At 52.5% G+C, this 57,671-nt stretch carries 54 protein-coding genes, 3 pseudogenes, 1 riboswitch and 1 other annotated feature (1 of these 59 running past the window's edge); of the genes and pseudogenes, 53 read left to right on the top strand and 4 right to left on the bottom strand.

The window, feature by feature from the left end:
- Positions 1-369: 369 nt before the first annotated feature.
- The 4 genes from alaS to glf all read left to right on the top strand — a co-directional run bounded on the left by alaS (position 370) and on the right by glf (position 5,588).
- Positions 370-3,009 (top strand): alanine--tRNA ligase, encoded by a 2,640-nt coding sequence (gene alaS / locus B5E77_RS14545; RefSeq protein WP_087166084.1) that lies wholly within the window; start codon positions 370-372, stop codon positions 3,007-3,009.
- Positions 3,010-3,290: 281 nt separating this feature from the next.
- Positions 3,291-3,764, top strand: coding sequence for an RNA polymerase sigma factor (locus B5E77_RS14550; RefSeq protein ID WP_087166085.1), 474 nt, complete (start codon positions 3,291-3,293; stop codon positions 3,762-3,764).
- Positions 3,761-4,354 (top strand): hypothetical protein, encoded by a 594-nt coding sequence (locus tag B5E77_RS14555; RefSeq protein WP_087166086.1) that lies wholly within the window; start codon positions 3,761-3,763, stop codon positions 4,352-4,354. Before B5E77_RS14550 ends, B5E77_RS14555 begins: the two co-directional genes overlap by 4 nt.
- Positions 4,355-4,466: 112 nt before the next feature.
- Complete coding sequence (gene glf / locus B5E77_RS14560) at positions 4,467-5,588, top strand: UDP-galactopyranose mutase (protein ID WP_087166087.1); 1,122 nt, start codon at positions 4,467-4,469, stop codon at positions 5,586-5,588.
- 239 nt (positions 5,589-5,827) lie between these two features.
- Here glf and B5E77_RS14565 read toward each other — a convergent pair whose 3' ends face one another.
- Together B5E77_RS14565 and B5E77_RS14570 are read right to left on the bottom strand one after the other, a co-directional pair.
- Entirely contained in the window at positions 5,828-6,067 is a 240-nt protein-coding gene (locus tag B5E77_RS14565) for a hypothetical protein (RefSeq protein ID WP_087166088.1), read from the bottom strand.
- 322 nt (positions 6,068-6,389) lie between these two features.
- The gene (locus tag B5E77_RS14570; protein ID WP_087166089.1) at positions 6,390-6,902 is read right to left on the bottom strand and encodes a hypothetical protein; all 513 of its coding nucleotides are present in this window, start codon (positions 6,900-6,902) and stop codon (positions 6,390-6,392) included.
- Between the two features lie 386 nt (positions 6,903-7,288).
- Between B5E77_RS14570 and nifJ the strand changes: the two genes are divergently transcribed.
- The 5 genes and pseudogenes from nifJ (at position 7,289) to rbr (ending at position 13,273) form a co-directional block, all read left to right on the top strand.
- Complete coding sequence (nifJ, locus tag B5E77_RS14575) at positions 7,289-10,837, top strand: pyruvate:ferredoxin (flavodoxin) oxidoreductase (protein ID WP_087166090.1); 3,549 nt, start codon at positions 7,289-7,291, stop codon at positions 10,835-10,837.
- Between the two features lie 218 nt (positions 10,838-11,055).
- Positions 11,056-11,451 carry a Fur family transcriptional regulator gene (locus B5E77_RS14580; RefSeq protein ID WP_087166091.1) on the top strand — a complete coding sequence of 132 codons (396 nt, stop codon included), beginning with the start codon at positions 11,056-11,058 and terminating at the stop codon, positions 11,449-11,451.
- 26 nt (positions 11,452-11,477) lie between these two features.
- Positions 11,478-12,197, top strand: a complete 720-nt coding sequence (locus B5E77_RS14585; RefSeq protein ID WP_087166092.1) for a rubredoxin-like domain-containing protein — start codon at positions 11,478-11,480, stop codon at positions 12,195-12,197.
- Positions 12,194-12,352, top strand: a pseudogene (locus B5E77_RS17700) (4Fe-4S binding protein); the annotation flags it as partial. The gene B5E77_RS14585 and the pseudogene B5E77_RS17700, both read left to right, overlap by 4 nt.
- A 384-nt stretch (positions 12,353-12,736) precedes the next feature.
- Positions 12,737-13,273, top strand: coding sequence for a rubrerythrin (gene rbr / locus B5E77_RS17705; RefSeq protein WP_242963760.1), 537 nt, complete (start codon positions 12,737-12,739; stop codon positions 13,271-13,273).
- Positions 13,274-13,412: 139 nt separating this feature from the next.
- Here the strand turns inward: rbr and B5E77_RS14595 are convergent, their stop codons facing one another.
- A complete protein-coding gene (locus B5E77_RS14595) occupies positions 13,413-14,873 on the bottom strand; it encodes a pyridoxal phosphate-dependent decarboxylase family protein (RefSeq protein ID WP_087166094.1) in 1,461 nt (486 codons plus the stop codon).
- A gap of 145 nt (positions 14,874-15,018) precedes the next feature.
- On the opposite strand from B5E77_RS14595, the gene B5E77_RS14600 reads away from it, so the two are divergent.
- The 21 genes from B5E77_RS14600 (at position 15,019) to B5E77_RS14705 (ending at position 34,867) form a co-directional block, all read left to right on the top strand.
- Positions 15,019-15,945, top strand: a complete 927-nt coding sequence (locus B5E77_RS14600; protein ID WP_087166095.1) for a LysR family transcriptional regulator — start codon at positions 15,019-15,021, stop codon at positions 15,943-15,945.
- A gap of 69 nt (positions 15,946-16,014) precedes the next feature.
- A complete protein-coding gene (locus tag B5E77_RS14605) occupies positions 16,015-18,108 on the top strand; it encodes a hypothetical protein (protein WP_087166096.1) in 2,094 nt (697 codons plus the stop codon).
- Positions 18,109-18,253: 145 nt separating this feature from the next.
- A complete protein-coding gene (locus B5E77_RS14610) occupies positions 18,254-19,615 on the top strand; it encodes a citrate/2-methylcitrate synthase (protein WP_087166097.1) in 1,362 nt (453 codons plus the stop codon).
- Between the two features lie 139 nt (positions 19,616-19,754).
- Positions 19,755-21,032, top strand: coding sequence for a D-alanyl-D-alanine carboxypeptidase family protein (locus B5E77_RS14615; protein ID WP_087166098.1), 1,278 nt, complete (start codon positions 19,755-19,757; stop codon positions 21,030-21,032).
- A gap of 195 nt (positions 21,033-21,227) precedes the next feature.
- On the top strand, positions 21,228-21,953 hold the full coding sequence (locus tag B5E77_RS14620; RefSeq protein WP_162609715.1) for a metallophosphoesterase: 726 nt from the start codon (positions 21,228-21,230) through the stop codon (positions 21,951-21,953).
- Between the two features lie 19 nt (positions 21,954-21,972).
- Positions 21,973-22,794, top strand: coding sequence for a segregation and condensation protein A (locus B5E77_RS14625; protein ID WP_087166100.1), 822 nt, complete (start codon positions 21,973-21,975; stop codon positions 22,792-22,794).
- Positions 22,795-22,797: 3 nt separating this feature from the next.
- Positions 22,798-23,424, top strand: coding sequence for an SMC-Scp complex subunit ScpB (gene scpB, locus B5E77_RS14630; RefSeq protein WP_087166101.1), 627 nt, complete (start codon positions 22,798-22,800; stop codon positions 23,422-23,424).
- A gap of 31 nt (positions 23,425-23,455) precedes the next feature.
- Entirely contained in the window at positions 23,456-24,760 is a 1,305-nt protein-coding gene (locus tag B5E77_RS14635; protein WP_087166102.1) for a 4Fe-4S dicluster domain-containing protein, read from the top strand.
- 233 nt (positions 24,761-24,993) lie between these two features.
- Positions 24,994-25,866, top strand: coding sequence for an SDR family NAD(P)-dependent oxidoreductase (locus tag B5E77_RS14640; RefSeq protein WP_087166103.1), 873 nt, complete (start codon positions 24,994-24,996; stop codon positions 25,864-25,866).
- 24 nt (positions 25,867-25,890) lie between these two features.
- Entirely contained in the window at positions 25,891-27,066 is a 1,176-nt protein-coding gene (locus B5E77_RS14645; RefSeq protein WP_087166104.1) for a PHP domain-containing protein, read from the top strand.
- Between the two features lie 5 nt (positions 27,067-27,071).
- On the top strand, positions 27,072-27,722 hold the full coding sequence (locus B5E77_RS14650; RefSeq protein WP_087166105.1) for a class II aldolase/adducin family protein: 651 nt from the start codon (positions 27,072-27,074) through the stop codon (positions 27,720-27,722).
- A gap of 19 nt (positions 27,723-27,741) precedes the next feature.
- Positions 27,742-29,004, top strand: a complete 1,263-nt coding sequence (locus B5E77_RS14655) for a zinc-binding dehydrogenase (RefSeq protein WP_087166106.1) — start codon at positions 27,742-27,744, stop codon at positions 29,002-29,004.
- 212 nt (positions 29,005-29,216) lie between these two features.
- On the top strand, positions 29,217-29,666 hold the full coding sequence (locus B5E77_RS14660) for a divergent PAP2 family protein (RefSeq protein ID WP_087166107.1): 450 nt from the start codon (positions 29,217-29,219) through the stop codon (positions 29,664-29,666).
- A 385-nt stretch (positions 29,667-30,051) separates the two neighbouring features.
- Complete coding sequence (locus B5E77_RS14670) at positions 30,052-30,330, top strand: DUF2325 domain-containing protein (RefSeq protein WP_087166109.1); 279 nt, start codon at positions 30,052-30,054, stop codon at positions 30,328-30,330.
- Positions 30,330-30,905 (top strand): DUF3793 family protein, encoded by a 576-nt coding sequence (locus B5E77_RS14675; RefSeq protein WP_087166110.1) that lies wholly within the window; start codon positions 30,330-30,332, stop codon positions 30,903-30,905. The genes B5E77_RS14670 and B5E77_RS14675 overlap by 1 nt, the downstream gene beginning before the upstream one ends.
- A 108-nt stretch (positions 30,906-31,013) precedes the next feature.
- A complete protein-coding gene (locus tag B5E77_RS14680) occupies positions 31,014-31,427 on the top strand; it encodes a flavodoxin (RefSeq protein ID WP_087166111.1) in 414 nt (137 codons plus the stop codon).
- A gap of 119 nt (positions 31,428-31,546) precedes the next feature.
- Positions 31,547-31,759: a FeoA family protein gene (locus B5E77_RS14685; RefSeq protein WP_087166144.1), complete on the top strand. Its 213-nt coding sequence runs from the start codon at positions 31,547-31,549 to the stop codon at positions 31,757-31,759.
- A gap of 40 nt (positions 31,760-31,799) precedes the next feature.
- On the top strand, positions 31,800-32,018 hold the full coding sequence (locus B5E77_RS14690; protein ID WP_087166112.1) for a FeoA family protein: 219 nt from the start codon (positions 31,800-31,802) through the stop codon (positions 32,016-32,018).
- 120 nt (positions 32,019-32,138) lie between these two features.
- Positions 32,139-34,334 carry a ferrous iron transport protein B gene (gene feoB, locus B5E77_RS14695; RefSeq protein WP_087166113.1) on the top strand — a complete coding sequence of 732 codons (2,196 nt, stop codon included), beginning with the start codon at positions 32,139-32,141 and terminating at the stop codon, positions 34,332-34,334.
- 118 nt (positions 34,335-34,452) lie between these two features.
- Positions 34,453-34,704 carry a Fur family transcriptional regulator gene (locus B5E77_RS14700; RefSeq protein WP_087166114.1) on the top strand — a complete coding sequence of 84 codons (252 nt, stop codon included), beginning with the start codon at positions 34,453-34,455 and terminating at the stop codon, positions 34,702-34,704.
- A 1-nt stretch (position 34,705) separates the two neighbouring features.
- Positions 34,706-34,867 carry a FeoB-associated Cys-rich membrane protein gene (locus B5E77_RS14705; RefSeq protein WP_087166115.1) on the top strand — a complete coding sequence of 54 codons (162 nt, stop codon included), beginning with the start codon at positions 34,706-34,708 and terminating at the stop codon, positions 34,865-34,867.
- Between the two features lie 12 nt (positions 34,868-34,879).
- Here the strand turns inward: B5E77_RS14705 and B5E77_RS14710 are convergent, their stop codons facing one another.
- Positions 34,880-35,668 (bottom strand): immunity protein Imm33 domain-containing protein, encoded by a 789-nt coding sequence (locus B5E77_RS14710; RefSeq protein ID WP_162609716.1) that lies wholly within the window; start codon positions 35,666-35,668, stop codon positions 34,880-34,882.
- 239 nt (positions 35,669-35,907) lie between these two features.
- On the opposite strand from B5E77_RS14710, the gene B5E77_RS14715 reads away from it, so the two are divergent.
- From B5E77_RS14715 to trpS, 23 genes and pseudogenes are all read left to right on the top strand, one after another.
- Positions 35,908-37,116 carry a D-alanyl-D-alanine carboxypeptidase family protein gene (locus B5E77_RS14715; protein WP_087166117.1) on the top strand — a complete coding sequence of 403 codons (1,209 nt, stop codon included), beginning with the start codon at positions 35,908-35,910 and terminating at the stop codon, positions 37,114-37,116.
- A 226-nt stretch (positions 37,117-37,342) separates the two neighbouring features.
- Positions 37,343-38,926, top strand: coding sequence for an ABC transporter substrate-binding protein (locus tag B5E77_RS14720; RefSeq protein WP_087166118.1), 1,584 nt, complete (start codon positions 37,343-37,345; stop codon positions 38,924-38,926).
- Positions 38,927-39,032: 106 nt separating this feature from the next.
- Complete coding sequence (locus B5E77_RS14725; protein WP_087166119.1) at positions 39,033-39,983, top strand: succinylglutamate desuccinylase/aspartoacylase family protein; 951 nt, start codon at positions 39,033-39,035, stop codon at positions 39,981-39,983.
- A 35-nt stretch (positions 39,984-40,018) separates the two neighbouring features.
- Positions 40,019-40,186 (top strand): hypothetical protein, encoded by a 168-nt coding sequence (locus B5E77_RS16850; protein ID WP_204248066.1) that lies wholly within the window; start codon positions 40,019-40,021, stop codon positions 40,184-40,186.
- Positions 40,183-41,355 (top strand): iron ABC transporter substrate-binding protein, encoded by a 1,173-nt coding sequence (locus B5E77_RS14730; protein ID WP_087166120.1) that lies wholly within the window; start codon positions 40,183-40,185, stop codon positions 41,353-41,355. The genes B5E77_RS16850 and B5E77_RS14730 overlap by 4 nt, the downstream gene beginning before the upstream one ends.
- Positions 41,324-42,394: a FecCD family ABC transporter permease gene (locus tag B5E77_RS14735; protein WP_087166121.1), complete on the top strand. Its 1,071-nt coding sequence runs from the start codon at positions 41,324-41,326 to the stop codon at positions 42,392-42,394. The genes B5E77_RS14730 and B5E77_RS14735 overlap by 32 nt, the downstream gene beginning before the upstream one ends.
- Positions 42,388-43,143 (top strand): ABC transporter ATP-binding protein, encoded by a 756-nt coding sequence (locus tag B5E77_RS14740; protein WP_087166122.1) that lies wholly within the window; start codon positions 42,388-42,390, stop codon positions 43,141-43,143. The genes B5E77_RS14735 and B5E77_RS14740 overlap by 7 nt, the downstream gene beginning before the upstream one ends.
- Before the next feature lie 23 nt (positions 43,144-43,166).
- Positions 43,167-43,991, top strand: a complete 825-nt coding sequence (locus tag B5E77_RS14745) for a class I SAM-dependent methyltransferase (protein WP_087166123.1) — start codon at positions 43,167-43,169, stop codon at positions 43,989-43,991.
- A 21-nt stretch (positions 43,992-44,012) separates the two neighbouring features.
- On the top strand, positions 44,013-44,564 hold the full coding sequence (locus tag B5E77_RS14750) for an FmdE family protein (protein ID WP_087166124.1): 552 nt from the start codon (positions 44,013-44,015) through the stop codon (positions 44,562-44,564).
- A gap of 179 nt (positions 44,565-44,743) precedes the next feature.
- A riboswitch (cobalamin riboswitch) is annotated at positions 44,744-44,958 on the top strand.
- 135 nt (positions 44,959-45,093) lie between these two features.
- The gene (gene nikB, locus B5E77_RS14755; RefSeq protein WP_087166125.1) at positions 45,094-46,035 is read left to right on the top strand and encodes a nickel ABC transporter permease; all 942 of its coding nucleotides are present in this window, start codon (positions 45,094-45,096) and stop codon (positions 46,033-46,035) included.
- Positions 46,036-46,039: 4 nt separating this feature from the next.
- Positions 46,040-46,867: a nickel transporter permease gene (gene nikC, locus B5E77_RS14760; RefSeq protein ID WP_087166126.1), complete on the top strand. Its 828-nt coding sequence runs from the start codon at positions 46,040-46,042 to the stop codon at positions 46,865-46,867.
- 48 nt (positions 46,868-46,915) lie between these two features.
- Complete coding sequence (locus tag B5E77_RS14765; RefSeq protein ID WP_087166127.1) at positions 46,916-47,704, top strand: ABC transporter ATP-binding protein; 789 nt, start codon at positions 46,916-46,918, stop codon at positions 47,702-47,704.
- Positions 47,697-48,662: an oligopeptide/dipeptide ABC transporter ATP-binding protein gene (locus B5E77_RS14770; protein WP_087166128.1), complete on the top strand. Its 966-nt coding sequence runs from the start codon at positions 47,697-47,699 to the stop codon at positions 48,660-48,662. The genes B5E77_RS14765 and B5E77_RS14770 overlap by 8 nt, the downstream gene beginning before the upstream one ends.
- 166 nt (positions 48,663-48,828) lie before the next feature.
- Positions 48,829-49,587, top strand: a complete 759-nt coding sequence (locus B5E77_RS14775) for a class I SAM-dependent methyltransferase (RefSeq protein WP_087166129.1) — start codon at positions 48,829-48,831, stop codon at positions 49,585-49,587.
- Between the two features lie 102 nt (positions 49,588-49,689).
- A complete protein-coding gene (locus B5E77_RS14780; RefSeq protein WP_087166130.1) occupies positions 49,690-50,448 on the top strand; it encodes a class I SAM-dependent methyltransferase in 759 nt (252 codons plus the stop codon).
- Positions 50,449-50,538: 90 nt separating this feature from the next.
- A complete protein-coding gene (locus tag B5E77_RS14785) occupies positions 50,539-50,916 on the top strand; it encodes a RidA family protein (RefSeq protein WP_087166131.1) in 378 nt (125 codons plus the stop codon).
- Between the two features lie 115 nt (positions 50,917-51,031).
- Positions 51,032-51,520 (top strand): annotated as a pseudogene (locus tag B5E77_RS17710) (MetQ/NlpA family ABC transporter substrate-binding protein); the annotation flags it as partial.
- Positions 51,521-51,598: 78 nt separating this feature from the next.
- Positions 51,599-51,886: pseudogene (locus B5E77_RS17715) on the top strand (MetQ/NlpA family ABC transporter substrate-binding protein); the annotation flags it as partial.
- A 72-nt stretch (positions 51,887-51,958) separates the two neighbouring features.
- Positions 51,959-52,969 carry a methionine ABC transporter ATP-binding protein gene (locus B5E77_RS14795; RefSeq protein WP_087166133.1) on the top strand — a complete coding sequence of 337 codons (1,011 nt, stop codon included), beginning with the start codon at positions 51,959-51,961 and terminating at the stop codon, positions 52,967-52,969.
- Positions 52,962-53,669, top strand: coding sequence for a methionine ABC transporter permease (locus tag B5E77_RS14800; RefSeq protein WP_087166134.1), 708 nt, complete (start codon positions 52,962-52,964; stop codon positions 53,667-53,669). Before B5E77_RS14795 ends, B5E77_RS14800 begins: the two co-directional genes overlap by 8 nt.
- Positions 53,670-53,721: 52 nt before the next feature.
- Positions 53,722-53,963: a binding site (T-box leader), on the top strand.
- A gap of 121 nt (positions 53,964-54,084) precedes the next feature.
- Positions 54,085-55,026, top strand: a complete 942-nt coding sequence (locus B5E77_RS14805) for a bile acid:sodium symporter family protein (protein ID WP_087166145.1) — start codon at positions 54,085-54,087, stop codon at positions 55,024-55,026.
- Between the two features lie 356 nt (positions 55,027-55,382).
- Positions 55,383-56,729, top strand: coding sequence for a magnesium transporter (gene mgtE / locus B5E77_RS14810; protein WP_087166146.1), 1,347 nt, complete (start codon positions 55,383-55,385; stop codon positions 56,727-56,729).
- 13 nt (positions 56,730-56,742) lie between these two features.
- A protein-coding gene (trpS, locus tag B5E77_RS14815; protein WP_087166135.1) for a tryptophan--tRNA ligase crosses the window boundary here: on the top strand, positions 56,743-57,671 show its 5' portion. Its footprint extends 76 nt past the window's final position; the window shows 929 of its 1,005 coding nt (coding positions 1-929); the start codon lies at positions 56,743-56,745; its stop codon lies beyond the right edge, outside the window.

Genomic DNA, 57,671 nt, shown 5'->3' on the forward strand with positions numbered 1-57,671 from the left:
ACACAATAACATAAAATAACATACTAAAAAGCAAAAAAATTGACACAAAAAAAGCAGGTTTTATGCGGCCTGCAAGGTATTTTTCGATTATTCAACTGTCAAACTCCCGCGTTTATGACAGCCTGCCTGCAAAGGGCTATGTAATCCTTGATGGAGCCTTGATAGACAGCAGAGATGCAAAAAGCCGCGCATTGACAAACAACGGGATACAACCTATAATATATAGGATTATGTGCGGCGTTTTGGGAGAACGGCCCGCGAGTATGCAGGATGGGAGAAAAATCGGACTGGTTTTCCGTATATTCCGTCCAAAAACGCTGAGAAATACAAGAAGGTCCGCGGATAAGCAGCGGGCCCAGGAGGGAACAGATGAAACAGTATGGCGTAAATGAACTTCGCAGAATGTTTTTGGAATTTTTTGAGAGCAAGGGACATCTGGTGATGAAGAGCTTTTCTCTCGTGCCTCACAATGACAAGAGCCTTCTGCTGATCAATTCCGGTATGGCTCCGCTGAAGCCTTATTTTACAGGAGCAGAGATTCCGCCCCGCAGGCGTGTGACTACCTGCCAGAAATGTATCCGTACCGGCGATATCGAAAATGTAGGAAAGACAGCCCGCCACGGCACCTTCTTTGAGATGCTGGGCAATTTCTCCTTCGGAGATTATTTTAAGAAGGAGGCAATTACCTGGACCTGGGAGTTCCTGACCGAGGTAGTGGGACTGGATCCGGACCGCCTGTATCCGTCTGTCTATCTGGACGACGACGAGGCGTTTGATATCTGGAATAAGGAGATTGGAATTCCTGCAGAGCGGATCTTCCGCTTCGGCAAGGAGGACAACTTCTGGGAGCATGGCGCAGGTCCCTGCGGCCCCTGTTCCGAGGTTTACTATGACAGAGGAGAGAAGTATGGCTGCGGCAAGCCGGGCTGTACGGTAGGCTGCGACTGCGACCGTTACATGGAGATCTGGAACGATGTATTTACCCAGTTCGACAATGACGGACACAACCACTACACAGAGCTGGAGCAGAAGAACATCGATACAGGCATGGGCCTGGAGCGCCTGGCCAGCGTAGTGCAGGACGTAGATTCCATCTTTGATGTGGATACCGTGAGAGCGCTCCGTGATAAGGTCTGTGAGTTCGCTCATACAGAATATAAGACAGATGAGACGAAGGACGTTTCCATTCGTCTGATTACCGACCATATCCGTTCCGCGACCTTTATGATTTCCGACGGAATCATGCCGACGAATGAGGGACGCGGCTATGTGCTGCGCCGTCTGATCCGCCGTGCAGCCCGTCATGGACGTCTGCTCGGCATCGAGGGCAAGTTCCTGGCGCGCTTGAGCGAGAGCGTAATCGAGGGCTCCAAGGACGGTTATCCGGAGCTGGATGAGAAGAGAGCCTTTATCTTCAAGGTGCTTGATCAGGAGGAAGAGAAGTTTAATAAGACCATCGATCAGGGCCTGAATATTCTGGCAGAAATGGAAGCCCAGATGCAGGCGAAGGGAGAAAAGACTCTTTCCGGAGAAGATACCTTCAAGCTGTATGATACCTATGGATTCCCGGTGGATCTGACAAAGGAGATTCTGGAAGAAAAGGGAATGTCCGTGGACGAGGAAGGCTTTAAGGCTGCCATGGAAGAGCAGCGTGTGAAGGCAAGAGAGGCCCGCGCTGTGACGAACTATATGGGTGCGGACGCTACGGTCTACGATGAGATTGATCCGAATGTCACCACAGAGTTTGTGGGCTATGATAAGCTGACTCATGAGTCTGAGATTACAGTTTTGACCACAGATACTGAAGTAGTAGAGGCTCTGACAGACGGCCAGACAGGTACCATCTTTGTAAAGGAAACCCCGTTCTATGCCACCATGGGCGGACAGCAGGGTGATACCGGCGTGATCCGCAGCGCGGACGGTGAGTTTGAGGTACAGGATACCATCAAGCTGCTGGGTGGCAAGGTAGGCCATGTGGGACGTGTGACGAAGGGCATGTTCAAGGTGGGTGACAAGGTGAATCTGGAGGTGGCTTCCAAGAAGCACGCAGATACCTGCAAGAATCACAGTGCGACACACCTTCTCCAGAAGGCGCTGAAGACAGTGCTTGGCGACCATGTGGAGCAGAAGGGCTCTCTGGTTACGCCGGACAGACTGCGTTTTGACTTCTCACACTTTGAGGCCATGACGGCAGAGGAGATTGAGAAGGTAGAGAATATCGTAAATCAGGAGATTCAGGCAGCGCTTCCTGTTGTGACAGATATCATGAGCATCGAAGAAGCGAAGAAGACAGGAGCCATGGCTCTCTTTGATGAGAAATATGAAGAGAAGGTACGTGTGGTTTCCATGGGAGACTTCTCCAAGGAGCTCTGCGGCGGAACCCATGTGTCCAACACAGCCCAGATCATGGTCTTCAAGATTGTATCTGAGGCGGGAATCGCGGCAGGTGTACGCCGTATCGAGGCTCTGACAGGCGACGGCGTGTTTGCATATTATAAGGAGATTGAGCAGCAGCTTCATCAGGCGGCGAAAACTGCGAAGACGACGCCGGCAGGACTGAATGAGAAAATTGAGCATCTGCAGGCAGAGATTAAGGAGCTGCACAGCGAGAACGAGTCTTTAAAGAGCAAGATGGCGAAGGATGCTCTGGGCGACGTGATGAATCAGGTGCAGGAGATTGGCGGCGTCAAGGTTCTGGCAGCCAGAGTAGACGGCGTGGATATGAACGGTCTGCGGGATCTGGGTGACCAGTTGAAGGAGAAGCTGGGCGAAGGCGTTGTCGTGCTGGCAAGCGCCGTAGACGGCAAGGTAAGCCTGATGGCGACGGCTACAGACGGAGCCCAGAAGAAGGGCGCTCACGCCGGAAACCTGATCAAGGCTGTTGCAGGCCTTGTAGGCGGTGGCGGCGGCGGCCGGCCGGGCATGGCCCAGGCCGGCGGCAAGAATCCGGACGGCATCGACGCGGCGATTGCGAAGGTGGCCGAGGTGGCTGCAGAACAGATAAAATAAGTTATAAAAGAAAAGCAGCATTTGGGGAGCAGCAGGCAATTCCTGAATAAAGAGCAGGAGGCACCTTTGAAGCGTGGATATGGCTTCAGGGCGCCTCCATTTTCTTGATTGTTTTTCGGGGATCTGTTTCCAGGACTGTGTGAAACGGCAGCGGTTCAACTGGTGCAGAGATCTGGAAAAATTTCTTCAGTAACGGCATGTTTTTGTTACCTTTTCTCTTTCTGAAACGTGTTATAAGTGAAAGGCCTTTTAAAGCAGTAAAGAAAACCGAGGAACCGTTTATGAGACAATCGCTGGAGGAACTGATTGCATGTCATCAGAAAAGTCTGTACACGGCGGCGTTCAGTGTCTGCAGAAACGTGGATGACGCAAATGACGTGGTGCAGGATACATTCATTCAGTATTATACATCTAAAAAACAATTTCGTGACAAGGAGCACCTGAAAGCCTGGCTGCTGCGGGTGGCAATTAACCGGGCCAGGGATATTTCCCGATCGTTCTGGAAAAGGAACCGGATTTCCATAGAAGAATGTATGGAGGAAATTCCTTTTGAGAACCAGGAAGAGCATGATCTGCTTGAAACAGTCATGAAGCTTCCTGAAAAATATCGGGAGGTGATTCATCTGTATTATTACGAAGAGCTTTCAGTAAAAGAAATTTCCGAAATTCTCCGAATCACGGAAGGCAGCGTAAAAATGAGGTTGTCCAGAGGACGGAAATTCCTGCGGGACGTAGTTAAGGAGGAAGAATCATGATGGACAAAGAACAGTATAAAAAGACTTTTGACACAGTGGCTTCCTTCGGAATGGAACCTTTGGAGGTACGCAGAATTATGAAAAATTCAAGAAAACATGCTTATATGAATAAGATTGCAGCAGCGGCAGCCGTAGTGGCTGTACTTGCAGGCAGCACGGGAGTGGCATACGCGGCAAATGTCGGCGGCATCCAGCGCACCCTTCAGCTCTGGCTTCATGGCGATCAGACGAACGCTGAGCTTGTCATTAATGAAAACGGAGAGTACAGCGCTGTTTATCAGCTTGAGGATGGTTCGACTGAGACCCGTTCGGGCGGCGGCATAGCCATAGAGGCGGACGGCACAGAGCGCCCGCTCACGGAAGAAGAGATTATGGCTCAGCTCTTCATGCCGGAGGTGGAATATAAGGATGACGGAACCGTCTGGGTCTATTATTACGATCAGAAGATCGACGTCACAGATTTATTTGAAGACGGTGTCTGCTATGTGAAGCTCGTAAATGGGGACGAAACTCTCTACATGACGATCGAGTATGACAATGGCTATTCTGTGAGCAGCGATAAATATCCGGAGCCGGAGAGCTTCAATTAAATCCGGAAATCCGGCAGAAATTGCTCAGAAAAATCCAGGCTTGATCTTTCTCTGTGATTCCATTATGCTGAAGGTAACAGTATTATAAATACAGGAAGGAATTACATTGCACATGTATGATTATCTAATCGTCGGAGCAGGCCTTTATGGCGCTGTATTTGCAAGGCAGGCAAAGGAACGGGGAAAGACAGTCCTGGTCATTGATAAAAGGCCGCATATCGCCGGAAATGTCTATACAGAAGAGGTGGAAGGCATTCAGGTGCATCAGTATGGAGCTCACATCTTTCATACGAATAACCGGCAGGTATGGGAGTATGTGAACCGGTTTGCGGAATTCAACCGTTTCACGAACTCGCCGGTGGCGAACTATCACGGGGAGCTTTATTCCCTTCCCTTTAATATGTACACCTTCAATAAAATGTGGGGTGTGGTGACACCGCAGGAGGCAGCTGAAAAAATCGAGGAGCAGAAAAAGGCTGCGGGGATCACAGAGCCAGAGAATCTGGAGGAGCAGGCCATCAGTCTGGTAGGTACGGACATTTATGAGAAGCTGGTGAAGGGCTATACCGAGAAGCAGTGGGGACGGCCCTGCACAGAGCTTCCGGCCTTTATCATCAAGCGTCTTCCGGTGCGTTTTACCTTTGATAACAACTATTTCAATGCGCTGTATCAGGGGATACCAGTGGGCGGCTATACCGGAATGGTGCAGAGGATGCTGGATGGCATTGAGGTGCGCCTGGGTGTGGATTATCTGGAACAGAAGGAGGAGCTGGAATGGCTCGCCCGGAAGGTGGTATATACAGGGCCTATTGACGCCTATTTCGGATACCGCCTGGGATATCTGGAGTATCGTTCGGTGCGGTTTGAAACCGAGGTGCTGGACACCCCGAATTTCCAGGGAAATGCAGCAGTCAATTACACGGATCGGGAGACTCCGTGGACGAGAATCATTGAGCATAAATGGTTTGAGTTTGGCAGGGCTGCGGATGGCAGTGAGCTTCCGAAAACTGTGATTAGCCGGGAATATTCTTCTGAGTGGAAGCCGGGCGGCGAACCCTATTATCCGGTCAACGATGAGAAGAATGGGAAGCTGTATGCGGAATATGAGAAGCTGGCCGCACAGGAGGACAAGGTGATTTTCGGAGGCCGGCTGGGCGAATATAAGTACTATGATATGGATGCGGTGATTGCCAGCGCACTTGCGAGGGTGGAAGAAGAGCTGTCAGTGAAATAGGAAAAGGCAGAGAAGAAAACTGCAGAGAAGAAAAAAGCAGAGAAGGAAAACAGCAGGGACCGGTAACAGGCGGAAAATGATATCTGCCAGTTCGCAGGTGCCCTGCTGTATTTTGATGCCTGAGGCAGTCAGGGGGAGTATGCTCCGCACGAAATACCTTTACATTTAAAACAGAAGAAATCAGAAAAAAAGAAATCAGAACAGCTAGAATAAAAGAAAAAAGGCATATATTTCCGACTCTACATCCGATTGATGAATTGCTCGACAGTTTGAACCTGACGCGCCAGAAGAAACCAGCGTTTTAGCTGAAAAAAATTTTTCTGATCAAGGATTTTTTCCTGAACTCCAAGAGGAATTCTTCCATAATCAGATAAAGTTTCCAAAATACATTCTGCTTTCGCCTCCGCCATCCCGAGTTCACGGGCTTCGGCGTGAAAAAGGCAGCAGGTGTCTCTGCGAAAAGCAGGCTTCAATTCCATTCGTTTCCCTCCTTTCCCTGGCGTGGATTTTGTACAGAAGGGGTATGTGCCAGAGCAGCGCTCGATTGCGACATGCCTCGTATACGGAAGCTCCCGATAAAAGGGATTCGTTCTATATGGATATTATAAATGGCTTAAAACGTAAAATCAAGTAAAAAAATGGAAGAGACAAATTCAGACAATAAAAGATAAAAGGCAGACAAAGGAGTGTTGGGGAGAAAGTATGATGAAGACAAACAGGGACGCTGGGATACCTGATAATTCCGCGTCCCCTGTTTGTTGTTGATAATTTTAAGATTTATGGAACCGGATGCTCGGAAGGCTACTTCAACTCGCCTACAGCTGGCTGAAAATACAGTGACAGAGTATCTTCCATGCGGTAGATGGCTGCCGCGAAGCCGTCAGCGTTCCATTTCCAGTTCTGGCTTCCTGCTTCTGAGGATTCGCCGTCAAAGACAGGCTCTGTACCCATCAGCTCTGTAACTCTGCCCACCCATGTTTCAGTCTCTTCATCGGTTACGGCGCGCTCTCCGCTGACGATCCAGACGGAAACAGCCTCTACGATGCCGTCCTCACTGCAGGTGGTATACATATTGTATTCTCCGCCGTAAAGATTTACATGGAAAATACGTCCGATGAAAAACTGCTTGTCTTCTGTCCAGTTTTCTTCCCCTCCTCCAAACATATCAGCGGTTTCCTCGTCAGACATTCCCGGAAGAGCTTTCAGCTGTGCGAGATCTGCTTCTGCGGTTTCCGGGGCCGGTCCTTGGGCAGTACAGCCGCCGAGAAACAGAAGGGTGATGCTCACTGCTAAAATGATGTTCCATTTTTTCATTTGATTCAGCTCCTTTCCTGTGGAGGAGTATCCCGGTAGTTGATTTTCCTGGATTTTCCTTGCTATATAATATGGACGTTTTACACAGAAGAAAAGTTTCGAAAAAACGGAAATAATTCCGGTTTCAGATTCCTATCAGCCTTTCTGCCTTTCTTCGGGTGAAAATCTGTAACCTGGTATATGCATGTTCCCCAAAAAATACAACAATAAAATGGACAATCATCAGTCATTATGTTACAATCAACTATGTATGAAGATATCATAAACGCCTTGCCAGGGCTGCCTTCAGTTTACAAGGCCACACACGTTTTCGGAACGGGCTTTCCGGAGGCCGGAAGTGTGTATGCTCTTGTAAACTGAAGGTAAAAATAAGGAGGAAAAAACAAATGGCTAGAAAAATGAAGACCATGGATGGAAACCATGCAGCGGCGCATGTATCCTATGCGTACTCCGACGTTGCAGCTATCTATCCGATTACCCCTTCATCCGTAATGGCGGAAGCCACAGATGAGTGGGCCACACAGGGAAGAAAGAACATCTTCGGACAGACCGTACAGGTAACCGAGATGCAGTCTGAGGCTGGTGCAGCAGGTGCCGTACACGGCGCGCTGGCAGCAGGTGCTCTGACGACTACATTTACTGCATCCCAGGGTCTGCTGCTGATGATTCCGAACCTGTATAAGGTTGCCGGCGAGCAGCTTCCGGGTGTATTCAATGTATCTGCCCGTGCTCTTGCAAGCCATGCACTTTCTATTTTCGGAGATCACTCCGACGTGTACGCATGTCGCCAGACTGGAGCTGCTATGCTCTGCGAGTCCAGCGTACAGGAGGTTATGGACCTGACTCCGGTTGCTCACTGCGCAGCGATCAAGGGAAAGATTCCGTTTATCAACTTCTTCGACGGATTCCGTACCTCCCATGAGATTCAGAAGATCGAGACCTGGGATTATGAAGATCTGAAGGACCTGGTAGACATGGATGCCATCGACGCATTCCGTAGAAACGCGCTGAATCCGGAGCATCCCTGCGAGAGAGGTTCCGCTCAGAACCCGGATATCTTCTTCCAGGCAAGAGAGGCATGCAACCCCTACTACGATGCAATGCCCGCTATCGTACAGGAGTACATGGACAAGGTTAACGCAAAGATCGGTACAAACTACAAGCTGTTCAACTATTACGGAGCAGAGGACGCAGAGCATGTAATCGTTGCTATGGGTTCTGTCTGCGACACCATCGAGGAGACTATCGACTACCTGATGGCAGCAGGCGAGAAGGTCGGCGTTGTAAAGGTACGTCTGTATCGTCCGTTCAGCGCAGAGGCTCTGGTAGCTGCGATTCCGGAGACGGTAAAGAAGATTACAGTTCTTGACAGAACCAAGGAGCCGGGAGCTCTCGGAGAGCCGCTGTACCTGGATGTAGTAGCAGCTCTGAAGGGAACGAAGTTCCATGACACACCGGTATACACCGGACGTTACGGCCTTGGTTCCAAGGACACCACTCCTGCTCAGATCGTTGCTGTATACCACAACGACAGCAAGGAGAAGTTCACCATCGGTATCGTGGATGATGTGACCGGACTTTCTCTGGAAGTAGGCGCTCCCATCGTTACGACTCCGGAAGGAACCATCAACTGCAAGTTCTGGGGACTTGGCGCAGACGGTACGGTAGGCGCGAACAAGAACTCCATCAAGATCATCGGTGACAACACTGACATGTATGCTCAGGCTTACTTCGATTATGACTCCAAGAAGTCCGGCGGTGTGACCATGTCCCACCTTCGTTTCGGAAAGAGCCCGATTAAGTCTACATACCTGATCCACAAGGCAAACTTTGTAGCATGCCACAATCCATCCTATGTACGCAAGTACAACATGGTACAGGAGCTGGTAGACGGCGGAACCTTCCTGCTGAACTGCCCCTGGGATATGGAAGGACTGGAGAAGCATCTGCCGGGCCAGGTAAAGAGCTTTATCGCGAACCACAACATTAAATTCTACGTGATCGACGGTATCAAGATCGGTAAGGAGATCGGACTTGGCGGACGTATCAATACGGTTCTTCAGTCTGCGTTCTTCAAGCTGGCGAACATCATTCCGGAGGAGCAGGCTATTACGCTTATGAAGGCTGCCGCAAAGGCTACCTACGGAAGAAAGGGCGATGCCATCGTTCAGATGAACTACGACGCTATCGACGCAGGCGCAAAGCAGGTAGTAGAGGTTACTGTTCCGGAGAGCTGGAAGAATGCGGCTGACGAGGGACTTGACTTCACACATGCAGAAGGCGCGCGCAAGGACGTTGTAGATTTTGTAAACAACGTACAGGCAAAGGTAAACGCTCAGGAAGGAAATACTCTTCCGGTATCTGCGTTCAAGGATTATGTGGACGGCACGACTCCCAGCGGTTCCTCCGCTTATGAGAAGCGCGGCATCGCAGTGGATATCCCGATCTGGAATCCGGAGAACTGTATCCAGTGTAACCGCTGCTCCTATGTCTGCCCGCACGCTGTTATCCGTCCGGTAGCTCTGACAGAGGCTGAGGCTGCTGCGGCTCCCGAAGGAATGAAGCTGCTTCCGATGACCGGAATGGCAGATTACAAGTTCTCTATCGCTATCTCTGCTCTTGACTGTACCGGATGCGGCTCCTGTGCAAATGTCTGCCCGGGCAAGAAGGGCGCAAAGGCTCTGGCTATGGAGAACATGGAAGCAAACCAGGGCGAGCAGAAGTACTTCGACTATGCCGTTACACTTCCGGAGAAGGCAGATGTCATTGCGAAGTTCAAAGAGGCTACTGTAAAGGGAAGCCAGTTCAAGACTCCGCTGCTTGAGTTCTCCGGCGCATGCGCAGGCTGCGGCGAGACTCCGTACGCGAAGCTGATCACTCAGCTCTTCGGAGACAGAATGTATATTGCAAACGCAACAGGATGCTCCTCTATCTGGGGTAACTCTTCACCGTCCACACCGTACACGGTAAATCAGAAGGGACATGGTCCTGCATGGTCCAACTCCCTGTTTGAGGACGCCGCAGAGTTCGGTTACGGCATGAGCCTGGCTCAGCGCGCTGTAAGAGGCGGACTGAAGTCCAAGGTTGAGGCTCTGATGGAGAAGGCAAATGATGATGTAAAGGCAGCAGCTCAGGAATGGCTGGATACCTACAATGTAGGAGCAACCAACGGCGCTGCTACAGATAAGCTGGTAGCTGCTCTTGAGGCATGCGGCTGCGACGAGGCGAAAGAGATTCTGAAGGATAAGGATTTCCTGTCCAAGAAGTCTCAGTGGATCTTCGGCGGCGACGGCTGGGCATATGATATCGGATTCGGCGGTGTAGACCATGTTCTGGCAAGCGGACAGGATGTAAACGTAATGGTATTCGATACCGAGGTTTACTCCAACACAGGCGGACAGTCCTCTAAGGCTACTCCGACCGGCGCGGTTGCTCAGTTCGCTGCAGGCGGTAAGGACGTGAAGAAGAAAGACCTGGCTTCCATCGCAATGAGCTATGGCTATGTATATGTGGCTCAGATCGCTATGGGCGCTGACTACAATCAGTGCGTAAAGGCGATTGCAGAGGCAGAGGCTTATCCGGGACCGTCCCTGATCATCGCTTACGCTCCGTGTATCAACCACGGCATCAAGAAGGGCATGAGCAAGGCTCAGACCGAGGAAGAGCTGGCTGTAAAGGCCGGATACTGGCACTGCTTCCGCTTCAACCCGGCTGCTCCGGCAGAGGGCAAGAGCGCGTTCACGCTGGACAGCAAGGAGCCCACTGGAGACTATCAGGAGTTCCTGGACGGCGAGGTGCGTTATAACTCCCTGAAGCGTGCAAATCCGGAGAGAGCAGCGAAGCTGTTCGCACAGTCCGAGGCTTCCGCAAAGGCTCGTTACGAGTACCTGAAGAAGCTGGGCGATCTGTATATGCCGACCACAGTGGAAGAATAAATACGATATCCATCAAGCCTGTCTGATTCCTGGACAGGCTTGGAGAAAAAAGGATCCCGTATCAATGGGGTCCTTTTTTTGAACAGAAATTGTCAGAAGCTGAAGTGTTTAAAAAATAAAAATCAGAAAAAATTCCATCTCATGTCATTTTATACTTGACATTTTGCCTGAGAATAACTATAATAAATTTAGAATTATTCTAAAGGATGTGAGCGCTTATGACAAAATATGAAAAGCAAATCTATGAGATTGTCAATAAGCTTGCCGGTCATCTGACGGCGGATCAGATTTTTACAGAGCTCAAAAAAATTTACCCGTCTGTTTCGCTGGCTACTATATATAATAATTTGAATAAGCTGTGCGAAGCGGGGCTGATACGGAAGGTTTTGATAGAAGGCTCACCTGACCGGTATGACCGGATTGCGAAGCATGATCATCTGGTCTGCACAAAATGTGGAAGGCTTACAGATATCTGTTTTGAGGATTTGACGGCTTCGTTAAAGGAGCAGCTTGGCAGCAGCTTCTTTGCCTATGATTTGAAGGTCTTTTATATCTGTCCGGAGTGCCGGGATCTATCTGCTGCGGGAAACGCTATGCAGCATGTATATAGATAAAATCAGCAGGAGAAAGGAGAATGCGAATGAGATATGTCTGTTCTGTGTGCGGGTACATTTATGACGAGGGAAGAGAAAAGCAGGCCTTTTCAGAGCTTCCTGATTCGTGGAGATGTCCCGTATGCAAAGCAGCCAAGGCTGTGTTTGTTCCCGAGAGCGGAGGGAATGAGCCTAAGGCTGCAGCAGCTCCAGTTCGGTCAGAGGCAGCAGAGGCAGCAAAGTCTGCCGGTATTTCTCAGGTGGAAACGCCACTGGCTGGCGGTCCGTCTTCGGCAGGGGAAGGACTGGTAAAGCTGTCGGCGGGGGAGCTGTCGGCGCTCTGTTCCAATCTGGCCCGCGGCTGCGAAAAGCAGTACAGGGAGCATGAAGCCGCTTTGTTCCGGGAGCTGGCAGATTACTTTGCGGCTGTGACGCCTGCGGTTCCGGATGCTGATACAGCCGGCCTGGCGGCACTGCTTCAACAAGATCTGGAGGAAGGCTATCCGGCTGTGAACGCTGCCGCTGACGCTGCCGGAGACCGCGGCACCAAGCGTGTCTGCGTATGGGGAGAAAGGGTTACCAATATGCTGAGCTCTCTGCTTGCCCAGTATCAGCAGGAGGGAGAGGCTCTTCTTGCAGATACGGAGATCTGGGTCTGCACAGTCTGCGGCTTTACTTATGTGGGGGATAATCCTCCTGAGCTTTGTCCGGTATGCAAAGTCCCTGCATGGAAATTTGAAAAAATGGAAGGGAGGGATTCGGCATGAAACAGATAGCAGTAAGAAATCTGCGCCTGTGCACGAAGGACTGCCTGTGTCTTTATGTCTGTCCTGTGGGAGCCACGGACACAGAGAACAGCATCATTGATGTAAATAAGTGCCTTGGCTGCGGGACGTGCGCGGCTGCCTGTCCAAGCGCAGCTATATCCATGGTGCCGGTGGAGTATCCGCCTCAGCAGAAGAAGGAGAAAGAGGTGCTGGCGGCGTCTTTTGCTCTGGCAAAGAATAAAGCGAAGCAGGAAAAGACGGCGATGCAGCTTGCCGAAGCGGCAAAAGAAGACGGCCTGTACCGTTTGATGACAGCTGTGGCCAAATCCACCCGCCTGGTTCATGAGGATCTTCTGCGGGAGTCTGGCTACATGCTGCCCCAGAGCGCCAATACCCATAAGCTTTTGGAGGAGCTTATCGCAAATCCTCCTACAGCGGAATTTCCGGCAGAGGCTGCAAGAAAGCTGCTGGAGCTGATTCCCTGCAATGAAACAAAGAAAATAAGCAAAGAAAATGAAGAGAGAAAGGAAGAAAACAAGATGAGCAAATATGCTGGAACACAGACAGAAAAGAACCTGGAGGCTGCTTTCGCCGGAGAATCTCAGGCACGCAACAAGTATACATACTTTGCGTCTGTAGCAAAGAAGGAAGGCTATGAGCAGATTGCAGCGCTGTTCCTGAAAACCGCTGACAACGAGAAGGAGCATGCGAAAATGTGGTTTAAGGAGATGAACGGTATCGGTGATACCGCTGAAAATCTGCTTCATGCAGCAGAAGGCGAGAACTATGAGTGGACTGATATGTATGACGGCTTTGCCAAGACTGCTGAGGAAGAGGGCTTCCCGGAGCTGGCGGCAAAATTCCGCCTGGTAGCTGCTATTGAGAAGCACCATGAGGAGCGTTACCGCGCGCTGCTTCACAATGTGGAGATGGCGGAAGTGTTCGCGAAGAGCGAGGTAAAGGTATGGGAGTGCCGCAACTGCGGACACATTGTTGTAGGAACCTCCGCTCCGGAGATTTGCCCGACCTGCGCGCATCCGCAAAGCTACTTTGAGGTTCATGCCGAGAATTACTAAGATTGTAAAAACGCGGGAAAATCATAAAGAGGGCTGAAAGGCTGTAAGAACAGGGAGGCTGCTTTTGGGGCGGCCTCCCTGTCTCAGGCTCAGAGCTTATCAGAAGCTTTGACAGCCTGTTTCAGGCTCTGGCATTGTTTCAGGCTGGAATCTCATCCCGAAGGGTTTTTTTCAAAAGCCTCCGGCAGTATTTTTCCAAAAGCCCAAGGGTGTTTCGGATGTCCTCCTTCGTGGTTTCCGGATGGATGAAGCAGAGCCGCAGCACCTTTTTCCCATTCAGCTCCGTCGTGAAGACGCCAGCATATCCGCTGGATACGATCTGCTTTGAAATCTGCAGATTCAGGGAATCCTTTTCCTCCTCTGACAGTTCCTTGGGGCTGAAGCGGAAATTGATCACGGCCATCTGTGCCGGGGAGAGAATTTCCGTCTCCGGAATCCGGGCAAGAAGCTGTTCTGCGTATTCGGCCATCTCAAAGCCATGGTCGATGGATGCGGCTATAGCGCCGCTTCCCATGACCTGGAGCGTGAGCCAGAGCTTGAGTCCGCGGGCCGGGCGGGTCAGCTCCGGACCGAGATTCCACGGATTCAGGTATTCCTCCTCCAGCTCCAGATCCTTCAGGTATTCAGGGTGGGCATGGAAGCTGTTTGCCAGATTCTTTCGATCCCGTACCAGAACCATGCCGCAGCCATAGGTTTGGAACAGCCATTTATGCGCGTCCCAGCTCAGGCTGTCAGCCAGCTCGATTCCGCTCAGAAGGTCTCTGTGACGGCCGGAAAGGAGCACGGAGGCGCCAAAAGAGCCGTCTACATGCATCCACAGGTGATAACGGCGGCAGATGGCTGCGATCTCAGAAAGCGGATCGACGCTGCCGGTATTGGTAGTTCCGGCGCTTGCGATGACGGTGAACGGAAGCAGTCCTCTGTCAAGATCTTTTTGTATGGCAGCTTCCAGAAGCGCAGTATTCATCCGGAAATTTCTGTCTGTGGGAAGGCACCGGATTCTGTCTGTGGAGATGCCGATCAGGTGAAGGCTCTTGGCTACAGAGGAATGAGTCTGCTCTGATACATAGGCGACGCCCCGGCTCCAGTCCGGTTCCGAAAGGAGAGCGTCCCTTGCGGAGGCAAGGGCGGTCATATTTGCCATAGAACCCCCCGAGACAAAAAGCCCTCCGGCTGTTCCGGGGAAGCCTGCGCTGTCACAGAGCCAGCGGATCAGTTCGTTTTCGGTCTGGCAGCCCCGGGGAAAATTGGCCAGGCTGCCGGCGTGGCGGTTGTATGCCGAGGTCATGATATCCCCGAGCCAGGAAAGGCGGGAGGCAGTGCTGGGAACAAAGCCGAAAAACCGGGGGTGGCTGGTTTCATAACCATAGGTGAAGATCTCATTTTTCAGCTCCCGTATTACTTCTTCCAGGGAGCGCCCTTTCTCCGGAACTACAGAGCGCGCTGCATTCTGCTCCGGGTTTTCCAGGCCGTCTGCCGTAAGCTCCCGGACAGCCGGACATTGGGAAAGAGCGCTGTTTTCTGACAAAAATTCATGGATAAAGGTTTGAGTGATTTTTTCAAAAGACGGTTCAGTCTGTGTATGTATTCTGGTGGTCATTTGTATGCTCCTCATCTGGCATGTTATCTGCGTGTTTCAGCGGGCCCTGCTTGACGCCTTCTGCTGACTATAGTAACATGAAAACAGATATATGTTAAATTTATGATTTTTATATTTACATCAATAAATTTCATAGGTGAAGAAAATGGAGTTTAAAAACATTACAACATTTTTGAAGGTGGCTGAGCTTCGAAATTTTTCGAAGGCAGCGGAAAAGCTGGGATATTCCCAGTCGGCGGTGACGATTCAGATTCAACAGCTGGAGCATGAGCTGGGCGTACAGCTTTTTGAGAGGATAGGAAGGGGAGCGGCGCTGACGGAAGAGGGGCAAAGCTTTGTGTTTTATGCCAATGAGATTCTGGGAGCGGCAGAAAAAGCCAGAGACAGCATACGGAAAGGGCGGGGAGGAGCAGGACCGCAGGATATCACAGGGCAGCTTCGGATTGGAAGTGTGGAATCGGTTGCGACGGCTCTTCTGCCAGGCCTTTTGATGAGATATCATGAGATTTGTCCAGGAGTAGAGATCGTTGTGCAGACCTCCGGAAGGGATGAGCTTCTGGAAAAGGTCCGAAGCAACCGCCTGGATCTGTTTTTCAATCTGGAGGCAAAGGCCCAGTATCCGGGAATGGAACGGAGGCTTCTGAAGAAAGAAAGGATCATTTTCATAGCTCCGGCTGACGAAAAAGCGGCTGGCTCCTGGATGGACAGCCGGCTGAGGAAAGGAAAACTCAGTGCGCATTCCATAAGCAGCTTTCCTTTTGTGCTTACAGAGCGGGGGGAAAGCTACCGCTATGAGCTGGAGAGGATTCTGGCAGAGTCAGATGTGGAGCTTCGGGCACAGCTGGAGATTGCGAATACGGAGACGATTGTGCACATGGTGGAGAAGGGCTTCGGACTTTCCTTTCTTCCGGCATTCTCGGCGGAACGGGCTATAAAGGCCGGAACCGTGCTTGAGGCGGCGACAGAGCTTCCTTTGGTTTATATGTGGCTCCAGCTTTTTTATCATAAAAATAAGTGGCTCTCTCCGCAGATGGAGGCGTTTTTGAAAGTGACGGAGAAATATTTCGGATAGAGTCAGGAGGGAAGCTCCAGGCTGAGGCATGGGCTTTTGGGTAAGCAGAGATTATACTGGGGGACGAATATGAAAGGAAAGCTTTTCACAGGTCTGGCGGCGCTTCTGTGCTTCGCGGCTTTAAGCGCCTGTAGCCAGGGAAGAAACGGCGGGGAAGAGAGCGTTTTGCAGCAAAGCGTTTCGAAGCTTTTTAAAAAAGAGACGCAGGCAAGGCTTACAGAGATCGAAAAGGAACGGAGCAGCGCAGTGCTCACTCGGATAGACGCAGTTCCCGTGCCTGGCGAAAATGGAAGCCTGGATTTTGGAGGGCTGAAGCTTCGCCTTCCAGAGGGAGTGACAGCGGCCTTGTGGGAAGGAAAGGGTGTCAATCCAGAGCATGGAGTGGTACTGGAGCTTGCAGGCGCTGAGCCGGAGGAATACGTGCTGCCGCCTCTTGTCTGTCTGGAGCAGTATCGGGCGGAATATGCGGGAGAGCTTTCTCTGGCAGCGGCCATATTGAAGGAGCTTCAAGGGGATGAGCTCGTCCGGCGCTATGCGGATGAAAAAGCTGGAATTTACACGTTTCAGCTGACAAAGGAGAGCTTTACCTGTTATCTGCTGGTGCGTGGAGGGGAGGCTTATGCGCTCTGGGAGATCACGAGCGAATCTGACTACAGCATCGGAGATTTGCTGCAGAAGGGAAGAGTCTGCTGGGACACACAGGAAAATGCATGGAAGGAAGCAAAACAGGAAAAGGTGAAATATGGGATGGCAGAGATTGAGCCGGGCTTTTCTCTTGTGTTCTGCCTGCCGTCCGGGGAAGGCATTGGAGAAGAGAACAGGCTTTGGCTGTACCGGGAAGGAAAATTTGCGGTTCCTGTTCAGAAGCTGGAAAGCAGGCTCCTGCCGGAAATTCATGATTTTGTAGATGTGAATGGAGACGGCGCTCTTGATTTAAGGCTTGTCCCGGAAGATCCATACGGCAGACAGGGCAGGGAAAGCTTTTATATCTGGAACCGGGAAAAACAGCTTTATGAGCCTGAGGATATAGCAGCTGAGGATTGGGAGGCGGCCAGGAAGGAATACGACAATCCTTTGACAGAATCCTGGGAGACAGTATCCGAAGGCGTATGGGAAAGCCCTGCGGATGGGCTGCCGGAGGAAGAAAAGGAGAGTCTTCGGATTCCGCAGGCGCTGCTGGATGAAATCAGCATAGCCTTCCAGGAGAGGCGTGAACTGGAAGTCCTCAAAGCCATGACAGATGACAGAATGCTCAGTGACGAGGAAGTAAGGGAGCTTGGAGCAGAAGATATGGAAATCCGCCTGGAGCTTACAGGCAGCAAGGGGCTGTATGCAGGAGTGCTGGAGATGCCCTACGCGGTCATGGAAGCGGATCTGGATAACGATGGAATTTTAGATCTCTGGATGGAAACGAACGAGGGAGGGAGCGCAGGATACCGAAGCTGCAGCTTTTTTCAGGGACAGGCAGACGGTTCTTACCAGATGACGTATCGGACTCTGCATGACAAGGAAGAGGTGGCGGCGATATGCTTTGAGGGGAAGTATTATCTCTGCCGTACTGCTTATGACTACGGCCTGAAACAGTATCATGGTGTGGATTTATACTGCTATGAGGAAGGCAGCTGTGTGGAGCAGGCGTCTGTGAGGATGACAGAAGAGGGGTATCAGGTGGAGGTGGCGCAGTGTACGGATTCCCGCTGGGAGGCGCTGGCGGAGCAGACGGCCTCCCGGAGCGCGCAGCTCCGGAGACAGGCGGACAGCTGGGAGAATTGGACGGGCAGCGCAGAACAGGAAGCCGGGGAGGAAGATCTGTATATCTGTGATCTGGATAACGACGGGACAGAGGAGGAGTATGAGAAATATGTCTGGATGACCAGCAGCGATCACAGCTTTAATCATCTTTCCTTCGTCTGCGAGGGCCATGAGCTTCTGGAGGAGATGATCTGGAGTGGAGAAGGCTTCCCTCTGATGCTTTGGGCGGATGAGGCAGACGGGCAGAACATCCTCCAGGTTCTGACGATTACAGGTATCTATGATTATGAAATTGACGCTTATCTGGTGACCGGCACAGAGTATGAGCGGATCTATCGCGTTACCGGCACAGCTGAGATAGGGACAGAGCAGGAAAGGAAGGTATTTATAGACGGAAATAAAGGGGAGTAACCAAAGCCTGGCGCAGAGGATATAGACAGGGACTTGCCATACAACCTGTTTTCCGCTATAATTGAGAAAACTCCCGCGCGGATCTGCGCGGGATTCCTATGGCCTTTAGTCCTTAGGCAGAATAAAATTATGAGGAGGTAACGGAATGAAAAAAGACGACAGAAACGTAGACGAGAAGGTTCAGAAGCTGGTGGAATACAGCATGAAGTCCGGCAAGATTGATGTGGATCTCTATGCGGAATATGACGTAAAGAGAGGACTTCGCGATTCCTCCGGAAAAGGCGTTCTGACAGGCCTTACGGAGATTTCAGACGTAGTTTCCTTTGGATATATAGATGGAGAAAAGGTTCCGATCGACGGCGAGCTTTATTATCAGGGCGTTAATGTAGAGGATCTGGTACGCGGAGAGGCAAACCGGCGCTTTGCCTTTGAGGAGACGACCTACCTGCTTTTGTTTGGAAAGCTTCCCACAAAAGCACAGCTTCGGGAATTTATCGACATCCTTGGCGTTTACCGGGAACTGCCGGATACCTTTGTGCGGGATGTTATTATGAAGGCTCCCAGCTCCAACATGATGAACACGCTGCAGAAAAGCGTGCTGACCATGTATTCTTACGATCCGAAGCCGGAGGATATCTCTGTGGGCAATGTGCTGCGCCAGTCTCTGCAGCTGATAGCGCAGTTTCCTCTGTATTCGGTTTATGGCTACCATGCGTACCGCCATTATCATCTGGATAAGAGCCTTATTATCCGGAATCCGAAGCCGGAGCTTTCTACGGCTGAGAATATCCTGCGGCTTCTGCGTAAGGACGGACAGTATACAGAGCTGGAAGCGAAGGTTCTGGATGTGGCGCTGGTACTCCATGCAGAGCATGGCGGCGGAAACAACTCGACCTTTACGACCCATGTGGTATCTTCCACAGGAACAGACACCTATTCAGCGATTGCTGCCTCTTTGGGCTCCCTGAAGGGCCCCAAGCACGGCGGCGCGAATCTGAAGGTACAGGAGATGTTCGCAGATATCAAGCAGCATGTAACCAACTGGAGGGATGAGACGCAGATTCAGTCTTATCTGGAGCGGATACTGCGCAAGGAGGTGTTCGATCACGCAGGCCTGATTTATGGAATGGGCCACGCGGTATATACGGAATCAGATCCCCGTGCTGTGATTCTGAAAGAATATGCGAGAAGGCTGTCGGAGGAAAAGGGCACGGAGGAAGAATTCGGGCTTTACGAGCGTGTAGAGAGAATCGCCGGAGAGTGCCTGATGTCCGGCCGCAGGCTTTTAAAGCCTGTCTGCGCCAACGTCGACTTTTACAGCGGCTTTGTATACAGCATGCTGGATCTTCCGGATGAGCTGTTTACGCCGATTTTCGCCATATCGCGTATTTCAGGCTGGTGCGCGCACCGCATCGAGGAGCTGGTAAACGCAGGAAAGATTATCCGTCCGGCCTATAAATATGTGGGACATCATGTACCCTATGTGGATCTGGATGAGAGAGAATAAAAAAAGAGAGAATACCGGCGGCCGGGAAAGCGTATGCTTCCGGCCGCCGTTTGGCTGTCTGTATCTGGGAATAGGTAGCATAAATCCTGCTTCATCTGCTTACAATTTAGTAATTGCAGTATGATAGAAGAGGGATTATATGAAAAAAATTCTGGCCCTGTTCCTGGCTTTTTCTGTGTCCCTGCAGATTTTCGGCTTTTCCGTGTATGCCTCTGATTCGGGAGAAGAGACGGCAGAGACGCAGGAGCTGACAGAGGAAGGCGCAGCACAGGCATTCACGGCGGAGGAATTGGCAGAAGGGAGTGCAGCGGAAACGCCTTCAGAGGAAGTGCAGGATTCTCTTGGCATCACGGCTCCGTCAGCTATCCTGATGGAAGCGTCTACAGGGACGGTAGTTCTGGAAAAGAACCCCCATGAACAGCTTCCTCCGGCCAGCGTCACAAAAATCATGACGCTGCTTCTGATTTTTGACGCCCTGTCCCAGGGAAAGATCCGCCTGGAAGACACGATAACAACCTCTGCCTACGCGGCGTCCATGGGCGGCTCCCAGGTTTTCCTGGAGGAGGGGGAGACCCAGAACGTGGAGACGATGATTAAGTGTATCGCCGTAGCTTCTGCAAACGATGCGTCGGTGGCGATGGCGGAACATATTGCCGGGACGGAGAGTCTGTTTGTGGATATGATGAACGAGAGGGCGAAGGAGCTGGGCATGAATGACACGCACTTTGTCAACTGCTGCGGCCTGGATACGGACGGTCATCTGACGTCGGCCTATGATATCGCTCTGATGTCACGGGAGCTTATTACAAAATATCCTCAGATCCATACATATTCTACGATCTGGATGGAAAATATTACCCATACTACGAAGCGGGGAACAGAGGAATTCGGCCTGACCAATACAAATAAGCTGATCCGCCAGTATCCCTATGCTACCGGTCTGAAGACAGGATCTACCAGTCTGGCGAAATATTGCGTCTCTGCCACAGCGGAGAAGGACGGCATCGAGCTGATTGCGGTCGTGATGGCTGCGCCGGATCCGGCGGGAAGATTCGCGGATGCTACGGCGCTTCTGAATTACGGCTATGCCAAATGCAGCCTTTATCAGGATTTGGAGGAGCAGCCCCTGGTCACAGTTCCTGTCCGCGGCGGCGTGCAGGAGGAGGTTCTGGGCGAATACGATGGAACCTTTTCCTATCTGAGCACGACAGGCGAGGATCTGACGGCTGTGGAAAAGAAGTGGTACGCAGTGCCGGAGCTTACAGCCCCGGTGGAAGAGGGACAGGAGATTGGAAAGCTGACCTATACGCTTGGGGGGCAGGAAATTGGCAGCATTTCGATTCTGGCAGGAAGCGCGGTGGAAAAGGCCGGTTACGGGCATTATCTGGGGAAGGCTTTTCAATATCTGCTTTTGTAAATTAAGAGGTAAAGGAATAAAGGATGAGGCTTACGAGGATCCACGAAATGTTCAGATATCGTCGACAGCCTCACCCTTTACCTTGCAATCCCCCAGATTTTGTGTTACTCTGTTCACATGTCTGATTTTAGAATCTTTGAATACGAAATAAATACGGCAAAGCTGCCGGCCGGGACCAAAGGACCGGTTTTCTGTATGCTTGCGGATCTGCATAATAAGAGCTACGGGGAGGAAAATGTCCGCCTGGCGGAAGCGATCCTTGCACGCAGGCCGGATGCGGTTCTTGTGGCGGGCGATCTTGTGACAGGGCATCCCGGAGAAGCTTTCCTTCCGGCAGCGGCGCTTCTGCGCCGCCTGAGAGCGGAGGGACTGCCGGTTTTTTATGGAAATGGGAATCACGAATACCGGATGCGCCTTCATCCGGAGGCCTATGGAAATTTGTATATAGAATACACAAAGACGCTTCGGGACTGCGGTGTGATCCTTTTGGAAAATAAAAAGGCTTCTTTTGAGGCAGGGGGGCTTTCCATGGAGATCTATGGCTTCGAGCTGGACGAACTTTATTATCGGAAATTCTGCCGGGCCAGCCTCCAGGAAGAAGAGATAGAAAAAGCTCTCGGAACGCCGGATGAGAAGCGCTACAATATTCTGCTGGCGCACAATCCGGTCTATTTTCACGCTTACGCGCGCTGGGGCGCGGATTTGACGGTGTCCGGGCACCTGCACGGAGGAATCATCCGGATTCCCGGGATCGGCGGCGTCATTACGCCTCAGGCCAGGCTGTTTCCGAGGTACGATGCCGGCCAGTTCCGCTTTGAGGGGAAGGATCTGGTGGTGAGCCGGGGACTGGGAACTCATACGGTAAATCTGCGTATTTTTAATCCGCCTGAGCTGTCGGTGATACGGCTGAAAGGAAAGTAAACAGAAAGGGAGAATCAGCATGGGAATTCCTGTGAAGCTGCCCGCGTTCGAAGGTCCTCTCGACCTTCTGCTGCATCTGATAGAAAGCAATAAGATAGATATCTATGATATCCCGATTGTCACGATTACCGATCAGTATATGGAATATATTCAGGCCATGGAAAAAAAGGATCTCAATATTATGAGCGAGTTTCTTGTCATGGCTGCCACTCTGCTGGAGATCAAAGCGAAGATGCTGCTTCCGGCTGAGGTCAACGAGGAGGGCGAGGAGATAGATCCAAGAGCGGATCTGGTGGAGCGTCTTCTGGAATACAAGCTCTACAAGTTTATGGCTGCGCAGCTTAAGGCGCGCCGGAACCAGGCAGGGCAGTCCTTTTACAGGGAAGCGGATATTCCCAAGGAGGTGGCGTCTTATATTGAGCCCGTAGATATGGAGAAGCTGATAGGGGATTTGACGCTGGCAAAGCTGGACGCGGTTTTCCGCGATGTTCTCCGCAGATCTGTAGATAAGATCGATCCGGTGCGGAGCGGCTTTGGAGAGATTGAGATGGAAGAGGTCAGTCTCGAAGACCGGATTTCTTATGTAGAGGAGACGCTGAAGAAGGAGCCGCGTACCAGCTTCCGGAAGCTGCTGGAGGGGAAGAAGCGCCGCGGGAAAATGCAGGTGATTGTGACCTTTCTTGCAGTGCTGGAGCTGATGAAGACAGGAAAGCTTACGGTAAAGCAGGAGGAGACCTTCGGAGAGATCTATATCGAATGGGAGAAGACTCCTGCCGGAGAGGGAAATGATAAGGCTGTGCCGGCGGCAGGCGCAGGGGAAACGGAAGAGCAAGGAGCGTAGAAGTTGGAAGAGAAGAGAACAGAGGCTGCCATACGGGCGGCTGTAGAGGCGATTTTATTTGCGGCAGGGGGGTCCGTGGAAGCTGCAAGACTGGCGTCGGCCCTGGAGCTGGATCCGGGCGAGATGGAGGATATTCTGCGGCGTATGGAGCTCCGTTATGAGGAGGAGGACCGGGGAATCCGCCTGGTGGAGCTGGAGAATTCCTGGCAGCTGTGTACGAAGACGGAGCATTACGAAGAGCTGATCCGCGTCGTGAAGCAGCCAAGAAAATATATTTTGACAGAGGTGCTTCTGGAGACGCTGTCTATTGTGGCCTATAAGCAGCCGGTGACGAAGCTGGAAATCGAGAAAATCCGCGGCGTCAAGAGCGACCACGCGGTCAATAAGCTGGTGGAGTACGGGCTGATCGAGGAGGTAGGGCGTCTGGACGCGCCCGGCCGTCCGATTCTGTTTGGTACGACAGAGGACTTCCTGCGCAGCTTTGGCATAAGCTCCGTGGAAGAGCTTCCGAAGGCTTCTCCGGAACAGATAGAGGATTTTAAGGAAGAGGCGGAGGAGGAGCTGGGACAGAAGGGAGCAGGGCAGAAGGAAATGGGACAGGCTCCGGAAAAGGACTCTGATGAAGCATGAAAAATAGAAAATCAAAAGATGGAGGATAAGTATGGGACATCTTACAAGCAGAAACGCCTACAAGAACCTGGAAGACCGTATTAACTGGTTTACCCAGGGAGCCCCTGCGTTTTCGGGCACACTTTACAAGATCCTGCAGGTGCTTTACACGGAAAAGGAGGCAAAATGGGTATCGATGCTTCCGGTGCGCCCCTTCACGGCAAAAAAGGCCGCAAAAATCTGGAACACCAGCGAAGCAAAGGCGGAAAAGTTTCTGACGCATCTGTGTGAAAAGGCCCTTCTGGTGGATTCCTTCCACAACGGCGTGCGTAAATTTGTGATGCCGCCTCCTATGGCGGGCTTTATCGAATTTGCCCTGATGCGTACCAGGGGAGATATCGATCAGAAGTATCTGAGTGAGCTTTATTACCAATATATGAATGTGGAAGAGGACTTTGTAAAGGAGCTGTTCTACGCTACCGAGACCCAGCTGGGCCGTGTCTATGTGCGGGAGCCTGTGCTGACCAACGAAAATACGCTGCACATTCTGGATTATGAGAGGGCCACGCATATCATAGAGGAAGCGGAGTATATCGGTCTGGGATTGTGCTACTGCCGTCATAAAATGTATCATGCGGGTCATCCCTGCGAGATAGGGGCGCCTCTTGATGTCTGTCTGACCTTTGGAAATGTGGCCCGTTCCCTGGCAGAGCACGGAGGCTATGCGCGGCTGATTGACAAGTCGGAAGCCATGGATGCTCTTCAGCGCTCCTACGATCACAACCTGGTGCAGATTGGGGAAAATGTCCGGGAAAATCCGGCTTTTATCTGCAATTGCTGCGGCTGCTGCTGTGAGGCGCTGCAGGCTGCCAGACGGTTCAGTCCCATGCAGCCGGTTGCGACGACAAATTACATTCCGGAAGTAAAGGAAGCCTCCTGTGTGGGATGTGGAAGGTGTGAGAAGGCCTGTCCGATCCTGGCGATTTCCATGAAGGAGGATGAACACGGAAAGAAAAAGGCAGTGATCGACACTGAGATTTGCCTGGGCTGCGGTGTCTGTGCGGGAAATTGCGCGAAAAAGGCCATAGAGATGAAGCGCAGGCCGATCCAGGTGATCACGCCCGTGAACAGCACCCATCGCTTTGTGCTTCAGGCCATTGAGAAGGGAACGCTGCAAAATCTGATTTTTGATAATCAGGCCTTTGCGAATCACCGGGCCATGGCGGCTGTATTTGCGGCGATTCTGGAGCTGCCGCCCTTGAAGCAGGCACTGGCCAGCAAGCAGTTTAAGTCTATCTATCTGGATAAGCTGATTTCCAGCCAGCTGAATAAAAATAAGAAGAAAAAGAATGTGTAAGATAAAAGATAAGAAAAAGCGGTACAGCCAGTTTTGGCTGTGCCGTTTTTTCATTGGAGCGGCTGGCGGTATACGTTTGTGAAAATAGTATGTTGAATTTTACGTTGATTTTCGTGTTGATTTTATGATATTTATATTGACTTGTGTTGAAATAATGCTATAATAAAACTAGAAATCAAGGGAAAGTCAAGCTGAAACGCAAAAAACAGCGACAATTTCAGGAGGGATTCAAGATGAATTTGGCAGAAGCAAAAGAGTATGCAAAGAAAAACATTCACAACAGGCCGCAGACGGAAGGCCGTCTGGCCGGAAAGATCGCCATCGTCACAGGAGGAGCCCAGGGCTTCGGACTGGGAATCGCGGAAGAGATGTACCGGGAGGGCGCAAGCGTGGTTCTGGCGGATCTGAATGACGCTCAGGCCAAGGAAGCGGCGAAAGGGCTTGGAGAGAGGGCTGTCGGCCTGAAGGTAGATGTGTCTGACGCAGCGTCCATGGAGGCCATGGTCTGTGCGGCTGTGGAGCATTTCGGCGGCATCGATATCTTTGTGTCGAACGCAGGCGTGCTCAAGGCTGGAAGCCTGGAGGATCTGACTCCGGAAGCCTTTGCCTTCGTGACAAAGGTAAATTACATAGGGTATTTCAATGCTGCAAAATATGCTTCCGCAATTATGAAAGCGCAGCACGAGGCAGATGAAAGCCTTTGGTTTGATATCATCCAGATCAATTCCAAATCCGGCCTGGAGGGCTCGAAAAACAACAGCGCTTACGCTGGCGGAAAATTTGGCGGCATCGGCCTGACCCAGAGCTTTGCGCTGGAGCTGGTAGGCTGGAACATTAAGGTAAATTCTATCTGCCCGGGCAACTTTTACGACGGGCCGCTCTGGTCCGATCCGGAAAGAGGACTTTTTGTACAGTACCTGAACGCCGGAAAGGTGCCGGGAGCGAAGACGGTGCAGGACGTGAAGGATTACTATCTGTCCAAATCTCCGATTCACAGGGGCTGTACGCCGAAGGATGTGTCAAAGGCGCTGTTCTACGCGGTGGAGCAGGAGTTTGAGACGGGACAGGCGATTCCGGTAACCGGCGGACAGACGATGCTGAATTAACCGGTATAAGACGGGAGGCGGCTTATGGATAAATTTGTAGAACGGCAGGAGGTGCTGAAGCTTCTGAATGCGCCGACGCCGGAGGAGCGTCTGGCAAATCTGGCGATCGTCATTGGAAGCGAGAAGCAGGCCCCCGAGGCAAAGCCTCAGTATGCCAATAACCATATCCACACCATTTATTCCTTCTCGCCCTACTCGCCTGCGGCGGCTGTGTACTGCGCCAGGGACGAGGGCCTTCAGACGGCGGGAATTATGGATCATGATACGATTGCAGGCGCGGTAGAATTCCGGAAGGCCGGAAAAATTGCAGGCATCGGAACGACCTGCGGCATGGAGTGCCGCGCGGATCTGTCCGGGACCAGGATGGCGGGAAGAAAGCTGAACAATCCGGATCAGGCGGGGATCTGCTATATGGCGATTCACAGTGTCCCGGAATCCGGTTTTGCACGGCTGAACGAGGTCTTTGCGCCTCTGCGGGAAAAACGCAATGTCCGGAACAGGAGGATGACGGAGAATATCAACCGTCTGATGGAGCCTTATGGCATTGTGCTGGATTTTGACAGGGATGTCATTCCCATTTCCCAGTATGAAAACGGCGGTTCTATCACAGAGCGCCATCTGCTCTGCGCTTTGAGCCAGAAGATTCTGGATAAGGCAGGAAGGGCTGCTTGCGCGGAATTTGTGGAAAAGCAGCTGGGAATCGCCCTGAACGAAAAGGCCAAGGAACGCCTTTCCGATCCGGAGAATCCCCACCAGCTTTATGATCTGCTCGGCGTAATGAAGGCTGAGCTGGTGGGCAAAATCTATGTGCCGGCCACAGATGAGTGTCTGCCCTTTGCAGAGCTTGTGAAGCTGGCAGATGAGGTGGGCGCGATCCTCTGCTATCCTTATCTGGGAGATGTGACGGATTCTGTCACAGGCGACAAGAAAGCAGCTAAATTTGAGGATGATTTCCTGGATGAGCTGTTCGAGATGCTGAAGGAGGAAGGCGTGCATGGCGTGACCTATATGCCGGCCCGCAATACGAGAGAGCAGCTTACAAGGCTTCAGAAGCTGTGCCGGGAATATCATATGACAGAAATTTCAGGAGAAGATGTGAATTCTTCCAGGCAGAGTATGATTTGTCCGGAGCTTTCGGATCCGCAGTTCAGACATCTGGTAGATGCGGCATGGAAGCTGGTGGAACGCGAAAAGGATTGAGCATCATGGAGAAAAATATGGAAGCTGTCCGGGAGCTGATGGCGGCGGCAAAGCATCTGGATGAGAAAGGAATTTTAAACGCGATTGAGGGCAACGTTTCTCTGAAGCGGGACGGCCTGATTTATGTGACGCCCAGCGGAAAAAATAAGGCGTTTCTGACGGAGGATATGATTGCTGTCGTAGACGAGGACGGCAACCAGCTGGCAGGCAGCTGCAAGCCCACTTCCGAATTGAAGCTGCATCTGCATGTATACAAAACGCGGAAGGATGTGGGCGGCGTCGTACATGCCCATCCCACCTGCCTGGCTGCGCACGCAATCTGCGGCCTGCCGGTCAGGACGAAGGCCTATGCGGAGCTGATGACAGTGTACGGAAGCTTTGAGGTGGCGCCCTACGGGCGGCCGGGAACGGACGATATCTGGAAGGGGATCGGGCCGCTTCTTCAGAAAAGCGATGTCATTCTGCTGGAGAACCATGGGGCTCTGGCGGTAGGGCCCAGTGTACTGCAGGCTATGAATCACATGGAAGCGGCGGAAGCCATTGCCAGGGTAGTGACGACTGCGAAGCTGATAGGCAGGGAAAAGGAGCTTCCGGAAGAGGAATGCAGAGCGCTGCTTTCCATGCAGGAAAAGAATCAGAAGGAATCGATTTCATAAAAGGAAAAGGAGAGAAATTATGAAGACAAAGGCACTGAGACTTTACGGCAAAGAGGATCTGCGTCTGGAGGAGTTCGAGCTTCCGGAACCGAAGGAAGATGAGATTCTGGCAAAGGTAGTATCCGACAGTATCTGCATGTCCTCCTACAAGGCGGCGATGCAGGGCGAGGATCACAAGCGTGTGCCGGATGATGTGGCAGAGCATCCGGTGATTATCGGACATGAGTTCTGCGGCGAGCTGGTAAAGGTAGGCTCCAAGTGGGCCGATGAATTCAAGGCGGGAGAGAAATTCTCCATTCAGCCGGCGCTGAACTATAAGGGAAGCCTGGCGGCTCCGGGATATTCCTATCAGTATATCGGCGGAGACGCTACCTATGTGATTATCCCGAACGAGGTTATGGAGATGGGCTGCCTGCTTCACTATTCCGGGGAGAGCTATTTCGGCGGTTCTCTGACAGAGCCCCTGTCCTGCGTAGCGGGAACCTTCCATGCCATGTACCATGTGACCAGAGGAAAATACGAGCATGACATGGGAATCAAGGAAGGCGGCAAGATGGCGATCCTGGCAGGCGTAGGCCCCATGGGCCTTGCGGCGATTGATTACATCATCCACTGCGACAGAAGGCCGTCTCTTCTGATTGTCACCGATATCGACGACGCAAGACTTGCCCGGGCTGAAAAGCTGCTTTCTCCCAAGGAGGCTGAGGCAAACGGCATTAAGCTGGTATATGCAAATACAGGTAAGGTAGAAAATGATCATGATTTCATGATGAGCTTCACAGACGGAACCGGCTATGACGATGTGCTTGCGTTTGCCCCGGTAGCTTCTGTGGTAGAGCTTGCAGACAGCATTCTGGCGCAGGACGGCTGCCTGAATTTCTTTGCAGGCCCCTCCAATCCGGAGTTTTCCGCAAAGTTCAATTTCTACAATGTGCATTATTCCGGAACCCATGTAGTGGGAACCTCCGGCGGAAATACCGAAGATATGAAGGAGTGCCTGCAGATGATCGGAGAAGGAAAGCTTGATCCGGCTATCCTGGTAACCCATATCGGCGGTATGGATGTGGCAAGAGAGACTACGCTGAATCTGCCCCATGTACCGGGCGGAAAGAAGCTCATTTATACCCACATTTCTCTGCCGCTGACAGCGATCGCAGATTTCGAGGAAAAGGGAAAGACCGATCCGATGTTTGCAAAGCTGGCTGAGCTGGTAGCAAAGACAAACGGTCTGTGGAACGCGGAAGCTGAGAAATATCTGCTGGAGAACGCTCCGGCGATCTGAAAAACCGGAACTTAAATACAGAGGCGGCAGGCGGCATTCCATGCCGCCTGCCCGGGCCGCCGCAGGACAAAGCGGTCAAACGTCTGTCCTGCGGCGGTTCTTTTTTTGGAGACGGAAAAGCCATCGAAGGAGCAGAGCTGCAGGCGGATATTTGGGGACTTGCCACAGGCGCGCCATCCAGATATAATAGAGGCAGATAAAGGAGAAAAGATATGAACAGTTTTGAGCAGCTGATAGGAAACAGAATACTGGTGAGCGCGGTGACAGGCTGGTTTGTGGCCCAGATTTTAAAGACTCTGATTTATACCCTGATGACAAAGCGGTTTGAACCGGAACGTCTGGTCGGATCGGGCGGTATGCCCAGCTCCCATTCTTCTACCGTCTGTGCGATGGCTGCGGCTTCCGGGCAAATTTATGGCCTGGGCTCCTTTGAATTCGCGGTGACAGTCATAATTGCGATTATTGTCATGCATGACGCCATGGGTGTCCGCCTGGAGACAGGAAAGCAGGCCAAGCTCATCAACGAAATTGTAGAGACCTTTAAAACTATGAACGGAAAGACGCTTGCCGAGGAAAAGCTGAAGGAATTTGTGGGACATACTCCTCTGCAGGTTTTGATGGGGGCTATTCTGGGGATTGCGATAGGCATCCTTATGGTATGATTTTGAAATATGGAAATACAGGAAAGACTGCTGAGAAATATATCTGTTTCCGGCAGTCTTTTTTGCATGGAAGCTGCATAAAGCTGCTGCTGCGGGACATACTGGCTACTGTCCGTACAGAATCATGCGTCTGCTGCAGCGGTCGTATGAAAGCGCAGCTAAATGATATTATTTATCATTTAAATGTCTTGAACAGCAGTGGATTCTATGGTAAGATAGCATCATGAAAGTTAGCCAAAGCTAACCAAGAGAGTCCTGATACCTGCGGACTCTTTTTGAAACTAAAACGGTTAGAAAGTACTAACTTCGAACAAAAGCAGCTGCCGGTGCCGTGTTTTATCGCAGCAGCCATCAACCAGTTTTCATAAAGAGAGGAAAGATGCCTATGAGTATTGTGATTATCGGAGGACATGACCGTATGGTCCGCCAGTACCATGACATTTGTAAGGCCTATAAGTGTAAGGCAAAGGTCTTTACCCAGATGACCGGAGATTTGAAAAAGCAGGTTGGGAAACCGGATCTGTTTGTACTGTTTACAAATACAGTGTCTCACAAAATGGTGAAATGTGCGCTGGAAGAGGCAAAGAAGAACAATGTCGAAGTGGTACGCTGTCACACCAGCAGCCGCGCGGCCCTTGAAGAAATCCTGGGGAGCTATTGCTGATGGACAGCGCGCGGGAAAGGCTTGAAAGACTTCTGGCGAACCATTGTGCGCCTGTTTTCTGCGGGCAGAAAACGGCGAATCTGGTGGCAGCCCCTCAGGAGCTGGCGCCATATCTTCCGGAAATCCTGATGGGGAGCAGGATTTGCTGGGTAAAGCTCTGCGGCTGCAGAAAATACTGCCATCTGCTTTTTTATGAAAAAGAACGGATGGAAAGGTACCTGGCAGGTGAAAAGCACCAGGACTTCTTGAAGGCGTACGGATATGAAGGCGGGGAGCTTTCGGGAAAGCTTCAGCTTCTGGCGGAGCGCTATGAGAGGTATCAAAAGAGGGGCGGGAAATTTCCACATGAAATAGGCCTCTTTTTGGAATACCCGCTGGAAGATATCGAAGGATTTATTGTGCATCAGGGCAGGAACGCGTTAGAGTGCGGCTACTGGAAGGTGTACGGAAATGTGGAACGGGCAAGAGAAGTATTCCGTCTTTATGACGGGCTCCGGGAAACGCTGACTGCGATGGTGGCGGCCGGCTTCAGCCTCCGGGAGGGCGTGGCAGAAGCTGTATGGCGAATGGCATGATACAAGGCAGACGCAGGAGCGGCAGCCTGCAGCCCGTGCGGCAAAACAGAATAAAAGACCTTCGGGCTTTTATATAAAAAACATGAAAAAGAGTGCAGGAGGAGAAAAATGAAGATAGTATATTGGAGCAGCACAGGAAATACAGAGCGTATGGCACAGATGCTGGGCGAAGAGCTTGAAAAGCTCGGAGGAAGCGCAGAGGTGGCAGAGGTCTCTTCTGTATCCCCAGCGGATTTGGAAGGTGAGGCTGTCTTTGCTCTCGGATGCTCAGCCATGGGTGACGAGGAGCTGGACGAGGGAGAGATGGAGCCCTTCGTGCAGGAGGTGGAGAAGTTTGCTTCCGGTAAAAAAATCGGTCTTTTCGGCTCCTATGACTGGGGTGACGGTGAGTGGATGCGTAAATGGGAAGAACGCATGAAGGAAGCGGGAGCAGAGGTAGCCGGAACTGTAATTGCCAACAATGAGCCGGACGATGAGGATCAGGCAAAGCTGGCGGAGCTGGCCAAGGCGCTCTGCGGTTAAAAAATTCTGGTTAGTATTAACAAATTAGTTATTGACAACTCTGGGAAAAAGTGCTTTAATACTTATTGGAAATGATAGTTATTCTCAATTGCTTAAGAGGAGAAAGGATGGAGAGGCTCATGGCACTGGCAATGATGGAAGTTGGAGAAACGAGGACGATTCAGGAATTCCATGGAAAGGAAGAAGTGAAGAGGCATCTTCAGGATCTCGGCTTTGTGAAAGGGGAAAAGGTGCAGGTGGTAGGTGAGAACCCCAGCGGCATGATTCTCCTGGTAAAGGGCGTGAGAATCGCGCTGAACAGAGGCCTGGCTTCTCAGATTATGGTAGCGTAATCCGGGCGTTGAGAAACGGAAAGAGAGGGCAAGGGAAGGAATGACACTGAAAGAAATGAAACCGGGTCAGTCCGGAAAGGTGGTATCCATCGGCGAAAGCGGGCAGCTGAAGCGCAGAATCATGGATATGGGGATCACTCCCGGCGTTGAGGTCAAGGTAATCAAGGTGGCGCCGCTGGGCGATCCGGTGGAAATCAATGTGCGCGGCTACGAGCTCAGTCTCCGCAAAGAGGAAGCGGCGCGTATCGAGGTGCAGTAAGCAAAAAACAAGGAAAGCAATGCAGGGTTAAGGTCCGCTTAACCCATAATTTTACGCATGGCGTTAGCTAAAACTAATTATTGTAAACTAACCGTGCGGGACGAGTGGAGGAAGACAAAAATGTCATATGTAATTGCGCTGGCGGGAAATCCCAACTGCGGAAAAACAACTTTATTCAACGACCTGACAGGTTCCAGGCAGCGTGTCGGAAACTGGCCGGGCGTAACGGTTGACAAAAAGGAAGGTACATATAAGAAGAATAAGGAAATCAATATCATGGACCTTCCGGGAACCTATTCCCTGTCCCCGTACTCTGCCGAGGAGATTATCGCCAGAGATTATATCGTCATGGAGAAGCCGGATGCGGTGATCGATATTGTGGACGCAACCAGTATCGAGCGCAACCTGTATCTGACGCTTCAGATTATCGAGACTGGAATTCCTACGGTTGTCGCCCTGAACATGATGGACGAAGTGGAAGCCAGAGGAGACAGGATTAACGCAGAGAAGCTGTCAGAGATTCTCGGCGTTCCGGTCGTTCCGATTGTGGCCCGTAAAGGCAAGGGCGTTCCGGAACTGATGGCCCAGGCCGTGGAAGTGGCGAAGGCGAAGAAGGCCCCAAAGAAGCTTCCGATTTTTGACGACAAGCTGGACGCGACGGTTGCAAAGATCAAAGAGGCTCTGGATGCGGCCGGCGAGGCTGACAGCGCCTGGAAGGCTGTCAAGCTGCTGGAGAACGACGAGAAGGTTGGCGAGAAGGTTTCCGCCGAGCTGAAGAGCCAGGCGGAGAAGATTGTGGCTGATGCCTATGGCGCAGGCGCGGATCTGGAGGCTGTGGTAGCGGACCAGCGTTATCAGTATATTTCCAAGGTCGTGAAGGACACAGTCAAGAAAGGAAAGACCGGTCATGTGGAGACTACCTCTGACAAGGTGGATAAGATCCTGACCAACCGGATTCTGGCCCTTCCGATCTTTGCGGTGGTGATGTATATCCTGTTTGCCTGCACGAACAGCGAAAACTTCCTGTTCCTTGGCATCAACAGCCCGGGTATCTGGCTGGCCGGCGTGGTGGAGACTGCCTGGGGCTGGGTAACCGGTCTGGTGGAAGGCCTGGTAGCAAACGCTTCTCCGTGGGTGTATTCCCTTGTGATTTACGGCATCATGGGCGGTATCGGCGCTGTGCTCGGCTTCCTGCCGCTGATTTTGGTGCTGTACGTACTGGTGTCCTTCCTGGAGGACTGCGGATACATGGCCCGTGTAGCCTTCGTGCTTGACCGTATTTTCCGTAAATTTGGTCTGTCCGGCCGCGCGTTTATTCCGCTGCTGCAGGGCTTCGGCTGCTCTGTTCCGGCTGTTATGGCTACCCGTACCATGGAGTCTGAGAAGGACAGAAAGATTACGACTATCCTCTGCGGCTTTATGCCCTGCGGCGCGAAGCTGCCGATTTTCGCCCTGATTGTTTCCACCCTGTTTGCGGACAGCAATCAGACGGCTGTTACTTACTCTCTTTATGTGTTCAGTATTGTGGTTGCGATTATCGTGGCGCTGCTGCTGAATAAGCTGGTGTATAAGGATGACACCTCCAACTTTATCATGGAGCTGCCCCAGTACCGTATTCCTACCGTAAAGACGATTGCACTGCACGGCTGGGAGAAGGTAAAGGCCTATGCGCAGAAGGCCGGAACCGTAATCTTCGTTTCCACGATTCTGATCTGGTTCCTGTCCAACTTTAACATCGATTCCTTCAACGGAAACAATGCGGCCGCCAATGAAGACGGAAGCATCATGTGCGAGATGGACGACAGCTTTATGGCTTCCCTGGGCGGTGTGCTCGCTCCGATCTTTACGCCTCAGGGCTTCAACGAGTGGAGACCGGCGGCAGCTATCGTGACAGGCTGGATTGCGAAGGAGAACGTAGTAGTTACCTTCTCACAGCTGTACAGCGAGGATGTCACGCCGGAATATCTGGAAGGCTTCTTCTCCCAGTACAGTCCGGAGGAGCTGGAAGAGCTGGGCTTTGAAGGAGGCGTATACGACGCGGAAGCGGCTCCGGACATTTATTCCGAAAGCATCCTGTTTGAGGGCGCTGACGAGAATGCGCTGCCGACTCTGCATGAGGATATCCCGACCAAATCCGCGGCTTACGCCTATATGGTATTCAACCTTCTGTGTATGCCCTGCTTCGCGGCAGTGGGCGCCATGAAGCGTGAGCTGAAGACCTGGAAGGAGCTTGGAAAGGCGGTAGGCGTACAGATGCTGACCGCGTATGTAGTCTCCCTTCTGGTAAATGTGGTCGGCGGACTGTTTATGAACTGAGTCTTTTAAACTGACAGAAACGAAAGAATGGAAAAGAGCCGGCACAGAATATGCTATATCCTGTGCCGGTTTCAAAAAAAGTATGGTATAATGAATGACAGGGAAGGAAAGTCAGAGCATGAGTCAGGAAATGATTATCAACCGTTTAAAGGAGCGGGGGTTCCGGATTACGAAACAGAGAAGACTGATTATCAGCACCATATTGGAAAATGACTGTTCCTGTTGTAAGGAGATCTATTATCAGGTCCGGGAAAAGGACCAGGCGGTTGGAATTGCAACCGTGTACCGGATGATAAAGACCCTGGAAGAGGCAGGCGTCATTGACCGGAGAAACATGTATCGAATCGGAGATGTGAAGGAGGAAGATTGATATGACAGATATCATTGTACTTTTAGTAGTTGCGGCAGCGTTGGTTTTCTGTATCCGTTCTATTATCCGCAATAAAAAGCGCGGAGGCTCTTCCTGCGGCTGTGCAGGCTGCAGCGGCTGCAGCAGCGCCTGCGCCTGCGGGGATAAGAGGAAAAATCCGTAATACAGGCTAGGGTCATCTTTTCATCGTATAGATTTCTTTATCATTTTTATCGATTTCAAAGCTCTCCGGGGATATTCTAATCAGCCTGGTTCCGACGGGCATATCAATATACTTAAAAATATCCGAATCTAATTGCTGCCATACGGCGCCTACGCTCAGGAGGCTGATATTCTGATAGTCTGAACAATATTCATCGTCTTCGTTTCCGGCGGTAAAAACCCAGCCGCTGTCTTTTTCATCACAGGGCTCCTGCCTTTCCATATAGCCGACCTTCCAGCCCTCCTCCGTGATCCTTTTTGAAACGCAGGCATTTAAAGCTAAGATTTCTCTTCTGTTTATCCAAACCATGTAATCCCTGCGCCTGTCTGTGAATTCGCGGAGCATGTCACTGCCGGGCTCAATATCTGTACAGATATCCTCCACGTCTGCGTCCCATATTCCTTTATCATCTGCTTCGTTTCTCAATATAGCGGCCAATGCAGCGATATCCGCTTCCGCTGCCTCGATACAGATGCTTACCTCCTTGAGGAGCCTTTTCCCTTTTTCATCGTAAAGATATAATACGGCGTTTCCATCCGGAAAAAGCATCAATTTGGCAGCGCCCAAATTGTCTGCGTCATTATAAAACACCATAAAAGCCGGCAGTCTGTCGTTTACATACCAGTCAAATTCGGTGCCATTATTTCCATTCATATAAAAAACGGCCCCATTTTTTTCTAAATCGCTTTTTTTAACATGAGGCAGATAGAAGGCCATATTCTGCGCCATGATTTTCTGGATTTCCTTCACTATTTTGTTCATAGCGGTTTCCTCCGTCATTTTATTTCGCTGTTGAGGTCTGAGGGTTCCTGTCAGCTTATGGTAGCATATCGGCAGGCGATTTTCAATTTCCTCAGGATTTTCCTGTAAAAAATTTTGCGGTTATGTGAAAATAGCAGGAGGCTGAGAAAATTGCAAGCAGAGGATAGAAACTTCTATTTAGCTCTGTGCCGGAATAAAATGAAAGGAAATCAGGTACAGGTCGTGTTGAAGTGAAGAAAATGTTCCGTATTCTGCTCATGGCAGCCCTCGTCTTAAGCCTTTCTCTGCAGGCCTACGCGCAGACAGAGACGGCTGGGCAGGAGACGCCCTCTGAGCTTCGCCAGCTTTACGCGCAGTCCGCGGTTCTGATGGACGCGGATTCTGGGCGTATTTTGTTTGAGAAAAACGGGTATGAACAGAGGCCCATGGCCAGCACTACCAAGATCATGACGCTGATCGTTACACTGGAGAATGCCAATCTGGACGAGATTGTGGCCGTGTCGGAGTATGCGGCCGGAATGCCTGATGTGCAGCTTGGCATCCGGGCGGGAGAACAGTACCGGCTGGAGGATCTGCTCTATTCCCTGATGCTGGAATCCCACAATGATTCCGCCGTGGCGATTGCGGAGCATGTGGGAGGCTCGGTGGAGGGCTTTGCGGCCATGATGAACGCCAAGGCCAGAGACATCGGCTGCTACGACACCTATTACATAACGCCTAACGGCCTGGACGCTGAGGATGAGAACGGTGTCCATTCCACCACAGCGGCGGATCTGGCCCGCGTGATGCGCTACTGCATCTGCCAGTCGCCGAAAAAGGATGAATTTCTGAAAATCACCCGGACAAATGCCTACAGCTTCGGGGATGTGGAGGGGCTTCGGAATTTTACCGTGGGAAACAAGAACGCTTTCCTGGGTATGATGGAAGGAGCTCTTTCGGGAAAAACAGGCTTTACGAATAATGCGGGCTACTGCTACGTGGGAGCACTGGAACGGGACGGCAGGACCTTTATTGTGGCGCTTCTGGCCTGCGGCTGGCCCAATAACCGGAGCTATAAATGGAGCGATACCAGAAAGCTTATGAGCTACGGGCTGGAAAACTACCAGTATCAGAATGTATGGCAGGATGTGATGCTGGGGAGCATTCCGGTGGAAAACGGGATTCCCGAGAGCGGGAATCTGCAGGATGAAGCGTATACGGGGCTGAAGCTGGCGTCAGAGGAGCCGGACCTTGCGCTTTTGCTGGCGGAGGGTGAAGAGGTTCAGGTAAAGACAGAGCTTTCGGAAAGCCTTACGGCTCCCGTGGAGCCGGGCATGATCGTGGGGAGCGTCTGCTATTATCTGAATGGGACGGCGGTGAAGGCTTATCCCATAGAAGCGGTGGATGCGGTGGAGGAGCTGACGCTGCGGTGGTGTTTTTTCAAAACGGCAGAAAAGCTTTTTCTGTAGCATGTATTCTGTGTGCGGCGGATTTCAGAAAACCGGATAGGGCGGGAATGCCGGGACATAATCCCCCGGATAGGCATTCCTGGCACTGAAGCCAGAAGAAAATTCTCAGTATTGGAGAAAACATCCCCGGGGGCGGCTTGTGCGGAGAAAAAAGTGGCCTTAAAATAGGCTTGATAAAAATACAGAGACTTATGAAGGCGTTTTATACTGCAGGAGGGAATGAAGAATGAAAGGTACAAAGAAGATTCTGGCGCTGCTTTTGTGTCTGGCTATGGCCGGCACACTGCTTTCGGGCTGCGGAGGAAGCGAAGACAGCGCGGATGGAACAGGCAGCAGGGGAGGAAGCAAAAGTCTGGTCATCGGAACAGGACAAAGCTGCGGCACCCTGGACCCTCTCCAGAGCTACGACGGCTGGTACGCGGTTCGTTTTGGCTTTGGCCAGACGCTCACAAAGCTGAATGACGATTTTTCTGTATCTGGCTGGCTTGTGGAGGATGACTATACGGTAAACGAGGACAATACGGTCTGGACCTTCACAATTCGGGATGATGTGACTTTTTCCAATGGAGCGAAGCTGACGGCAGAGCTGGCAAAGGCGTCTCTGGAGAATGTTTATGAGAATGGTACGAGAGGCACGGAGTATTTCACGCCTGCGTCCATAGAGGCAGAGGGCCAGACGCTTACGATCACCACGGAGAACCCCGAGCCGATTCTGCCGAACAAGCTGGCGGATCCGTATTTTACGATTATCGATACCACGGTGGATATGACGAATATCGCGGATGAAGGTCCCATAGGGACAGGCCCCTTTGTGGTGGAATCCTTCGATCCGACCACGAAGGAGACTGTAGTGGTGAAAAATGAAAACTACTGGGGCGGTGAGGTCCTCGTGGATCAGATTACCTTTGTCTATACGGAGGATCAGTCCACGCTGACCATGGGGCTTCAGTCTGGAGACTTTGACGCGGTGTACAATGTGAGCATGACCAGCATCGGAGACTTTGAGGATAACGACGACTATATCATCGTGAGAACTGCCAGCGGCCGCACTACCCATGGCTTTATGAACCAGAACGGCGTGCTGGGAGACGAGACGCTCCGTCAGGCGATCATGCGTTATATCAATAAGGAATCCTACTGTGAGGATCTTCTGAACGGGGAGTACGTGGTGGGCAAGACGCTCCTGACTTCCGCGTCGGCCTACGGCTATGACGAGCTCACCGATATCAACGCCTATGATCCGGAGAGCGCGGTGCAGCTTCTGGACGAAGCCGGCTATGAGGATATCGACGGGGACGGCTTCCGGGAGACTCCTGACGGGGAAGAGATCAATCTGCGTTTTGTATACTACACCGGACGGCCGGAGCAGCAGATTGTAGTGGAGGCCACACAGCTTGAGCTTGCCCGGCTTGGCATTCAGGTGACGCCGGAGGTACATGACACCCAGACGGTTATCGACATGCTGGGAAGCGGCGACTACGATATGCTTTGCATGAGTATTAACGTGCTGAACTGTGGCGATCCGGAGAACCATATGACGACCTACTTCAAAACGGGCGGCAGCTACAATGCCTCCGGCTATTCCAGCGCGGAATTTGACGCGATCATGGACGAGCTGACAGTGACGGCAGATCCGGAACAGCGGGTAGAACTGGTCAAGGAAGCAGAGCAGATCCTGATGGATGACAGCGTCTGTATTTACTACTGCTATCCGATTATGAATTTTGTCACAAAGAGCAGTGTGAGCGGAATCACAAGCACGCCCGCAGATTTCTACTGGGTAAGCGAGGATACGGATGTTCAGGTATAATCGGAATAATTCAGTACCTTCACAGCAGTTGCGCATAATCTGAAATCATTCAGCTGACGGAGGCCAGCGACATCGATTCGGTCCGGGGGAGACTTGAGGTGAGAGTATGAGAATCGGAAAGACAGAGATACAGGCAGGAGAAAAAAGAACGGGCTTTCTCCCGGTGGAGGGAAACGGGGCCTCTCCGCCCTTTACCGTGATACGGGGAGGCGAAGGAAAGACGGCTCTTGTGACGGCAGGAGTGCATAATGCGGAATATCCGGGAATCCAGGCGGCCATAGAGCTGGCGGAAGAACTCGTGCCGGAGCAGGTGAAGGGGACGGTGATTATCGTTCCCCTGGTGAATGTCAGCGGCTTCGAGCGGCGGACTATGAGCACGGTGTATGAGGACGGGAAAAATCTGAACCGGGTATTTCCCGGCGCAGTCCTTGGCACGGCGGCGGATCGCACGGCGGCCGCCGTGGTATCGGAGCTTTTTTCCAGGGCAGATTGCTATATCGATCTGCACGCGGGGGACGGCTACGAGGATCTGCACCCGTACGCGTATTATGTGGGGCCTGTGGATAAAAAGGTCCGGGAGACGTCGTTTCAGATGGCGCGCCGCGTGAACGCGGAGTATCTGGTAGAATCCTCCTGTACTACCGGGGGAGCCTACAACTATGCCAGCGCCGCCGGGATTCCCAGCATCCTGATTGAGAGGGGAGGCCGGGGACTCTGGAGCCGGGAAGAGGTGGAGGAAGATAAGAATGACGTCAGGCGGGTTCTTTCTTATTTTGGCATTCTGGAGGGAGAGGCGGAGCCTGTGCGGGAGCAGACTGTGTTCCGGGAGGTTGTCTATGAGAACGCTCCGGAGAGCGGCTGCTGGTATCCGGCTTTCCGTCCGGGAGAGCGCGTCAGAAAGGGCGATACGCTGGGGGAGATCCGCGATTATTTCGGAAGGACTGTCCATGTATGTACGGCAAAAGGGGACGGTGTTCTTCTGTATCAGACGGTCAGCCTGACGCTTCTGAAGGGCGGTCCCATGGCGGCCTATGGCCTCTGGCCGGAGGAGGGCTGAATGTATTCTGACGGAAAAGAAGGGAGAGAGGCAGCATGGAGACAGCGGCCAGGAAAGGGGATCTGACGAAAGGGCCTGTCGGGAAGCAGCTTCTTTTATTCGCCCTGCCGCTTTTGGGAGCGAGCCTGATCCAGCAGCTTTATAACACGCTGGATCTGCTGTTTGTAGGAAACCTTTTGGGAAAGGGAGGAATTTCAGGATGAAGAAGAGAAAGGCGCTGGCATGTCTGCTGGCTTTGGGAATACTGGCGGGAGCCGCAGGCTGCGGACAGTCTGCGCAGAATGGAGATACGGCTGCGGAGGATACGCAGAGCGCGGAGACAGACGCGGCGGAGACAGCGGAGACGGAAACGGCGGAGGCAGATACAGACGCGGCGGGAACCCGGCTCATCACGGACAGCGAGGGACGGGAGGTGGAGATCCCCGAGAAGGTAGAGAGCATTGTCTGCCTGAATGTGGGAGCCCTGCGCTATACCTGCTATATGCAGGCTCAGGATCTGGTGATCGGAGTGGAGGATTATGAGAAGGAACAGTCCATTTCCAGAGGCTACAATTATGTGAATTTCGAGCTGTTCCAGGATCTGCCGGTGGTGGGTAATAACGGGGAGCACTACCCGGAGGAGATTATCTCTGCGGATCCGGACGTGATCGTCATGTCTGCCTATGATGACAGCGACGCAGACAGTCTGCAGGAGAAGACCGGGATTCCGGTGGTAGTGGTTCCGGGAAGCGACAGTATGATGGACGAGGGAGCCTACGAGACCTTCCGGGTCATGGGAGAGCTGTACGGAAGGGAAGACCGCGCCCAGGAGCTGATCGATTACATGGACAGCATAAAAGAGGATCTGGAGACGAGAACGGCGGATGTGGCGGAAGAGGACAAGCTGACAGCCTATGTGGCAGGAGTCAGCTATAAGGGAGCCCATGGCTTTGAGGGCACGGAGGCCGGATATGGCCCCTTCGCGGCGATAAACGCAAAAAACCTGGCGGATGAGACGGGACAGACAGGCCCCTTTGACATTGATCCGGAGCAGGTGCTTGCCTGGGACCCGGATGTGATTTTTGTAGATTTTAACGGGCTTGATCTGGTGAACGAGGATTATGCGTCGAACCCGGAGTATTATGAGCAGCTTACCGCCGTGCAGGAGGGCAGGGTATATTCCCAGATCTCCTTCCGTTCCAGCGCTTCGAATCTGGACACGGCGCTGGCGGACACCTATTACGCTGCTTCGGTTCTTTATCCGGAGCAGTTTGCGGACGTCGATCCGGAGGAGAAGGCGGCGGAAATCTTTGAAATGCTGCTGGGAGAGAATTTTTACGAGGACCTGAAGGCGAATGGCTATGAATTCAGACAGATTACCATTGGAGAATAAGAAGACTCAGAATGTGGATTCCCTGTATCTGAAAAACCAGAGAAAGAGCCGGATATTTCTGGTGATGCTTGTCGTCATCCTGCTGCTTTCCATGGTGCTTTCCCTCTGGGCGGGCTCCTATGAGACGCCTGTGGCGGAACTGATCAGAGGAATTTTCGGGAAGGCTTCTGATGAGAAAATCAACATTGTCGTGCGCAATGTGCGGCTTCCGCGGATTTGTACGGCAGTCGCCGCAGGGGCAGGGCTTGGAGTTACAGGCTGTATCCTGCAGGCGATCCTGAACAATCCGCTGGCCTCCTCCAGCACCCTGGGTGTATCCCAGGGTGCCGGCTTCGGCGCGGCCTTTGCGATCATTGTTCTGGGAGCGGGAACCTCCGGAAGCGGAATCGGGGTTTCCCTGTGCGCCTTCATCGGCAGCATGGCGGTGGCGGCGGTTATCTTCGCCCTGTCGAAATTTAAGCAGGTGTCGGCGGAATCCATCGTGCTGGCAGGCGTGGCCATCAGCTCCATGTTCACGGGAGCCACGACGCTTCTGCAGTATTTTGCCGACGAGGTGGAGCTGGCCACGCTGGTGTTCTGGACCTTTGGCGATCTGGGAAGCACGGACTGGGGCGAGATTCGTTTTATGTCGGTGATCGTGCTGGCGGCATTCCTCTATTTTCTGTTTCACCGCTGGGACTACAATGCGTTACAGAGCGGCACGGAGACGGCGGTGAGTCTTGGAATCCGCGTGCGCAGCCTGATTATCATCAATATGCTGCTCTGCTGCTTTACGGCATCCACCATCGTATCCTATATCGGCCTTATCAATTTCATTGGTCTGGTGGCCCCGCATATGGTCCGCATGGTGGTCGGCAACAACCATGTCTACCTGATTCCCGGCTCCCTTCTGGCAGGAGCTTCCTTGCTGCTTCTCGGGGATCTGCTTGCGAGGACAGTGATAAGCCCGGTGATTCTGCCGATTGGGGCGATTACCTCCTTCCTGGGCGCGCCGCTGTTCCTGTATCTTCTGTTCCAAGGAGGGAAGCGGAAATGCTGAGCGTAGAGAACCTGCAGTTTCATTATCAGGGCGGGCCGAAGGTCTTAAAGAAAATCAATTTCTCGCTGGGGGACGGAGAATTCCTGGCGATTCTGGGAAATAACGGAGCGGGAAAAAGCACGATGCTCAAATGCTTCAACCATATTATCACGCCGGACGCGGGAGAAGTGCTGCTAAATGGAGAGAACCTGCTGAAAATGTCCGCAAAAGAGGTGGCCAGGCGGATAGCCTTTGTGGCCCAGAATGTGCCGGACACCCAGATGACGGTACACGATATGGTGATGCTGGGAAGGAGGCCCTATATGAGCTGGGCCTTTACGGAGCGGGATCACGAGATTGTCCACGAAGCGATGGACAGACTGAAGGTTTCAGAGTTCCGCGGCCGCTTCCTGAACCGGTTAAGCGGCGGAGAGCGCCAGAAGGTCATGCTGGCCAGGGCTCTGGCTCAGGAGCCGAAGCTTCTTCTTCTCGACGAGCCTACCAGCAGCCTGGATCTGAAGAATCAGTATCAGGTGCTGCAGATCGTAAAGGACATCTGTCATGAGACGGGGATCTCGGCCATCGTGGTGATTCACGATCTGAACCTGGCCTTACGCTTCTGCGACCGCTTCCTGCTGATGCAGCAGGGGGAGGTATACCGGTACGGGGACGCCGGGATTCTGGACCGGGAAGCCATCTGGGAGGTCTACGGGGTGCACGGCGAAGTGGTGTCCGCGGGGAATCAGAAGGTCGTGATTGTGGACGAATAAGCCGGCCGGAGGGAGGAAAGAGTATGACGCTTCAGGAACTGGAAAGAACGTGGAAAAATGAAAAGCCGGAGAGCGGACGGCTTCAGGAAAAAATCTGGGATGAGCGGGCGGAGGATTTTGCGGCAAAGCCCCTTCCCGGGAAGGAGACCCATCCGTTTCTCCGTTATCTGTATGAGAAAGTGCCCCTCGATAAAACCATGTCTGTACTTGACATCGGCTGTGGAGCGGGGCAGCTCTCACTGGCCCTGGCGGGCGAAGTCCGGGAGGCGGTGGGAACGGATGTCTCCGGAAAGATGGCAGAGGCGGCCGGACGTCTGGCAGAGCGGGAACAGATTGCGAATGTAAAGTTTTTTCAGCAGGACTGGCAGGCGGCAGATCTGGACGCACTGGGCTTCCGGGGGCGTTTCGATCTGGTATTTGCCCATATGACGCCCGCTGTGGCGGATTATGAGACGCTGGATAAGATGAACGCCTGCGCAAGGGAGCACTGTATTCTCGTAAAGCCTGCGAGACGCAGCGACGCAGTGCAGGACGCGGCCTTTGCGCAGGCAGGAATTTTCAGCCAGAAGGAGCAGCTTGACGATGCCATAGCGAATACCTTTACCTATTTGTGGCTGAAGGGTTATGAGCCGGAGTTGTCTTACCGGAGGGAAGAATGGAAAAGCGAACGCTCTCTGGAAAGTATGAAAAAATGGTGCGTGGACCGGGCGAAGCTCCAGAAGGAGCTGACCGGGGCAGAGGAGGAAGCCATCTGCCGCTATCTGGAGGGAATCAGCAGGGACGGACAGATCGAGGACCGGACGCTGACGACGATCGTAACCATATACTGGAATGTAAAAGACAGATAGGAAAGGAGAGGTATCAGGAAAATGGAAAAGGAATTGTGGGAAAAATGCGCGGCCTTTCACGGTCATGAATGCGGAGGTCTTACCATCGGATACAAGGCGGCTCTTTACGCCATAAAGCTTCTGGAGCTGGATGCGGAAAAAGCGGGAAAGGGCTGCTTTTCCACGGATGAGGAGCTGGTCTGCATCTGCGAAAACGACGCCTGCAGCGTGGACGCCATCCAGGTAATCCTGGGCTGCAGCATCGGAAAGGGCAATCTTTTGTTTCACATGACAGGGAAGCAGGCCTTTTCCTTTTATCACAGAAAGAGCGGAAAATCTGTGCGCCTGGTATTAAAGCCAAGACCCGAAGGGATGACAAAGGAGGAATCCTTCCGCTATTATCAGGGCTGCGAGCCGGAGGAGATGTTTGAGGTCAAAGAAACGAAGCTGCGTCTCCCGGAGCCGGCCCGGATCTTCCGCTCGATCCGCTGCAGCCGCTGCGGGGAGAGCACAGCGGAGCATCTGATCCGTCTCTGTGGGGATGAAAAGCTCTGCCTGGACTGCTATCAGGCATATAACCGGTTTGATGTATAGATTTTGAGGTATAAATATAGAAGACGTCCCGAAATCTGAACAGGTTTCGGGGCGTCTTTTCCATGATATACGTCACGGAATGGCAGCGGATAACGCCCAGGGATCCAAAAGATTCCTTGACATTTTCAGACGCAGTCTTTATTATGAATAGCAAGAGAAAATTCAGATATTTGCTGGTTTTCGAACCAGCCGCTGCAAGTTCCGCAAGGATTTAAAGAGAAATCGGTGAGAATCCGGTACGATCCCGTCACTGTATGAGGGAGCTTCGAAGCAGAATGCCACTGGGAGACGCCTGTCTGCCGGCAGAGATGCCTGGGAGCGGAAGGAAGGCCTGGGAAGGCGCTTTGAAGCGGTGAGCTTAAGTCAGGAGAACTGCTTGCAGGCGCTTCAGGTGTGATTCTTACGGAGGATGAGAAGCAGCTTTTTTTGTGCGGCAATATCAGGTTATTCTGTGACATTCTGCAGCAGGAGCCTTTTCTTCCTGCGGTTCCCGTAAGTGTTACCTTAAAATTGAAAGGGGAAAGGACAGATGAGAAAGAGCGGTCTGTTAAAAAGAATACTTCAGATCGTGATTGTGCTGTTCGGAATCAGCTTTCTGACCTTCGGACTGACCTATATGGCGCCCGGAGATCCGGTGCGGGCCATGTACGCGGCCAGCGGCACGATTCCGAGCGAGGAAATACTGGATCAGACCCGGGAGGCGCTGGGCCTCAATGAGCCTTTTCTGGTGCAGTATTTGAGCTGGCTCACAGACTGCCTTCACGGGGATTTCGGCACGTCCTATTCTCTGAACAGGCCGGTGGCGGAGCTCCTGCTTGCAAGGCTTGGACCTACGCTGAAGCTGGCGTTTGCTTCCCTGGTTCTGATGCTGCTGGTATCCGTCCCTCTGGGGATTCTCTCAGCAGTCCATAAGGGAGGCGTCATCGATTATATTGTGCGGGGGCTTACCTTTCTCGGGGTATCCCTGCCTAATTTCTGGGTGGGCCTGCTCCTCCTGTATGTGTTTGGAGTAGTGCTGGGCGTGCTTCCCGTGGTGTCGTCAGGCCAGGGCTTTGACCGGCTGATTCTGCCTGCAGTCACGCTGGCCTTTGCCATGATGGGAAAATATACCCGGCAGGTGCGGACGGCGTTTCTGGAGGAGCTGAATCAGGACTATGTGACGGGCGCCCGCTGCCGGGGAATCAAAGAGCGTGTGATTCTCTGGAGGCACGTGCTGCCAAACGCCATGCTTCCGTTGATTACAATGCTGGGTCTCTCATTGGGCTCTCTGCTTGGAGGAACGGCTGTGGTGGAAGTAATCTTTTCCTATCCGGGGCTTGGAAGCCTGGCGGTAGACGCGATTACTTCCATGGACTATTCTCTGATCCAGGGCTATGTGCTGTGGATTGCCCTGATTTACATGGTTCTGAATCTGCTGGTGGATATCTCCTACAGCCTTCTGGATCCCAGAATCAAGAAAGGAGGCAGGTGAGACCGTGGACAGGCTGAAAGCATTTGTAAAGAAAAACCCGGCTTTTACCGTGTTTTTTCTTCTGACGCTTGGCGTGATCGCCGTGGCGGTCTTTGCGCCCCTTCTGGCGACACACGATCCCTATGAGGCAGTGCTGGCCGACGCGGTGCAGCCGCCAAGTACAGAACACTGGTTTGGCACGGACCGGATGGGACGGGATCTTTATTCCCGTGTGATTTACGGAGCCAGAACTTCTCTGACGGCTTCCCTGGCTCTTGTATGCATTATTATGACTGCGGGAACTCTTCTGGGAATTCTGGCCGGATGGTTCGGCGGGATTCTGGACGCGGTGATTATGCGGATTTCGGATATGATGATTTCTTTCCCGGGCATGGTGCTGGCGCTGGCTGTGGCGGGAATTCTGGGGGCGAGCATGACCAATGCGGTGATTGCGATAGCGGTTGTGAGCTGGACCAAATATGCCCGTCTGGCCCGCAGCCTGGTGCTGAAGATCCGGGAACGGGATTATATCGCGGCTGCCCGGGTGACGGGCTCGACGACCTCCCATATTCTCTGGAAGCATCTGCTGCCGAACGTTCTCCCTACGATTCTGATCACGGGGGCGACGGATATCGGAAGCATGATTATGGAGATCGCGGCCCTTTCGTTTCTGGGCTTTGGAGCAAAGGCGCCCACGGCGGAATGGGGACTGATGCTCAACGAAGGCAGGGCCTATCTGACGGCGGCGCCCTGGCTTATGATTTTCCCGGGGCTTGCCATTTTTATTACCGTGGTGGTGTTTAATCTTTTAGGAGACAGCCTGCGGGATGTGCTGGACCCCAGGGATGAATAGGATGACGGAAGGGCGGATAGACGAAGAGAAAGGCGGAGAGGAAATCAGATGCTGGATATAAAAGCGATTTCAGTTGTATATGGGAAAAATCCGCTTCCTGCGGTCCGGGATTTCAGCCTTCAGATGAAGCCAGGAGAGATCGTCAGCATCGTGGGCGAGAGCGGCAGCGGGAAGACGACCCTGATCCGGGCCGTGCTGGGCTCGCTTCCGGGCAGCGGATACATCAGCCGGGGAGATATTCTGTTTGAGGGAAGGTCTCTGCCCGGCCTTGGAGCGGAGGAGTGGCGGGATTTAAGAGGAACCGGGATTTCCATGATTTTTCAGGATTCCGGGGCAATGCTCAACCCTGTGCGCCGGATCGGCTCTCAGTATGTGGAATACATCCGCACCCATCAGAAGATGACAAAGAAGGAAGCCTGGGCCAGAGGCGTGGAGATGCTGGAGCGGATGCGCCTTCCGGAGGGAGACCACATCATGCGAAGCTATCCGTTCCAGCTTTCCGGCGGCATGCGCCAGAGGGTGGGAATCGCCATGGCTATGACCTTTCAGCCGAAGCTTCTGCTGGCGGATGAGCCTACCAGCGCTCTGGATGTCACCACGCAGGCCCAGATTGTCCGTCAGATGCTGGAGCTGCGTGACAGCTGCAATACGGGAATCATCGTGGTGACGCACAACATTGGCGTGGCGGCCTATATGGCTGACCGGATCGTGGTAATGAAGGAAGGAAACATTGTGGACGCGGGAACCAGGGAGCAGATCCTTCGCAGTCCCTCCGGCACCTATACAAGAAGCCTGCTGGACAGCGTTCCTTCGATGGGAGGTGAGCGCTTTGTCTGAAAACCATGAGCTGATTCTGGAAGCGAAGCATATCACCAGAAGATATCCGGCTCCGAACGGGCGGACGCTTACCGCCTGCCAGGATGTGAGCCTGAATTTTTACAGAGGACAGACGCTGGGGATCGTAGGCGAGAGCGGCTGCGGCAAGAGTACGTTTATGCGGATGGTGGTTTCTCTGGAACAGCCGGACGAAGGAGAGTTTCTCTTTCATGGCAGGGATATTACGAAATTAAAGGGAGAAGAGCTCCGGCAGCACAGGCAGAAGATTCAGATGGTGTTCCAGGACCCGGCGGAGGCATTCAGTCCGCGGATGAGGGTGATGGATATTATCTGCGAACCGCTTCTGAATTTTAAGCGCATCCGGAAGAGCGAAAAGGAAGCGGTAGCCAGAAGGTATCTGGAAATGGTGGAGCTGCCCGGGGATTTTGCCCTGCGCTATCCCCACAGCATGAGCGGCGGTCAGAGACAGCGGGTCGGGATTGCCCGGGCCCTTGTGCTGGAGCCGGAGCTTATCGTATATGATGAAGCCACGTCCGCCCTGGATGTGTCGGTCCAGAAGACGATCATAGAGCTTCTGGTAAAGCTTCAGAAGGAAAAAAACATTTCGTATGGCTTTATCTGCCATGATATGGCGCTGGTGCAGTCCCTGTCCCATCAGGTGGCGGTCATGTATCTTGGACACATTATGGAGCTTCTGCCCGGAGACAAGGTGGCAGACGGCTGCGTGCATCCTTATACGAAGGCCATGGCGGAAGCTGTCTTCGATCTGCATATGGATTTTGGAAAGCCTATTGAAAGTATCGAGAGCGAGGCGCCCAGCCCCCTTGACGTACCGCCCGGCTGTCCGTTCCAGAGCCGCTGTCCTAAGTGCATGGATATCTGCAGAAAGGAAAAGCCGGTTCTGAAGACCATAGCCCAGGGGCATCAGGCGGCCTGCCATTTATATGACCTGAAGTAATCGGGAAATATTTTTGCCAAATCGTATCCCCCAGGGTGGCTTGCGGCCTCTCTGGGGGTATGCTATACTCCTTTCTGGAATTTCAAAATGAGAAATTGTTTTCTGTCTGCGGACTGCGGAAACGCGCCCGGGCAGAAGGCTTTAAAACAGATGGAGTGACAAACAGATGGGCAGAATACTGGGACGCATACAGACATACTGGACAAACAGAGCGGAAGGCTACTCAAAGGTGAATCAGGAGGAGCTGGCAGGAGAACAGAAAAACCGTTGGCTGCGCGTCCTGGAGGAAGAATTTCCAAAGAAGGAGCCATCCGGGATCCACGTGCTGGACATCGGCACAGGCCCCGGCTTTTTCGCGATTATTCTGGCGCGGGCCGGTTACCGGGTGACGGCTGTGGATTATACGGAAGAGATGCTTCGTAAGGCAAAGGAGAATGCGGGCCGGTATGCGGAGCAGATCCGCTGGATGCAGATGGACGCCCAGAGGCTGGAGTTCGCGGACGAGCAGTTCGATGTGGTGGTGTCACGGAATCTGACCTGGAACCTGGAAGATCCGGACAGGGCATATCAGGAGTGGAAGAGAGTGCTGAAAAAAGGCGGACTTCTCCTGAATTTTGACGCCAACTGGTATGCGCACCTGTTTGATGAGGAAAAGCGCCACGGCTATGAGGAAGACAGAAGGAATGTGGAGAACCTTAAGCTTGAGGATCATTATATCGGCACGGACATAGACGAGATGGAGCGGATCGCGCGGGAGGTCCCTTTAAGTCCGGTATCCCGTCCGGCCTGGGACGTGCGGGTGCTGAAAAATGCCGGTTTCCGCAGCGTCTATACAGATGAGTCCGTGTGGAAACGGGTCTGGAGCGAGGTGGAGAAGGTCAATTATGCCTCTACGCCCATGTTCCTGGTGAAGGCAGTCAAATAGAACGCTGCCGCGGGACAGGGAAATGTCACAAAAAATCAGGAAAGGTTCCTTTTCCGCCGGCAGGGGATATACTCTGTCAGAGGAAGAGGGTAGGAAATCTATATGGAAGCAATCAAGGAAAGAGTCTCCTCCTACTGGACGAAACGCAGCGCGGATTTCGCGAAGCTCCGGGAGAAGGAGCTGGAAAGCGAGCTGGCCGGGCTGTGGCTCTCTGAGATTGAGGCCCAGCTTCCCAAAGAAACGGGCCTGCGGATTCTGGACGTGGGAACAGGGAGTGGTTTTTTCGCGGTCCTGCTTGCAAAAAAAGGACACAGAGTGACGGGAATCGATCTGACGCCCGCGATGATTGACGAGGCGGGGAAGCTTGCAGAAGAGAATCAGACAGAAGTGGAGTTCCGGGTCATGGATGCGGAAAATCTGGAGTTTGCGGACGGAGAGTTCGACGCGGTGGTATCCCGGAATCTGACCTGGACGCTGCCTCATCCGGATCAGGCGTACCGGGAATGGCTGCGGGTCTTAAAGCCCGGCGGCGTTCTTCTGAATTTCGACGCGGATTACGGCATGGAGCGGTTTGCGAAGGAAGACGGCCTTCCGGAAAATCATGCCCACCGGCAGATGAGCTGCAGCCAGCTGGAAGAGTGCGACTCCATCAAGGACACCCTTGACATCAGCAGAAAACGCCGTCCGGGCTGGGACGCGGAGGCCCTCCGGAATCTGGGCTGCCGCCGGGTGGAAGCGGATACGGGAGTATCGGAGCGAGTGTACCGGAAGGAGAGCCCTTTTTACAATCCGACGCCGCTTTTTCGGATACGGGCCGTGAAGCAGGAGCCGAAGGCAGAGAAAAAGACTTGCAAACAGTGACAAAATTCGGTATGATAAATAGCAAATGTGACAGCATGACAGCCTGCCCGTTTTGGGCGGGCTGTTGCGGTCCAGAGAGGAGATGGAAAAATGGCGAAGGAAGTGATCCATACGGACAAGGCTCCTGCGGCGGTAGGTCCGTATATTCAGGCGGCAAAGACAGGCGGAATGGTATATTGTTCCGGACAGCTGGGACTGATTCCGGAGACGGGCGTGCTTGCGGAAGGCGTGGAAGCCCAGGCACATCAGGCCATGAAGAATATGGGCGCAGTGCTGGAGGCGGCAGGCTCCGGGTATGACAGGATTGTAAAGACTACGATTTTCCTGGCAGATATCAATGATTTTGCAGCGGTAAATAAAATTTATGAATCCTATTTTACAGGAAGCTTCCCGGCCAGATCCTGTGTGGAGGTGTCCAATCTTCCCAAGGGCGGCCTGGTAGAGGTCGAGTGCATCGCCGAAGCCTAGAAAGAGGCGGGGGAGCGCTCAATGAAGGCGCAGGCGCAGGATCAGGAGCGGCACAGGCCGCGTCTTTCCCGTCTGCTGTCTGCGGAAATAAAAAGATAACGGAGGAACATGTGTTATGAAGAAGCTTTTAAAGAAACTGGCGGCTCTGGCAGCCTGCCTTACCGTGACAGCGTCTCTTGCGGCCTGCGGCGGCGGAAGCAAGGGAATTACGATTGCAGTCCCGAATGATACGACCAATGAGGCCCGCGCGCTGCTGCTTCTGCAGGAGCTCGGCTATATTACCCTGGATGAGGGCGCAGGAATCACAGCGACGGTTTCTGATATTACAGAGAATCCCTATGACCTTTCTTTCAACGAGGTGGAGGCTGCCCAGCTTCCCAATGTGCTTCAGGATATGGATTACGCGGTGATCAATTCCAACTATGCGATTGACGCAGGCTTAAATCCCATGGAGGACGCTCTGGCGATTGAGGGATCCTTCTCTGCTTACGGCAACGTGCTTGCGGTGAAGGAAGGAACCGAGAACAACGACAACATCAAAGCTCTGAAAGCGGCTCTGGAGAGCCAGCAGGTGGCAGATTTCATCACCGAGGAATACGGCGGAGACGTGGTAAGCACAGTGGATAACCCGACGAACGGCTATGACGACTCCGTAGATTACGACGCGCTGGCAGGAACGACCATCACCGTGGCGGCTTCCCCGGCTCCCCATGCGGAGATTCTTCAGGTGGCAAAGGAGATTCTTGCGGAGAGAGACATTACACTGGATATCATGGAGTTCACAGACTATGTACAGCCCAACAACGTGGTAGACACCGGAGAGGTAGATGCGAACTATTTCCAGCATCAGCCCTATCTGGATGATTTCAACGCAGAGAACGGAACCCATGTGGTATCTGTCGCTACCATCCATGTGGAGCCCATGGGCATCTATGGTGGAAAGCAGACCTCTCTGGATGCGATTACAGAGTAACAGACAAAAGCAAAAAGCGGACGGGCGCCGAGACGAGTCTCCCGGCGCCTGTTTTGTCCGGAGGTAGTTATGATAGAAATCAAAAATTTGTCCAAGGAATTTCAGACGGCGGACGGAACGGTGGAAGCGCTTAAGGATGTAAGCCTTACGATTCATGACGGAGACATCTATGGAATCATCGGCATGAGCGGAGCGGGAAAGAGTACGCTGGTCCGCTGTATCAACATGCTGGAGCGTCCCACGGAGGGACAGGTCCTGATAGACGGACAGGACATCGGAGCCCTGTCCAAGGCAGAGCTTCGCAAGGCCCGCCGGGAGATCACGATGATTTTCCAGGGCTTTAACCTGCTGATGCAGCGTACCTGTCTGAAGAATATCTGTTTCCCCTTGGAGCTTGCGGGCGTAAATAAGACGGACGCGAAAAAAAGGGCCATGGAGCTCCTGGAGATGGTGGGACTGCCCGATAAGGCGAACGCTTATCCGGCCCAGCTTTCCGGCGGCCAGCAGCAGAGAATCGCGATTGCGAGAGCGCTTGCCACAGAGCCGAAGGTTCTGCTCTGCGATGAGGCTACCAGCGCCCTTGACCCGAAGACGACCCATTCTATCCTGGAGCTGATTCGGGATATCAACCACAGGCTTGGCATCTCTGTCATCATCATCACCCATCAGATGAGCGTGGTGGAGGAAATCTGCAGCCATGTGGCGATTCTGGACGAAGGACGGGTGGCAGAGGAGGGGCTGGTAAGCGAGATTTTCTCCAGCCCGAAGTCAAAGGCCGCAAAGCGCCTGGTATTTCCTGAGGGAGCAGATGAGATTCTGCTCGATTCGAAGGGAGAGCGCCGCATCCGCGTGGTGTTCAGTGGAGCTGTGGCTTCCCGCACGCCTCTGATCGCGAAGATGGCCATGGAGGAGCATATTCCGGCGAGTATTCTGGGAGCTTCCACAAGAAGCATCGGAGACAAGGCCTACGGCAATATGCTGCTGGGCATTACCGGGGATGACGATATGGTGCGCCGCGCGATGGAATATCTGAGAAGCATTCCGGATGTTCTGGTAGAGGAGGTAACGGACAATGTTTGATAAGCTTCTTTCTCCGGAGACGATAGAAGAGACACTCCGGATTGTACAAAATGAATTTCCGCTGGCGATCTGGGAGACCATCTATGTGACACTTATCGCTACAGCCTTTGCTATCGTGATCGGCCTGCCGCTGGGCGTGCTTCTGGTGGCCGGAGAGAAGGACGGCGTACTGCCCCTTCCGAAGCCGGTGATGCACGTGCTGAATGTGGTGATCAATCTGCTGCGCTCCGTACCGTTCCTGATTCTGATGATCATGGTATTCCCGCTGTCGAGACTGATTGTGGGAACTGCGGTAGGAACCGTCGCCTCCATTGTTCCCCTTGTGATTGCGGCCTTTCCCTTTGTGGCCCGCCTTGTGGAGAGCAGCCTGCGCGAGGTGAATCCCAATATCATCGAGATGGCGCAGAGTATGGGAGCTTCGCCCTTCCAGATTATCATGAAGGTGATGATTCCGGAGAGTGTACCGTCCCTGCTTTCCAACTTTACGATCGCGATTACGACCATTCTCGGCTACTCAGCCATGAGCGGTATCATAGGCGGAGGTGGTCTTGGAAAGATTGCGATTAATTATGGATATTACCGCTACATGTATCTTGTCATGCTGCTTGCGGTGATTCTGCTGATCATTCTGGTGCAGATTTTCCAGAGCGTGGGAACCCGTCTGTCTGTAAAGTCCGATAAGCGCCTGAAAGGGAAGTAGAATTTTATATTGACAAATATCGGAACAGGAGTTAGTATAAAGAAAATATAAAAATTTTGCATTGATGAGGAAGAGTAGCTGGAGGGAAGTTTGCAGCGAGCTGCCGATGGTGAAAGGGCGGCAATGGAGCTTCAGTGAAAATCACCTCGGAGCTTCCGGGTTGAGAGGAATATCTGCGTAGGTCCGGACGGTTAATAGCCGTTATCCTGTTTCTCATTGTCAGATGAGAGTAGAGAGGCCATTTGTATATGGCAATTAGAGTGGTACCGCAGAGGTTCAGCCTTTGTCTCTTATAGCAGGGACAAAGGCTTTTTTTGATCACGCCGGCGCCATCAGATTTCCGGATAAGAGAGCTTCTTTGCGACCGGAGAATACGGACGCTCCTGCAAAAATTCAAAGCGAAGGAGAAAAGGGAATGAAAGTACTGAAAAAAATCACAGCATTTGTCAGCCGCTACATGGCAATCATCGTCATCCTGGTGGCAGCTCTGGCGCTTTTTGTGCCGTCATCGGTCAGCTTTCTCAAGACCAGCTATGTAAACCCGCTGCTCGGCATCGTTATGTTCGGCATGGGACTGACACTGAAGCCTAATGACTTCAAGGTTGTGTTCAGCCGCCCGAAGGACGTCATCATCGGCTGCATTGCACAGTTTACGGTTATGCCGCTTCTGGCTTTTGTCCTGACAAAGGTCTTTAACCTGAGTCCGGAGCTGGCTATTGGAGTCATCCTGGTGGGAACCTGCCCCGGAGGCACCTCCTCCAACGTCATGACATATCTCTCTAAGGGTGATGTGGCCCTCTCCGTAGGCATGACGGCATGCTCCACGATTCTGGCTCCGGTTCTTACGCCGGCTCTGACGTATCTGTACGCAGGCCAGACCGTAGACGTGAACGTATGGAGCATGTTCCTTTCTATCGTTCAGGTGGTTATCCTTCCGATTGTGCTGGGCTTCCTGATCAATCATTTCTTCAAAAAATTTACGGAAGCGGTTGTTGAGATTCTGCCTCTGATTTCCACGCTGGCAATCGTAGCGATCGTAGCGGCAGTCGTATCTGCAAACTCCGCAAATCTGATGACATCCGGCGTGCTGATCATTGTAGTGGTAATCCTGCATAATGTGCTGGGCTATCTGCTGGGGTATGTGATCGGAAAGGTGCTGAAGCTGGATGAGACCAAGTGCCGTGCCATTTCCATCGAGGTAGGCATGCAGAATTCCGGTCTTGCCACCTCTCTTGCCACCGTGCATTTCGCCCAGTATCCGCTGGCTACGATTCCGGGAGCGGTATTCAGCGTGTGGCATAACGTGTCCGGAGCGATTCTGGCGAATTTCTTTGCGAGGACGGCAGACAAAAAATAGACTTGGAAAGAGGAAGGCTGCTGAGAGCAAAGCCGGCAGCGGAAAAAGTCTGCGAAAAAGTTTTACATATGCGGCGGCGGTTACCGGTTGACGGTAACCGCCGTTTGGTGTTAATATAAGGATTGCGGGCAGAATATCCGGAGCCCTGGAGAAGGTCAGGATACGATGTCCAATCTATGCGAAAAAAGGATGTGAAGAGTCCGTGGACGGGCGAGGTCGAAGTTGTAGCTTAAGACAGAACAGAATAGGTACGGGCATGGACTCTTCTGAGAAGGCTTCCGGTTTACTATAGAGAAGGCTTCAGAGGATAGAGTTGTCATGCCTGTTCCCGACGTGAGGAGGAGATTGGCATGGCAATGGGAAATTTTGATCGGGAGGAGCTGAACTCTCTTCTGGAGAGCCGTCAGTTCCGGAAGCTCCGCGAGACGATGTCTGAGATGAACGAGGTGGATATCGCGGAGTTTGTGGAAGAGCTGGAGCCGGAAAAGAAGGTTCTGGTATACAGGATGCTGCCAAAGGAGCTGGCGGCAGACGTATTTTCGTTCCTGGAGGTGGAAGACCAGGAGCATATCATCAACAGCATTACAGACTATGAGCTGGGAAAGATTATAGAGGATCTGTATGTAGACGATGCGGTAGACATGCTGGAGGAGCTGCCCGCCATCGTTGTCAAGCGTGTGCTTCAGAACGCGACGCCGGAGACACGGAATCTGATTAACCAGTTTCTGCAGTATCCGGAGAACAGCGCGGGAAGCATTATGACGGCTGAGTATATCGGCCTGAAGCGGAATATGACCGTGGAGCAGGCCTTTGCCTATATCCGGGAAAATGGCGTGGATAAGGAGACGATTTACACCTGCTTTGTGACGGACAGCAAGCGCCGCCTGCAGGGAGTCGTCACGGTAAAGGATCTGCTGATGAGTCCTTACAATACGATTATCAAGGACATTATGGATGAAAATGTCATCTACGCCGTCACCACGGAAGACCGGGAGGACGTGGTAGAGACCTTCAATAAATACGATTTGCTCTGTCTTCCGGTAGTGGATCACGAGGATCGGCTGGTGGGCATCGTTACGGTAGACGACGCGGTGGAGGTCATGGAGCAGGAGGCCACAGAGGACTTCGAAAAGATGGCGGCCATGTTTCCGTCCGAGAAGCCCTATCTGAAGACGGGGGTGCTGGAGCTGACGAAGAACCGTCTTCCCTGGCTTTTGATCCTGATGTTTGCCTCGATTCTTACGGGAAGCATTCTGATGGATTATGAAGAGGCGATTCAGGTGCTGCCTCTGCTTCTGAGCTTTATTCCGATGGTCATGGATACCAGCGGAAACTGCGGCAACCAGAGCAGTACCATGGTGATCCGCGGTATGGCGGTAGGCGATATCGAGCTGAAGGACGCGCTGCGGGTCGTGTGGAAGGAGTTCCGGGTAGGCATTCTCTGCGGCCTGGTGCTTGCGGCAGCGAATTTCATTCGTTTGCTTCTGCAGTTTCCGGGGCAGCCGCTTTTAAGCCTTTCCGTAGTGATTTCGCTTCTGCTGGCAGTGGTTCTGGCAAAGATTATCGGCTGCCTTCTGCCGATGCTGGCAGAAAAAATGAAGCTGGATCCGGCTATTATGGCGGCTCCGCTGATTACGACAATTGTAGATGCCTGCAGTCTGCTGATCTTTTTCAGAGTGGCCTGCTTGCTTCTGAATATATAGGGAGGAATAGGAAATGATAGGTGATAAAAAGGTTCTGTTCAGCGGAATGCAGGCGACAGGAAACCTGACTCTGGGAAATTATCTGGGAGCCCTGAAAAACTGGGTGACCTTAAGCGATGAGTACGAGTGCTTTTACAGCGTAGTGGATATGCATTCCATTACGATCCGCCAGGATCCGGCGACGCTTCGGAAAAGAGCGAGGGCGCTCCTGACTCTGTATATTGCAGCCGGGCTTGATCCGGAAAAGAACTGCATTTATTATCAGTCCCATGTGTCGGGCCATGCAGAGCTGGCCTGGATTCTGAACTGCTTTACTTATATGGGTGAGCTGAACCGCATGACCCAGTTCAAGGATAAGGCGGCAAAGCATGCCGATAATATCAATGCGGGACTGTTTACCTATCCGGTTCTGATGGCGGCGGACATTCTGCTGTATCAGGCGGATGTGGTTCCGGTGGGGATCGATCAGATGCAGCACCTGGAGCTGACACGTGATATCGCCCAGCGCTTCAACGGCATCTACGGGGATGTATTCACCGTGCCGGAGGCTTATATCGGCAAGGTGGGCGCGAAGATTATGAGCCTGCAGGATCCGGCGAAGAAAATGTCCAAGTCGGATGAGAACCCTAACGGAAGCATCTATCTGATGGATGATCCGGATACGATTATGCGCAAGTTCAAGCGTGCAGTCACCGATTCCGAGGGGCAGATTCTCTACCGTGACGAGCAGCCGGGCATCAAGAACCTGATTAATATTTACTGCGCCTGCACAGGAAAGGCTCCGGATGAAGTCGTGCGCGAGTTTGACGGAAAAGGCTATGCCGAGTTCAAGCCCGCGGTAGGTGAGGCCGTTGTGTCAGTCCTGAAGCCCCTGCAGGATCGGGTAGAGGAGCTTTCCAGGGACAAGGCTTACATTGATTCTGTGATTAAGAATAACGCCGA

The sequence above is a fragment of the Lachnoclostridium sp. An131 genome (assembly GCF_002160825.1).
Lineage (GTDB): Bacteria > Bacillota > Clostridia > Lachnospirales > Lachnospiraceae > Laedolimicola.

Bases quoted from the DNA above. Each gene is read 5' to 3' on its own strand.
- alaS (WP_087166084.1), top strand. From the start codon at position 370: ATGAAACAGTATGGCGTAAATGAACTTCGCAGAATGTTTTTGGAATTT.
- B5E77_RS14550 (WP_087166085.1), top strand. From the start codon at position 3,291: ATGAGACAATCGCTGGAGGAACTGATTGCATGTCATCAGAAAAGTCTG.
- B5E77_RS14555 (WP_087166086.1), top strand. From the start codon at position 3,761: ATGATGGACAAAGAACAGTATAAAAAGACTTTTGACACAGTGGCTTCC.
- glf (WP_087166087.1), top strand. From the start codon at position 4,467: ATGTATGATTATCTAATCGTCGGAGCAGGCCTTTATGGCGCTGTATTT.
- B5E77_RS14565 (WP_087166088.1), bottom strand. From the start codon at position 6,067: ATGGAATTGAAGCCTGCTTTTCGCAGAGACACCTGCTGCCTTTTTCAC.
- B5E77_RS14570 (WP_087166089.1), bottom strand. From the start codon at position 6,902: ATGAAAAAATGGAACATCATTTTAGCAGTGAGCATCACCCTTCTGTTT.
- nifJ (WP_087166090.1), top strand. From the start codon at position 7,289: ATGGCTAGAAAAATGAAGACCATGGATGGAAACCATGCAGCGGCGCAT.
- B5E77_RS14580 (WP_087166091.1), top strand. From the start codon at position 11,056: ATGACAAAATATGAAAAGCAAATCTATGAGATTGTCAATAAGCTTGCC.
- B5E77_RS14585 (WP_087166092.1), top strand. From the start codon at position 11,478: ATGAGATATGTCTGTTCTGTGTGCGGGTACATTTATGACGAGGGAAGA.
- rbr (WP_242963760.1), top strand. From the start codon at position 12,737: ATGAGCAAATATGCTGGAACACAGACAGAAAAGAACCTGGAGGCTGCT.
- B5E77_RS14595 (WP_087166094.1), bottom strand. From the start codon at position 14,873: ATGACCACCAGAATACATACACAGACTGAACCGTCTTTTGAAAAAATC.
- B5E77_RS14600 (WP_087166095.1), top strand. From the start codon at position 15,019: ATGGAGTTTAAAAACATTACAACATTTTTGAAGGTGGCTGAGCTTCGA.
- B5E77_RS14605 (WP_087166096.1), top strand. From the start codon at position 16,015: ATGAAAGGAAAGCTTTTCACAGGTCTGGCGGCGCTTCTGTGCTTCGCG.
- B5E77_RS14610 (WP_087166097.1), top strand. From the start codon at position 18,254: ATGAAAAAAGACGACAGAAACGTAGACGAGAAGGTTCAGAAGCTGGTG.
- B5E77_RS14615 (WP_087166098.1), top strand. From the start codon at position 19,755: ATGAAAAAAATTCTGGCCCTGTTCCTGGCTTTTTCTGTGTCCCTGCAG.
- B5E77_RS14620 (WP_162609715.1), top strand. From the start codon at position 21,228: ATGCTTGCGGATCTGCATAATAAGAGCTACGGGGAGGAAAATGTCCGC.
- B5E77_RS14625 (WP_087166100.1), top strand. From the start codon at position 21,973: ATGGGAATTCCTGTGAAGCTGCCCGCGTTCGAAGGTCCTCTCGACCTT.
- B5E77_RS14635 (WP_087166102.1), top strand. From the start codon at position 23,456: ATGGGACATCTTACAAGCAGAAACGCCTACAAGAACCTGGAAGACCGT.
- B5E77_RS14640 (WP_087166103.1), top strand. From the start codon at position 24,994: ATGAATTTGGCAGAAGCAAAAGAGTATGCAAAGAAAAACATTCACAAC.
- B5E77_RS14645 (WP_087166104.1), top strand. From the start codon at position 25,891: ATGGATAAATTTGTAGAACGGCAGGAGGTGCTGAAGCTTCTGAATGCG.
- B5E77_RS14650 (WP_087166105.1), top strand. From the start codon at position 27,072: ATGGAGAAAAATATGGAAGCTGTCCGGGAGCTGATGGCGGCGGCAAAG.
- B5E77_RS14655 (WP_087166106.1), top strand. From the start codon at position 27,742: ATGAAGACAAAGGCACTGAGACTTTACGGCAAAGAGGATCTGCGTCTG.
- B5E77_RS14660 (WP_087166107.1), top strand. From the start codon at position 29,217: ATGAACAGTTTTGAGCAGCTGATAGGAAACAGAATACTGGTGAGCGCG.
- B5E77_RS14670 (WP_087166109.1), top strand. From the start codon at position 30,052: ATGAGTATTGTGATTATCGGAGGACATGACCGTATGGTCCGCCAGTAC.
- B5E77_RS14675 (WP_087166110.1), top strand. From the start codon at position 30,330: ATGGACAGCGCGCGGGAAAGGCTTGAAAGACTTCTGGCGAACCATTGT.
- B5E77_RS14680 (WP_087166111.1), top strand. From the start codon at position 31,014: ATGAAGATAGTATATTGGAGCAGCACAGGAAATACAGAGCGTATGGCA.
- B5E77_RS14685 (WP_087166144.1), top strand. From the start codon at position 31,547: ATGGCACTGGCAATGATGGAAGTTGGAGAAACGAGGACGATTCAGGAA.
- B5E77_RS14690 (WP_087166112.1), top strand. From the start codon at position 31,800: ATGACACTGAAAGAAATGAAACCGGGTCAGTCCGGAAAGGTGGTATCC.
- feoB (WP_087166113.1), top strand. From the start codon at position 32,139: ATGTCATATGTAATTGCGCTGGCGGGAAATCCCAACTGCGGAAAAACA.
- B5E77_RS14700 (WP_087166114.1), top strand. From the start codon at position 34,453: ATGAGTCAGGAAATGATTATCAACCGTTTAAAGGAGCGGGGGTTCCGG.
- B5E77_RS14705 (WP_087166115.1), top strand. From the start codon at position 34,706: ATGACAGATATCATTGTACTTTTAGTAGTTGCGGCAGCGTTGGTTTTC.
- B5E77_RS14710 (WP_162609716.1), bottom strand. From the start codon at position 35,668: ATGAACAAAATAGTGAAGGAAATCCAGAAAATCATGGCGCAGAATATG.
- B5E77_RS14715 (WP_087166117.1), top strand. From the start codon at position 35,908: ATGTTCCGTATTCTGCTCATGGCAGCCCTCGTCTTAAGCCTTTCTCTG.
- B5E77_RS14720 (WP_087166118.1), top strand. From the start codon at position 37,343: ATGAAAGGTACAAAGAAGATTCTGGCGCTGCTTTTGTGTCTGGCTATG.
- B5E77_RS14725 (WP_087166119.1), top strand. From the start codon at position 39,033: ATGAGAATCGGAAAGACAGAGATACAGGCAGGAGAAAAAAGAACGGGC.
- B5E77_RS16850 (WP_204248066.1), top strand. From the start codon at position 40,019: ATGGAGACAGCGGCCAGGAAAGGGGATCTGACGAAAGGGCCTGTCGGG.
- B5E77_RS14730 (WP_087166120.1), top strand. From the start codon at position 40,183: ATGAAGAAGAGAAAGGCGCTGGCATGTCTGCTGGCTTTGGGAATACTG.
- B5E77_RS14735 (WP_087166121.1), top strand. From the start codon at position 41,324: ATGAATTCAGACAGATTACCATTGGAGAATAAGAAGACTCAGAATGTG.
- B5E77_RS14740 (WP_087166122.1), top strand. From the start codon at position 42,388: ATGCTGAGCGTAGAGAACCTGCAGTTTCATTATCAGGGCGGGCCGAAG.
- B5E77_RS14745 (WP_087166123.1), top strand. From the start codon at position 43,167: ATGACGCTTCAGGAACTGGAAAGAACGTGGAAAAATGAAAAGCCGGAG.
- B5E77_RS14750 (WP_087166124.1), top strand. From the start codon at position 44,013: ATGGAAAAGGAATTGTGGGAAAAATGCGCGGCCTTTCACGGTCATGAA.
- nikB (WP_087166125.1), top strand. From the start codon at position 45,094: ATGAGAAAGAGCGGTCTGTTAAAAAGAATACTTCAGATCGTGATTGTG.
- B5E77_RS14765 (WP_087166127.1), top strand. From the start codon at position 46,916: ATGCTGGATATAAAAGCGATTTCAGTTGTATATGGGAAAAATCCGCTT.
- B5E77_RS14775 (WP_087166129.1), top strand. From the start codon at position 48,829: ATGGGCAGAATACTGGGACGCATACAGACATACTGGACAAACAGAGCG.
- B5E77_RS14780 (WP_087166130.1), top strand. From the start codon at position 49,690: ATGGAAGCAATCAAGGAAAGAGTCTCCTCCTACTGGACGAAACGCAGC.
- B5E77_RS14785 (WP_087166131.1), top strand. From the start codon at position 50,539: ATGGCGAAGGAAGTGATCCATACGGACAAGGCTCCTGCGGCGGTAGGT.
- B5E77_RS14795 (WP_087166133.1), top strand. From the start codon at position 51,959: ATGATAGAAATCAAAAATTTGTCCAAGGAATTTCAGACGGCGGACGGA.
- B5E77_RS14800 (WP_087166134.1), top strand. From the start codon at position 52,962: ATGTTTGATAAGCTTCTTTCTCCGGAGACGATAGAAGAGACACTCCGG.
- B5E77_RS14805 (WP_087166145.1), top strand. From the start codon at position 54,085: ATGAAAGTACTGAAAAAAATCACAGCATTTGTCAGCCGCTACATGGCA.
- mgtE (WP_087166146.1), top strand. From the start codon at position 55,383: ATGGGAAATTTTGATCGGGAGGAGCTGAACTCTCTTCTGGAGAGCCGT.